Raw genomic sequence first — 57671 nt, forward strand, 5'->3', positions numbered from 1 at the left:
CGCCTCGCCACCACCACCGTCTACGTCACCCACGACCAGGTCGAGGCCATGACGATGGGCGACCGGGTCGCGGTGCTGAAATCCGGCCGCCTCCAGCAGTTCAGCACGCCGACCGAACTGTACGACCGCCCCGCGAACGCCTTCGTCGCCGGATTCATCGGTTCCCCCGCGATGAACCTGTTCACCGCACCCCGCACCACCGACGGAGTTCACATCGGGGCCACGACCCTCGAATTGCCCAGGGCCACCATGAGCCGGCTGACCGACGCCGGGCTGGAGACGGTCACGGTCGGGATTCGCCCCGAGCAGCTCGAATTACGCAAGGACGGCACAGGCTTCGCTGTGGTGGTCGAACTGGTCGAAGAGCTGGGCAGTGAATCCTACGTCTACGCGCGCGGCACCGGCGGATCCCACCCCGCACCGAACGGGTTACCGGTCACCTTCGTCGCCCGGTCGGCGAGCCGGTCACCGGCGAAACTCGCAGAGAGCGCGACCATGGCTGTCCGCCCGGACGCCACCGTCCACCTCTTCCATCCCGTCTCCGGCGAGCGAATAGCATAGTGAAGCCGGGTGTGAACGGGAAGGACGAATGCTAACCCCTCACTCCCGTTCGGAGTCGCTTCCGGACTCGAGCTGGCGGATCCGCTCGGCCGCCTTACGCAACCGCTTCTTCCGCGCGGCGGCGTCGGATTCCTTCAACTCCTCGTAGATCTCCTCGTCGGCGTCGCTGAACCGCAAAGCCACCCGGGGGATACTGAGAGTGACGATCAGCGAGGGCCAGACCAGCCAGGCGTAATCCCAGTCCACCACCAGTTGCAGTACGAGGAAGGTGACCAGTGTCGCCCCGATGATCAGCCAGTCCAGTGATTCGACCAGCGCGCCCCGGCTACGCAGCGTCGTGAGTTCGACCTCGGCCGGAGCGGCCGGCACCGCAGGTATCGGCTCCGATCCAGGGGCGACCGTATGCACCCGGCCGTCCACGTTTTCCAGCGGCACCCCACCCGGCAGCCCACGAAACGGCTCGCCGGCAGCCTCCAAGGTGCGAGCCACCGCAACCTCCCCGGATCGGTCGTAGAACTCCTCGGTGCTCAGCCGCCCGGCCGCATAGTGCTCGGCAAGCACGTTCAGCGCATGCAGCCGATCGGTATCGCCGAGTCTGAGATCATCCGACGGGTCACGACCGGTCATAACGATTCTCCGACTTCGTGGGGCACAGGTATGCCGTCCAGTCTATGCGCAACCTCTGATGGCTCGGTTGCGCCCACGATGTGGGCTATGTCCGGATACCGTCGCGGATCAACCGCGTCTCATCGGACGCCGGCGCGTGCAGTAAACCGTCCCACGCATCGATGAGGGAGGACAGTTCGGCTCGACCGGGCACCGCGCCGGACCGGTTGTAGCGGGCCAGGGTGTGCAGCACGCTCTGGTACACCATCCCGATCCGCTGGCTGCGGAGCTCTTCAGGCAATTGCGCGAGCGCCGCGCGCAGGGCACGGTCGACCCCGAACCCGCTGTCCGTCATCGCCGGGTCCACGGAACTGAAACTGCGTGCCAGTATTTCGGTTTCCATCAACCTGTCGAGCAGGCCGACGTAGTTGTTGCCGGCGCGCAGCGTATTCGCCAGCGGCTGCACCATGATCCACAATGCCGCGCGGGTCGTCGGTGCGTCACCGTCGGCTGTCGAGCGGGCGACCAGCGCTTCCCGGTCGGCGCTGATCGCGGGCAACCGGTACGCGAAAATCGCGCGCAGCAGGTTCTCCTTGGAACCGAAGTAGTATCCGATCACCGACGCATTGTGCTGCCCGGCTGCGCTGCGGATATCGGCGAGGGTGACACCGTCGTAGCCTCGCCGAGCGAACAACCGCTCGGCTGTTTCGATCAGAAGTACCCGGGTTCCTTCACCGGCACTGTAGCGGCCGCGTTTGGCGGTCATGGGCGTTCACCCTACCGCCCCGGCGCGCGGCTTCCGGCCGCGCGGATCGGATCGCTGCGCCGGGTTCAGGCAAGCAAAGAATCATCGGGATCGCATTCATTCTCAAATTAATGCGACCCAATTACTTTGACGGTCGGCCCGCTTTCCGGCTCCGACCCGATCCGGGGCCGACCTACCGTTCGACCGTCAGGAGACCACCGTGACCACCACCGAGAGTCGTCCCGTCACCGCAGCCGATATCTACGCCGCCGGCGGTATCACCGTCACCAAGCTGGGCGAGAATATCGGCGCGCTCATCGAGGGCGTCCACATCTCCGGCGAGATCAGCGGCGAGACCGCGTTCGCCATCCGCTACGCCCTGGCCACCAACAAGGTGGTGGTCTTCCGCGGACAGCACCATGTCGACGACGAGATCCAGTACCAATTCGCCTCGACACTGGGCTCCCCGACCACCACGCACCCGACTCTCACCTCCGAGGACAATCGGACGCTGGTGATCGAGGGCGCCGCCAACAGCTGGCATACCGATGTCACCTTCATCGACCGCATTCCGAAGGCCTCCATCCTGCGCGCCGTGGATATCCCGCCCTACGGCGGCGCCACCACCTGGGCCTCCACCACCGCAGCCTACGATCAGCTGCCCGAACCGCTGAAGGCGCTGGTCGAGAAGTTGTGGGCCGTGCACAGCAACGAATACGACTATGCCGGTGTGCACGCCGACCCCAAGGCCAGGGGGCTGGCCGCGTCGAACCATATGCAGAACTTCACCCGCATCGTGTTCGAAACCGAACACCCGGTGGTGCGAGTTCATCCCGAAACCGGCGAGAAGTCGCTGCTGCTGGGCCATTTCGTCAAGAATTTCGTCGGCCTGAAGACGTCGGAATCGGCGGCGCTGTTCCAGCTGCTGCAGGACCGCATCGTCCGCCTGGAGAACACCCTGCGCTGGGCCTGGACCCCGGGTGATCTGGTGATCTGGGACAACCGCGCCACCCAGCACTACGGGATCGCCGATTACGGCGCCCACAAGCGCAGCGTGCACCGGGTGACGCTGGCGGGCGATATCCCGGTATCGGTGGACAACGCGCCCAGCCGTATCCGCACCGGCGACGCCTCGCATTTCTCGATTGTCGATCCGGTGGACCGTTTCCCAGGATTCGACGCCTGATCCATCCGCTGCCCGGCTCGGCCGGTTCCGCCAGTGCGGGGCCGGTTCGGCCGGCCTTGAAAGGACTTCCCGTGTTCAGCCGCCCGACGCCCGCGCGCACCCTTTCGGCCCTCGCCCTGTTTCTGGTGGCGATCCTCGCTGTGGCCGGGTGCCGATCCGCCGTGGACCAGGCCGGTTCCGGGGCCGGCACGGAGATCACCGAGGGCGGGGTGCTGCGGATCGGCGATGCCGGCGATCTCACCCCGGCCTCGCTTTTCGCGGGCGCACCGGCGCAGGCGATGATCACCGGCCTGGTCTTCGACACGTTGATCACCTATCCCCCGGACAGTCTGGATCCGCAACCGGCACTGGCCAAGTCCTGGCAGGTCGCGCCGGACGGCCGGGCCGTCGATATCGTGCTGCGCGACGATGTCGCCTTCCACGACGGCCGGCCCTTCACCTCCGCGGACGTGCAGTTCAGCCTCACCACCTATGCCGACCCCACTCGCGCCGGTCAGCTCGCCCGCACCGCCGCCCTGATCACCGGATACGACACGGCCGATCCGCATGCGATAACGCTCCGGCTCGCCCAGCCCGCCGGAAACATCATGGATCTCCTGGACATCGTGCCGATCATCGACCGCTACACGCTCGCGGATTTCGACACCGGCCGCAGCTACAACGGCACCGGCGCCTTCCGGTTCACCGGCTGGAAACCGGGGGTGTCGATGGATTTCGAGGCCAATGACCACTATTGGGGCGGCGCACCGCACCTGGACGGGGTCGAGTACGTGATCGTGCCGGATCCGCAGACCCGTATCTCGCAGCTGCGCACCGGGCAGCTCGACCTGCTGCTCTCGGTGGCACCCCGGGACGCGGACGCTCTGGTAGCCCGATCCGCGCTCCGGGTCGTGACACAGACGGGAGTCGCACACAACTGGTATCTCGGCGCGAATGTGCGGGCACCAGGGTTGAGCGATGTCCGATTGCGCCGGGCGATCGCGTTCGCGGTGGACCCCGATCGTCTTCTCGCCGATGTCTATCAGGGGCACGGAACGGTCGCCGATCTGCCGTGGCCCGAATACTCTCCCGCCTACGACGCGAGCCGCAACGCCACCTACGGACACGATGTGGAGCGGGCCCGGGCGCTGGCCGCCGAAGTCGGTGATATTCCGGTGATCCCGATCAGCTACACCACAGGGTCACTCGATTCCGAGGCCGTCGCCCAGATCATCCAGGCCGATCTGGCCGCCGCCGGCATCGAGACCACGCTTGCGCCGATGGACTACCCGAGCACCCTGGAACATCTCATCGGCGGCACCTTCAGCGGTCTGTGGATCACCGCCCACACCTACACGCAGTACACGCCGGTGACGCTACCGACCGGAGCCTTCCCGTTCAATGCGCACAAGAACACCTCCAACTTCACCGATCCGGACTATCTCCGCGCAGTCGAAACCGCCTGGCGCACCGTCGATCCGAACAGCCCCGAAGCGCGCGATGCCTACCGGGCGCTCAATACCGAACTACTCGACAACGCCTTCGTGATCGAACTTTTCAACAAGGAGAACGAACTCGCCATGTCCCCTGCCCTCCATGGGGTGACCTGGTCGAAGCGGTCCGAGCTCGACCTGAGCGACGCCTACCTGGGGAGCTGACCACGTTGCTGAACTACAGTCTGCGGCGGATTCCGTCCGCGCTACTCGTCCTGGCCGCCGGTTCGGTGGTGATCTTCACGCTGCTGCGGCTGGTGCCGGGCGATCCCGCGCTCATCCTGGCCGGCCCGGATTCCTCCCCTGAAGCGCTGGCGGCGTTACGAGAAGAACTGGGGCTCACCGGTTCACAGTTCGGCCAGTACTTCGCCTGGATCGGCGATATCGCCACCCTCGACCTCGGGCGTTCGCTGATTCTCGGCGGCGATATCGGCACCCTGCTGCTCGATGCCCTGGGCAATACGCTGCTCCTCGCGGTGACCGCGCTGCTGCTGGCGGTCGGGATCGCGTTCACTGCCGCCACCGCCTCGGTGATCGCCCGCCGGAAGTGGCTCGACAGTCTGGTGACCGCGTTCGGCACCGTCGCGGTGGCCGTCCCCAATTTCGTCACAGGCACCATCCTGGTGGTGCTGTTCGGTGTGGTCTGGATGGTGCTACCCGCCGGCGGCATCCCGCGCCACGGATTCCTCGACGATCCGGCGATCTCGGCGCAGTACCTGATCCTGCCCGCGGTCTGCCTGGCCCTGCCGATCGCGGCGGCCCTGACCCGGTTCCTCACCGAATCACTGCGCAGTCAGCTCGCCGAGCCGTATGTCACGACCGCTCGGGCACTCGGCATTGCGCGTCATCGCATCGTGCTCACTCAGGTTCTGCCGAATGCGCTACCGGCCACTGTCACCGTCCTCGGAATCCAGACCGGGCATCTGCTCGGGGGTGCCGTTCTGGTGGAGGCGATCTTCGCCTGGCCGGGGCTGGGTCATCTGATCGAACGGGCGATATCGAGCCGGGATTATCCCGTGGTGCAGGTACTGCTGCTGTTCTCGGTGGTCCTGTTCGTCGTCGTGCAGTTGATCACCGATCTGGTGAATGCCGCACTCGATCCACGAATCCGGCTGGGAGCCACAGCATGACTCTGCACATCGAGCCCACACCTGTGGACAAGGCCGCCGAAACCGGCGGGAGCGACCGCGACAGCCGCTGGGGCGCCCTACGCACCGGTCGCGGCCTCACCGGGTTGATTCTGGTGGCGGTCGTGGCGATCGCCGGGCTGCTCGCGCCCTGGCTCGCACCGCACGCGCCGGATCAACAGTTCGCCGGCGCCACCCTGGCGAGCCCGAGCGGCACCCATCCGTTCGGCACCGACTCGGTCGGCCGCGATATCCTCTCCCGCACCTTGTACGGCATCCGGATCGATCTGCTCGTGATCTTCCTGGCGGTTCCGGCAGGCGCGGTGCTCGGCGCGCTACTCGGGCTCGCTGCGTCTCTGTCCGGTCGCGTCGATACCGCCATCCAGCGATCGTTCGACCTGATCCTCGCCTTCCCCACGATCATCCTGGCCATCGCACTGACGATGATCGCCGGCCCGGGTGTGGGCACCATCGGCACGGTGATCGTACTCGCCGAGATCCCGGTTTTCGGCCGTCTCACCCGCACCTCGGTGCTCACCGTGCGACAGCTGCCCTATGTCGAAGCGGCCCGGGCGCTGGGGGCCGGCGAGGGCTGGATCCTGCGGCGGCATGTGCTGCCCAACTGCCTGGAGCCGCTGACGGTCCAGCTCGCCCTGGCCATGTCGGTCGCCGTGTTCATCGAAGGCGCCATGAGTTTCCTCGGGCTCGGTATCACCCCACCGACGCCCTCGCTCGGCACCCTCATCAAAGAGGGAGCCCAGAGCGCCTACCATTCCCCGTTCTTCGTGGTCGGCCCGCTCACCGTCGTGGTGGTCCTGGTGCTCGGTCTGCTGCTGATCTCCCAAGCACTCGCCGCCCGGTCCCGGCGGCAGTGACCCACCGGCTCGAAGGAGCTTCCCCATGCGCACTCCCCTCTCGGCGTCCACCACCCTGCTGACCGTCCGCACACTACGTATCGCCTTCGGGCACAACCATCCCGTGGTAGACGGAATATCGTTCGCGGTCGGCCACGGTGAGATCGTCGCCCTGGTGGGCGAATCCGGCTCGGGTAAATCCCTGACCGCCCGCGCGATCCTGGGGCTGCTTCCCGATGGTGCCGCCGCCACCGGCGAAATAGCCGTCGACGGCACCGATATCCTCGGCGCCACCGATACCGAGCTCAACCGTTTGCGTGGCAGCAAGGTGGCGCTGATCTTCCAGGACCCGCAGAATGCCCTCAATCCGGTCCGCCGCGTGGGATGGCAGCTGCGCGAGGCGATCCGCGCCCATCGCCGCGTGTCTGCTGCCGACGCCGAACGGCTCGCCGTCGAACTGCTCGACCGGGTCGAAATCCCCGACCCGGCCCTGCGGGTGAAGTATTACCCGCACCAGTTGTCCGGCGGGCAGAAGCAGCGGGTCGCGATCGCGCTGGCGCTGGCGGGCGAACCCGATCTGCTCGTCGCCGACGAGCCGACCACGGCGCTCGATGTCACGGTGCAGGCCGAGATCCTGGCCCTGCTCGACCGAATCCGCCACCGCACCGGAATGGGCGTCCTGCTGATTACGCACAACATGGGTGTCGTGGCCCAGTACACCGACCGTGTACTGGTGATGCAGGCGGGAAGGATCGTCGAAACCGGCGATACGCATTCCCTGTTCGACACCCCGACCCATCCCTACACCCGCGCACTGCTGGGGGCCGTACCCCGGCTGCCCGAACAACCCGGTACCACGGCCCCCGTTGCTGAGTCTGCAACGCCCGCGATTCTCGAATTCGACGCGGCCACCGTCACCTACCCGGCCCGCCACGGGCAACCCGCCTTCCGAGCCGTCGAATCGGTGAGCTTCACCATCCACCGCGGCGAAGTGCTCGGATTGGTCGGCGAATCCGGCTCCGGGAAAACCACACTCGGCCGCATCGCGACCGGCCTGGAACCGGTCACCGCCGGCCGGGTACTCGTCGACGGCCGCGATCTGGCCGCCCTGACATCGCGCCGGCTGCGGGGACTACGCCGCGATATCGCGGTGGTGCCACAGGATCCCGCGACGTCCCTCGACCCCCGGCTCACGATCGCCGCAAGTATTCGTGAACCCCTCGACGTGCACAAGGTGGGCACACCCGGTGAGCGCAGGCAGCGAGTCCTCCACCTCCTGGACGCAGTACACCTGCCCGCCGACTTCGCCGGCCGATTCCCGCACCAGCTTTCCGGCGGGCAACGCCAGCGCGTCGCATTGGCCCGCGCCCTCGCCCTACGCCCACGCCTGCTCATCGCCGACGAACCCACCAGCGCCCTCGACGTCTCCGTCCAGGCCGAAGTACTCACCCTGTTCACCGAAATCCAGCGCGACCTGGGATTCGCCTGCCTGTTCATCAGCCACGACCTGGCGGTGGTGCATCAGGTCGCCGATCGGGTCGCGGTGCTGCGCTCCGGGTCGGTAGTGGAAGTGGGCCCGGTCGAGACTGTTTTCACCAACCCACGCCGATCCCACACCCGCGCCCTGGTCGACGCCGTACCCTCACCCGACCCTGCCCGCCGGATCAGCCCGGCGCCGCAGCAGCCCGCCGTCGCAGTGTGAGCCCCCGGCAGCAGTTTCGGGCGCACTGCCGGGTCGGCGCTGGGCAGTGCGCCGGCGGCGGACTGTGCGTGAGGATCAACGTTCCGGCCTCGGTGGGCACCGCCGAGATCCACCCCCGTGTAGGCCGGAAGGTACCGGCAATACTCAGCCGACGGCAGTGAGGGCGCGGAGCACGACCGCACGGGTGTCGGCGGGGTCGATCACATCGTCGATTTCGCCCACGGTGGCCACGCTCAGGGCTTTTCCCCGCTCGTAGAAGCCCGTCAGCAGTTCGTCGTACCGAGCACGGCGGGCCTCCGGGTCGGCGATGGTGTCGAGTTCCTTGCGATAGCCCAGCCGCACCGCACCCTCGAGTCCCATTCCGCCGAATTCGCCCGTGGGCCAAGCGACTGTCAATGTTGCGGCGTGCAGATCACCGCCGGTCATCGCCATGGCACCGAGACCGTATCCCTTCCGGAGCACCACGGCGACCAACGGTGTCGACAGCTGGGCTCCCGCTACGAACATCGCCCCGAAACGGCGGACGGTCGCGGTACGCTCGGCATCCGGGCCGACCATGAAACCGGGTGTGTCGACCAGGGATACCACCGGCAGACCCCGTTCGTCGCAGAGCCGCAGGAAGCGAGTCGCCTTATCGGCGGCGTCACCGTCGATCGCCCCGCCGAGGTGGGTCGGATCGTTGGCGAGCACACCGACCGGCCGGCCCGCCAGCCGGGCGAAGGCGGTGACGATGCCGGTGCCGAATCCGGCCCGGACCTCCAGCACACTGCTCGTATCGAACAAGGTTTCCAGTACGGGGCGGATCTCGTAGACCCGGACCCGGTTCTCCGGTACGAGATGCCGTAGGAGGCGCTGGTCGGCGCAGTCGATCTGCTCGGCGGGCACACCCGTCACTACGCGCAGATAGGTACGGGCGGTGGTCACGGCGGCAGCCTCGTCCGGGACCAGGACATCGACGACCCCGTTGGGTACCTGCACCGACATCGGCCCGACATCCTGTGGCGCCACCACGCCCAGTCCTGCACCTTCGATCATCGCCGGCCCGGACATGCCCAGGCTGCTGCCCTGGGTGGCGATGATCAGATCGCAGGAGGCGGCCAGCGCGGCATTCCCGGCGAAACAATAGCCCGCGACGATCGCGACGGTCGGCACCCGGCCGGAGAGTTCGGCCATGAGCCGGAAGGTGGGGACATCGAGCTGGGCGATGGCGGAGGTATCGGTATCGCCCGGCCGGCCGCCGCCGCCCTCGGCGAAAACGACCACCGGAAGTGATCGGCGGCGGGCGAGCTGCAGCAGGCGGTCGGTTTTCTGATGGTTGTGCACGCCCTGGGTGCCCGCGAGGACGGTGTAGTCGTAGGCGAGTACCGCGATCGGCACATTGTCGACGGTCGCGGTGCCGGTGAGCAGACCGTCCGCCGGAGTGGCGGTGATCAGGTCGTCGAGATCGCGGCGGCGGCGTTGCGCGGCGATCACGTATCCGCCGTACTCGGTGAAACTCCCAGGGTCCACCAGGCCGGAAATGTTCTCCCGGGCGGTGCGCAGACCTTTACCGTGCCGGCGATCGACCGCGGCGGGACGGGCCGCGTCCAGCGTCAGCCGTTTCCGTTCGTGGACTTCGGCCAGATCGGGCCGGATATGCGCCGGATCGATTTCGGTGGCTGTTATCGCTTGTACCGCGCCGGCGCCGGTTCTGGTGAAGAGTAGCAACGGATCCTCGGCGGCGACGGCCTCCCCGATCTTCACCAGTACTTCGCCCACGGTTCCGGGCCGATCGGCGCGGACCACGTGCTCCATCTTCATGGCTTCGAGAACCAGCAGCTCGGCGCCGGCCGCCACCCCGTCACCGGGGGATACCGAAACCTGCACGACGACACCGGGTCGACTCGCGGCAAGAGCATTCTCGGGCACGGTGTCTCGTCCGCTACGCTCCGGCGCAACGGCCCACCCGGCGTTACCTTCGGACGCGGTCTGCGCGCCCCGGCCGGCAGCCTCCACGGCGGCAACCAGATCGGAGGTCCGGGCATCGACAAATCCCGTATCGACCCCGCCCGTCGTCAGCGCCGGCTCGGCCAGCAACACGCGTAGTAACCCGATGTTGGTGACGACACCGTCCAGGTCGAATTCGCCCAGTGCGCGGGCCGCCCGCGCAGCGACCGAATCGCTTGCGCCGTGGACGATCACCTTGGCCAGCAGGGAGTCGTAACGCGGGTTCATCGGGTAACCGGCGTAGCCGTGGGTGTCCACCCGGATGCCGCGTCCGGCCGGCGGCTGGAAACGGGTGAGCTCACCGGCACCGGAGGCGACGGTGCCGTCCGCCCGCACAGTTTCGGCATTGACCCGCACCTGTAGTGCGGTCCCGCGGCTCGGCACCCCGCGGTCGAGACCGAGTTCGGCGAGCGTTTTCCCGGCGGCGAGTTCCAACCCGATCTCGACCAGGTCCAGCCCGGTGACCTCCTCGGTCACCGTATGTTCGACCTGAAGCCGCGGGTTGACCTCGAGAAATACGAACTCAGCACCGGTGACGAGGAACTCGACGGTCGCGAGCCCCCGGTACGCGCCCACCAGTTCCGTCGCGGCCCGGTGCAGGGCGCTCCGCAGCGTATCGGGCAGTGCGGGCGCGGGCGCGATCTCGATCAGTTTCTGGCGACGCCGCTGCACACTGCAATCCCGGTCGCCCAGCGCAACGGCCCCTACCCCGTCCCCCGCGACCTGCACCTCGATATGCCGGGCCCGGGTGAACAGCTGCTCGACGTACACGGTGCCGTCACCGAAGGCCGATTGCGCTTCGGAAGCGCTGCGGCGCAGTGCCTCGTCGAGTTCGGCAGGGTCGCTCACCGGACGCATTCCCCGGCCACCGCCACCGGACCGGGCCTTCACCATCACCGCTGCTCCCGGCTCGAGGCCGGCGAGGAATTCATGGGCCTGCGCCGCGGGCACACCGGGCGGCACCGCGATACCGAGCTCCGCTGCCCGTGCTCGGGCCGCGGTTTTGTCACCGAACAGTGCCAGCGCCGCCGGGTCGGGACCTACGAACCTCGGCCCCGCCGCGGCGCAGCGGCGAGCGAACGACGGGTTCTCCGAGAGGAATCCGTACCCCGGATGCACCCCGTCGCAGCCGGTCTGCAGGGCGGCGTCGACGATCGCGTCGATATCCAGGTACGCGGCGGGGCCGGCACCCGGCAGTTCGACCGCAACATCCGCCCGCGAAATATGCAGGCAGTCGGCATCATCCGCCGGATGGACGGCTACAGTCCGCATGCCGAGCGCCGCCGCCGTGGCCATGATCCGGACCGCGACCTCGCCCCGATTGGCGACCAGCAGCGTGGTGACCGGGCGCGCAGTCACCGGTCGGCCCTGCGCAGTACGATCCCGGCAGCTTCGCGATCCCACACTCCGTCGTGCACACCGGCGTCCCGCAACACGTGTTTGTGCACCTTCTGGGTGGGTGTTTTCGGTAGTTCGTCACGAAATTCCAGGTAGCGCGGCACCATGAAATACGGCAGGTGGTCTACCAGGTAGCCGATGAGTTCCGGCGGGTCGAGGGTTGTGTTCTCCCGGGGCACCACGACCGCTTTGATCTCGTCCTCGGTGAGGTCGGAGGGCACCCCGACCACCGCGCTTTCATACACTGCGGGATGGGTATTGATCGCGCGCTCCACCTCGAAACTGGAGATGTTCTCGCCGCGGCGGCGCAGCGCATCCTTGATCCGGTCGCTGAAATAGAACCGGCCTCGGGCATCGGTACGGAACGCGTCGCCGGTGTGCACCCAGCCGTCGACCAGCGTCTCGGCCGTCTTCTCCGGCAGATTGTGGTAGCCGCTCAGGACGGTCGACGGCTCGTCCGGACGCACCCACAGCTCACCGACCGCACCGGCCGGCACATCCTGCCCGGCGGAGTCCACCAGCCGCAACGCGAATCCGGGACGCGGGAACCCCGCGGCGCCGCCCGCGACGGTCTCGGGTGGACCGTTGAGCACAACCCCGATCTCACTCATCCCGTACACCGAGGCCACCGCCACACCGAAGCGCCGCCGGAAGCCGGCGATATCGCTGGCCAGCGGCGCCATTACGGCCAGTTCGAGGGGGTTGTCGGCATCGCCCGGCTCCGGTGGGCGCTGTTGCAGCAGTTCGGCCATCGCTCCGAGGGTGACAGTGACGGTGATGCCGTGTTCGCGAACAGTCGGCCAGAATTTGCTGACCGAGAATCCCGGCTCGATAACACACCGGGATTCGTGGATCAGCGCCTGATACACCCCGTACCACTGCCCCGCGAGGTGGAACAGCGGCAAGGTGACCAGTATCCGGTCGCCGGCATGCGGCCGCCGCTGGTCCTCCCGGGACGCGTAGGTGTAGGCATGTGCATGCGACACCAGAACACCTTTCGATACGCCTGTAGTGCCGGAGGTGTACATATACGCCATCAGGTCGGCGGGGTCGAGGTGTTGCGGCGCGGCCGGTTTCGCGGTGGCGAGCTCGTCGAACCCGAGGACGCGGAACCGGCCGCGCAACTCGTCGGCTGCCGCCGGATCACCGTGTATCACCAGGGTGCGCAGCGCGGTGAGATCATCGGCGATACGCGCCACCCGTTCGGCACAGGCGGCATCGAGTACCAGGGTCGATGCGCCGGAGTCGTTGAGGATATGACTCAGGAACGAACCTTTGTACGCGGTGTTGACCGGTACCTCGACCATCCCGCCGAGGGCCGCACCGGTCCAGGCATGTACCGCGTCGAGCGAGTTGTCCAGCAGCAATGCCACCGGCTGCTGCCGGCCCACCCCGAGCTGCGTGAGACCACCGGCGATACGCAATGAGCGCGCGTAACTTTCTGCCACGGTGTATCGGCCGTCCGGCCCGATCTGGGCGAGCTCATCGGGAATGCTTTCCAGCACGCGTTCGTAGACCGCGCTGATCGTCCGACGCTGGACGTCCGGTAGACCCATGGCACAATAGTTTACATTCATGTCAAGTAGATGGAGGTCGTTATGCACGGAATCGGGGGCCGGACCCTTACCGAGCCCGAAAAACGCAATCTGCTGCTGGACTCCGCCGAGCGCACCTTCTGCCGGCTCGGTTACGCCCGCACGACCATCGCCGCCCTCGCCGGCGAAGCAGGCGTCACCCGCCCGACGGTCTACGCCTACTTCCCGTCCAAGGACGACGTCTTCCGCGCGCTCGCCGAACGGGTCCGCGACGAATTCCTCGCCCTGCAGGAAAGTATCGACGCCCCCTCTCCTGGTGCCACCGGCCGCGCCGGAATCGTGGCCTACCTGCACGCCTACGTCCGGCACCGGGGGATGCTCACCGTCATCGGGCATCAGGCACTCGCCGATCCGGAGATGCGCGCGCTGCACACCGAGGTCCACGAACGCCCGACCCGGCGGCATGCCCGATTCCTGACCCGTCTGGCCGACCGGGGCGAGGCCACTCTCGCCGCACCGGCCCACGCCCTGGCCGAGATGGTGACGGGTATCGTCATGCGTTTCGCCGATATCGCCGACGACGATCCCGACCGGCTTCCTGAACTGACCGACGATCTCGTCGCTGCCTACCACCGTCTCACCGGCCTGCGTTCCTGAACCCGCATCCCGCACGGCCGACCGCGCTGTCCCATTCCAGGGCACGGCCGCTCGACAGTGGTGGCCACCGCCGGTAAGGATGAGCGGGTGGTCAGCCGCCGAGATCAGATCAAACGTGTTGCCGCCGGACTCTTCGTGGAGAACGGAGTGGCAGGCACCAGCGTCCGGGATATCGCAGAGGGGGTCGGCATGCTGTCCGGCAGCCTCTACCACCATTTCCCGTCGAAGGACGCGATAGCGTTCGCGATACTCGACGATTTCCTGACCGACCTCAACTCCCGCTACCGCTCCGTACTGCCACATGTCAGCGGGATGCGCGAAGAGTTGCGCGCGCTGGTCTACTCGTCGATCGAAATCGCCGAGATGCATCCGTATGCCACCGAGATCTATCAGAACGAGATGTCGTACCACGGGCCGGCCGCCCCCGATGCGATCGCAGAGGCGGTGCGTACGGCCCATACGTTCTGGATCGACGCCGCCACCCGGGCGAGCGCGAACGGGGAGCTCCGCACCGGACTCGACCCCGTCGATTTCGCGCGGATGCTGCGCGAAGGGGTGTGGTGGTCGATCCGGTATCACCGCGAACATCTGTCGGCGCGGCGCGACGAGGTGACCGACACCGTGGTGGCGGCCTTTGTAGACGGCGGCGCCGCCCCGGCTGCCACCGATGCGAACAGCGCTCCGGATAGCGTAGACCGTTCGATCGTCGACCGGCTGGACCGGATCGAGCGCCGGCTCGAAGAATTGACGAAGCGCCTGGTCGACGGGCTGTAGACGGCTTCCTGCCGGTCGGGTGCGCGGTAACTTGTTGACAGAAGCAGTGGCACAGGCCACACTCTCAAGCGATCGCTTGGTTCATACCAAGCGCCTGCTTGATTGGTGGTGGTCTCATGAGACGTACCCGGGTACTCGCCTGGGTGCTGGCCGCGGCATTGTTGCCGGCGGCATGTGCCCAGGTCCGTGAACCGGTGGACGATTACATCGTCATCGGGATGGACGAGGATTCGACGGGGCCAGGAGCGTCGTATTCGACAATCGCCGGCGATACCGTCCGCGCCGCGGTCGACCGGCTCAACGCCGACGGCGGGATCGGCGGCAAAGAGGTCCGGCTGGTGGTGGAGAACGACGAGAGCAGTCCGACGAATACGCCCTCCATCATCCGCAAACTGGTCGACCAGGGCGCCTCCGCAATCGTCCTGGCGACGGGTAGCGGTTCGGCGTTGCAGGCCAAGCAGATATCGCAGTCCACCGAGGTCGTCACCATTGCGCCCACCGCACTGACCGATGCCGTCGCCGGACCTCCGGGTAACGAATTCGCGTATATGGTGCCCAATCCGCTGGCCCAGTACGCCGACGTCTACTGCGGCGCCTTCGCGGCTCAGGGTAAGAAGCGGCTCGGAGTGCTGGCCGATTCCAGTCCCGCGATCGCGGGCATCCTCGATACGCTCTACCCGAAGTTGCGGGAGTGCATCGATATCGTCGGCACCCAGAAAGCCGCCGTCGATGCCGCCGACCTCACCGCCGGGGTGAGCCGGCTGCTCGACAGCGACCCGGATGTGGTGCTGGTCGCGAGCGTCGGCGGAAATTTCGAACTTCTCGCACAGAACACGGTGCACCGGCTCGCGCCCGGGTTGCAGCGCTTCTCGCTGGCGTCGATCGGAAACCAGCCCCAGTCGTGGAAACTCGCCGCACCCGGCTCCCTCGACGGCCTCGTATACATGGGCAGCCTGAGCGATAGCAACCCGCGGACCACGCAATTGCAGGACTGGCTGCGGACCGTCAAAGGACCGGACTACTCACTGACCGCCTACGACGCCCAGGCCTACGACTCGGTGATGCTGCTGGCGCGGGCGATCGAACTCGCCGGAACCCACACCGATCGGCATCGGCTCAACGAAGCGATGCAGCAGGTCCGGGATGTTCCGGCAAGCTTCGGTCAGGCACCGCTGACCCTGTCGTTCGCGCCGGACGACCATATCGCCCCCGATTCGGCCTGCGGTCTGGTGCTCGTCGAATTCGGCCCCGACAACGTTCCCACCGGCCCCTGGCCGGAGTACCAGCCGGAATGCACGCCGAAGGGGGCCGGGCGATGAGTGATCCGCAGTTGTGGCTGGCCGCCATAGAAATCGGCTGTTTCTTCGCGCTCGTCGCCTTGTCGATCTACCTGGTCGTGGTGGGTGCTTCGTTCTTCAACTTCGCCGCGGGCCCGTACGCGATGGCCGCCGCACTACTCGCCGGGTACGCCGCCGCGCACTGGGGCGTGCCGGTCCTGCTCGGCGCGGTCCTGGGCATCGCAGTGGCCGTGGGGATATCGCTGATCACCGAGATCGTGGTGGTCCGGCCGGTACAGCGCCGCTCGGGCGGCGCCGAACTGCCCGCCCTGGTCGCTGTCACGGCGACGCTGTTCGCGATTCAGCAGCTGGCGGGCACAGTCTTCGGCCGGACCCCGGTGCCGGTGCCGAATCTCCTCGGACTCCCCGACTTCCGTATCGGGTCGGTGGGTGTACAAGGGACGACGGCCACCATCATCCTGGTTACCGCGGTCGCGCTGGCGGCCACCGTGCTCTGGCTCCGTGCCACCGCCACAGGCCAGCTGTTGCGCGCCGTCGGTGACAACCACGACGCGGCCCGGATGATCGGCGTGAATGTGAACCGGGTGCGGTTGTGGGCCTTCGGCCTGTCCGGCGCCATCGCCGGGATCGCGGGAATCATCTTCGCGGCCAAATCCGGTGCCCAGTTCACCAGTGGATTGTCCTGGACGCTCACCGGATTCCTCGCCCTGGTCGTCGGGGGCACCGGTAAACCGTGGGCGCCCCTGATCGGTGGGCTCGCGCTCGGCTGGGTACAGGTGTTCGGCAGTTTCTATTTCGGCGCGACCGGAAGTTCGATCGCCATATTCCTGGTCGCCCTCGTGTTCTTCGCGTTCCGGCCCGAAGGCCTGTTCCAACGAAAGGTGCGGGTGTGATGGCTGTTGTCACGACCACCGAAACCGCTACCCCGGCCACCAGAACCGGTACGACCGCCGCGCGGACCGTACTCGGGGAGCTGGGAATCTGCCTGGGCGTCCTCGCCGCCGTACTGCTCTGGATGGGGCCCAGCCTGTATCGGCAGGATCTGGTGTTCCTGGCGGCCACCTACGGGCTGGTGGCGTTGGGTATGTATCTGCCGTTCGTCCTGGCAGGTTCGCTGTCCATGGCCTACAGCGCCTATGCGGCCATCGGCGCGTACGCGGTCGCGTATCTGTCGGTGAAACAAGGCCTTTCCCCCTGGTGGGGCTGGCTCGCCGGAATGGTGATCGCGGCCGCGGTCGCCCTCGTCCTCGCCGTGGCGACCAGGAAGCTGTCCGGGTTCTACCTCGCCGCCGTCACCCTGCTGTTCGCGATCGCGTTCGAGCACTGGCTCGGCGACGCCACCTCGATCACCGGCGGATCGTCCGGAATCGCAAATATTGCGGTGCCCTCGGTGTTCGGCTGGGAACCACCCCGTTACGCCCAGGTGGTGGCCGCGATCGCCTTCGTCTGCGTGGTCGCGGTGCTGATCGACAGGTTGCGCCGGTCGGCGTGGGGGCTCACGCTGTCCGCGGCGCGGGAGAACGCGCCCGCGGTTCGGTCCGCCGGGATCTCCCCGACCCATCTGACCGTGGTGGCGCTGGCCGTCGGCGCGGCGATCGCCTCCACGGGTGGTGCACTGTTCACCGTCTCGGTGCAGGCGGTGACGCCGGAGACCTTCGGCCTGGACCTGGTGTTCCTGGCGATATTCATGCCGATCATCGGCGGCCGCGGATCGGCGTGGGGCGCTCCCCTGGGGGCACTGATCGTCGTGGGAGTCACACTGAACATGCCCGGATATCAGGGATCGGGTGAGCTGCTGCTGGCGGTGGTCGTCCTGGTGATCCTCTTGCTCGCGCCCGGCGGAGTGATCGGCTGGGGACACCGGATTCTGCAACGGCTCATACCGTCCCGGACCATGGACAGGAGGTGACGACGATGGCATCCACAGCTCTGCTGTCCGTGACCGGGTTGACCAAGCGCTACGGCGGCGTCACCGCGGTCGACGAGGTGAGTTTCGATCTACCCGCGGGCCGCGTGCTCGGACTGGTCGGCCCGAACGGGGCAGGAAAGACCACCTTGGTCGACTGCATCGTGGGCACCCAGACCCCGGACTCGGGCACCGTACACGTCGACGGTCGTGCCCTGCCCGACGGTCCCGCAGCGCGGGCACGGGCCGGGCTGGCCCGCACCTTCCAGCATCCGCAGCTGGCGCTCGAACTGACCCCGGTGCAGAACATCGTGCCCGGTATCGTCGGCCGGTCGATCGGTTCCTACGGTGCCTCGTTGCGGGCGCTGCTCCGCGGACTCGCGGGCACGCCCCGGACGGTGCTCGACAGGGCGGCGGCAGTGGCCGCGGAGTACGGGGTCACCACCGACCGTGTGCCCACCGGCAGCCTCGGTCTCGGCTCCCAGCGGCTGGTCGAAATCGCCCGCGCGATGGCCGCCGAACCGCGGGTGCTGCTGCTGGACGAGCCGTTCGCCGGATCCGATACCGAAGGGATCGCGGCGATCTCGCATGCCGTGCACCAGGTCCGCGAGGCAGGGCATTCGGTGGTGCTGGTGGACCACAATGTCGACCTGATAGCCGAACTGGCCGATTCGGTGGTGCTGCTGGCCGACGGCGCGGTCGCGTTCACCGGCAGCCCGCAGGACTGTATGCGCAGCACGGAAATGCAATCCGTGTACTTCGGCACCACCGAGGAGGCTCGATGATCAGCGCCCACGGACTCACCGTCCGCTACGGGAAAGCAGTCGCCGTCCGCGATGTGGCGTTCGAGGCCCGCTCCGGGGAGGTCACCGCGGTGGTGGGGCCGAACGGGGCCGGCAAGTCGAGCCTGCTGTCTGCGGTGTTCGGCAGTACACCTGCCACCGGAACCGTCACCGTCGACGAACACGATCTCGGTGGCGATCCGGCCCAGAAGAGGCTGCGCACCGGAGTCGCCTTCGTCCCGCAGGGCCGGCAACTGTTCCCGCGCCTGACCGTACGGGAGAACCTGGAGATCGGGGCCCGGCTGCTCGGCGCCCGCAACGATGTCCTCGAATCGGCGTTCGACCGCTTCCCGATTCTGCGGACCCGTGCGAAACAACTCGCTGGTGTGCTGTCCGGCGGGGAACAGCAGATGCTGCTGCTCGCCCGGGCCCTGCTGGTCGAACCGCGGGCGCTGCTGCTCGACGAGATGACCACCGGGCTCTCCCCGAAGATCGCCGGTGAACTGCTCGACCACGTCCGCGCACTGGCGGATTCGGGTATCACGGTGCTCGTCGCCGAGCCGGCGCTGTACCGGGTGGCCCGAATCGTCGACCGCGGGTACGTCATGATCCGGGGCTCGCTTTCCGAGCCGAAGGACACCGCCGACGCACTCGATACCGCCTACCGGGCATCCATGGGGATGCTCGAGGAAGCGCTGTGATGGATCACGTTCCCCTAGCCGATATCGCCCCCGCGTTCACTGCGGACCCCGAGTCCTGCACCGGATATTCCGTCAGCGACCTCGTCCGCACATGGGGTGCCACCCGCGCGGACGAACCCGCCTATATCAGCCCGGACGGCGCCACCACCTGGGCCGAATACGACAGCCTCGCGGACCGCGTCTGCGCCGCGCTACGCGCCCTCGGCGATATTGCGGCGGTCACGGTGTACCTGCCCGATACCGTGGAGTTCCATGCCGCGCTCGTCGGCGCCTACCGGGCCGGGGTCCTCGCCGTCGCTGTCGGGGCCCGTTCCGGACCGGCGGAATTAGCTCATCTGATGTCGGCCTCGGGGTCGACCGTGCTGGTGACCGCCGGGGAGAACCGCGGTGTACCGGTCGCGAAACTGGTGCAGGAGCTGCGGCTGCGTGATACGACGCCGGCGCATGTGGTGCTGGTCGAGGGGGCACAGGTCATCCTGGAGAGCGCCGCGGCACCGAGCGACCGGGGTCAGGGCTTCCGCGGGTTCTCGGTAGACGATATCTGCTTGCTCAACAGCACATCCGGCACCACCGGACGACCGAAACTGGTCATGCAGACGCAGCGCCGGTGGAGCACCTTCGCCGCGATCGCCTGCCGCAACGCCGATATGGGGCCCGAGGAGGTCGTTGCCGCATTCGTGCCCGCGCCGTTCGGATTCGGCCTGTGGACCTCGCATTTCCTGCCCGCACTGCTCGGCCGGCCGGCACTGGTGATGAGCCGGTTCGATCCGGCGGTCGCGATCGATCTGATGGCCGAGCATCGCGCCACGATTCTCGCCTGTGTGAGCACCCAGTTCCGGATGATGCTGCAGACACCGGACCGGGAACTGTCGGGCGCCGAGGCCTTACGTGCCATGTTCACCGGCGGCGAGGCCGTGCCCTACGCCGAGGCCAAACGTTTCGAGGAGGCGACGGGGGCACTGGTTCTGCAGTTCTACGGCTCCAACGAAACCGGGGCGGCGAGCGGCACCACCGTCCACGACGACGAGGAGACCCGGCTCGGTACCGGCGGGCGCCTGATCCCGGAGATGAACGTCCGCATCCTCGACGACGGGACGAACGAGGGCGGTACGGGTATCCGGCGCGGACAGCCCGCGGTACACGGACCGCTCATGTCCCCCGGCTACTGGAACGACGAGGCCGCGAACGCCGAACTGTTCACCGGCGACGGATGGATCCGGCTCGGTGACATCGTCGAAGTCGACGAGAGCGACCGGCTGCGCGTGGTGGGGCGGCTGGCGGATCTGATCATCCGCGGTGGGAAGAACATCTCCGCGCTCGAAGTGGAGGACTACATACGCGAGCATCCCGCCGTGGAAATGGTCGCCGCGGTCGGGGTCCCCGACCCCCTGTTCGGTGAACGGCTCTGCGCCGCCGTCACTCTGACCGCGGGGGCCGGGCAGCTGACGCTCGCGGACCTGAACTCGTGGTTACGCGAACAAGGGATCACCCGGGAGTACCTGCCGGAACGGCTGCGGGTGCTCGAGCGGATGCCCTTGGCGCCGGGCGGCAAGATCGCCAAGGCGCAGGTCAAGCAGATCGCCGAGAGGAGTGTGGAAGATGCAGACGGACAACACGACAAAGAGTGATCTCGACGGTCGCACCGCTGTCGTCACCGGCGCGGCGCGTGGCCAGGGTCGCGCCGTCGCGCGGGCACTCGCCCGGCGAGGTGCCACCGTGCGGCTCGCTGACCTGTGCGCGGCCGGCGATACCGCCCCCTATCCCCTGGCCACCGCAGACGATCTGGCGGAGACTGTCCGCCTGATCGAGGCGGACGGCGGACACTGCCACACTTCGGTACTCGACGTCCGGGACGCCGCCGCCGTAACAGCCTTCGCTCATGCCGCGGCCGAACAGTCGGGCCGGATCGATATTCTCGTCACCTGCGCGGGAATCGTGGGCTTCGCGCCCGTCACCGAACTCTCCGACGCCATGTGGTCGGATATGCTCGCCACCAACCTGACCGGGACGTTCAACTGTCTCCGCGCGGTCCTGCCCCATATGACCGGTGGGTGGGGCCGGATCGTCGCCATCTCGTCGATGAGCGGGCGGCAGGGCACCCCGAACCTCGCGCACTATTCGGCGTCCAAATGGGGTGTGATCGGTCTGGTCAAATCCGTCGCGCTCGAATACGCGGAGACCGGTGTAACCGCGAATATCGTCTGCCCCACCAATGTCGACACTCCGATGCTGCACAACCCCGCCCTGTATTCCCTGTTCGCCCCCGACCTGGACAATCCCACCCGGGAAGAGGTCGAGCCCCGGTACGCGCGGATGAGCCCCATGCGGATCCCGTGGTGTCCCCCCGAGGCGATCGCCGACGCGGTCGATCATCTTGTCGGTGAATCCGGGCGCTATACCACTGGGTCGGTGCTCGACGTGGGACTCGGCGGGACTGCCCGGATGCCGTGAGGATCGCTACTCGATCAGTCCAGGTCGGAGAGGTCGAGCACGAAACGGTAGCGGACGTCGTTACGTTCGAGCCGGTCGAGGGCTTCGTTCACCCGCCCCGACGGCAGGACTTCGACATCGGCGGTGATGTCGTGCCGGGCACAGAAGTCCAGGAGGGCGGTGGTGGCGGGTCGGCCGCCACTGCCGGCCGACCCGAGTCTCTTGCGGCCGATGAGGAGATCGGTGGTCTGCACGGTGACCGGCCCCAGATATCCGACTTGGCTGAGTGTTCCGTCGAGGGCGACCAGCCGTAGGTAGGGCCCGAGATCGTGCGGGACGGAAATCGTATCGATCACGACATCGAATCTGTCCCTGGCTGCGCTCATTTCGGCAGCATCGGTGGAGACCAGGACCTCGCGCGCGCCGAGTCTGTGGGCATCGGCGGCTTTGTTCTGTGTTCTGCTGACTACCGCGGTGTCGGCACCCAGCGCGACGGACAGTTTGACCGCCAGATGACCCAGGCCGCCCAGCCCGACCACCGCGACGCGGGTGCCCGGTCCGACCCCGAGTGCGCACAGCGGCTCCCAGACCGTGATTCCGGCACATAACAAGGGAGCCGCACCGGCGGGGTCGAGTCCATCGGGCAGGTGGTAGGCGAACCGGTCGCGGACCAGGTATTCCCGGGAGTAGGCACCCAGGGTCGCCGATCCGTCGCGCCGGTCGGTGCCGCCGTAGGTGAGGGTGGGAAAATCGCCGCAGAAATTCTCCTGACCGGCCCGGCACATGCCACATTCACCACAGGAGTCGACGATGTTGCCTACCGCGACCGGATCGCCGATATCGAATCCGGCCACCTCGCGGCCGACTTCTGTGACCACGCCGGTGAATTCGTGTCCGGGTACGAGCACCGGGTCCCGCTCGCCGCGATAACCACGGACGGCATGGAGGTCGGTACCGCAGACGCCGCAGTAGTCCACTCGCACCGCGATATCGTCCGGGCGAAGTGCACGACGCAGGACGGGTGCCCGCTGTAGCGTCGCCGCGTCCACTGCGTGCCAACCGACCGTTTTCCGCATTCCCAGCTCCTTTAAACAGACTATTCTGTCTATTGAGCGTAGCCCCGGATAGACGATCAGTAAACAGACTGTTCTGTTGTAAATTGGGTGCCATGACCGATCGACCCCTGACCGCCCGCGGCGCCGCCACCCGCGACCGCATTCTCGAGGCGGCGACCCGCGAGTTCGCCGCACACGGTATCGCCGGGGCCCGGATCGAACGGATCGTCGCGGACGCACGCACGAACAAAGCGCAGCTCTACGGCTATTTCGGCAACAAGGAAGCCCTGTTCGACGCCATCTTCACCGGTTCGCTGGAACGCATCGTGAACGTCGTGCCCATCGACGCGACCGATCTCGCGGACTGGGCGGTGCGGTTGTACGACGAATACCTCCGCCGACCCGACCTGATCCGGCTTGCCACCTGGGCCCGCCTGGAGCGCCGGCCCGCCGGGCACCTGGTGGACGATACCGACCGGCTCGACGATCACAAGCTGCGTGCCATCGCCGGCGCGCAAGCCGCGGGCCTCGTCTGCCCCGGCGATCCTTTCGACGTGATGGCCCTGGTGATCTCGATGTCCATGGCCTGGTCGCCGGTCAGCAATGTCTACGCCGCCACCGCGGAGGAACCGCGGGAGACGCACGACCGGCGCCGTACGCTGCTCCGCGAAACCGTCCGGCGCGCCGTGATGACAACCTGACCACCGCAGCAATGCGCGTTCGCCGGGTCCGCCTTCGCCCTTGCCGAGGACCGCGCGGACAGGAGCGCCGGTTACGGTGACGGAACCGGTGTGAACAGGAGTCGCTCATGGTGCGGTTGGATCATCTCGTCAACGTGCTCGGCGGATACGGCGTGCGGTTACGCTGCTGCCCGGTATCGCGGGCGACCATGCTCCGCAGCGTCGCGATGCACGATGCCACCGGGTCCGAGGCAGCGCCCGGAGATATCTTCCTCGCCGTCGGCGCCGGATCGGTGAGTGCAGCGGTGCTCGGGGCGCGGTCGGCGAAAGCAGTCGCGGTGCTGGTACGTGGCGGTGCAGAAGCCGAACGGGAGGCGGCCGCGATCGGGCCCGGCGGCGGGGTCGCGGTGCTGGTGATGGATCCCGCCGTGTCGTGGAGTCAGATCACAGGTGTGGTGTACGGGCTGGTGCTGGAGGGGCGAGAAACCGCGTCCGGCCGCGGACCGACGGACCTTTTCGCGCTGGCGGACAGCCTGGCGGACGCGGTCGAGGGGGCGGTGACCATCGAGGACTCGCTCTCGCGCGTCATGGCCCACTCCACGCTGCACGGAACAGCCGACCGCGCACTGGCGGAGACCGTGCTACAGCGGCAGCAGCCGGTTGCATTGCGGGAGCTCTTCGAAACGCGCGGTGTGCCCGCGCATCTGCTGAGATCCGACGAACCGCTGTTCGTCGAACCGGAGACCGGACTCGGGCTCGACGGCCGGACGGTGGTCGCGGTGCGCGTGGGCCGCGAACTACTGGGCTCTGTGTGGGTGGCCTGCGCGAAACCGTTACCCCCCGCCAGGCGGGGCGCGCTGACCGACGGTGCCCGCACGGTCGCCCTGCATCTGCTGCGGTCACGGGCCAGCGCGGACCTGGAGCGTCAGGTCGAATCGGAACTGGTGATCCGGCTGCTGGAGGGCAGCCCCGACGCCGCGACCGTGACCGGCCGGCTCGGCTTGGCGCCGGCACCGTTGCGAGTGGTCGCGGTGCGTGCGCAGATCGCGAGCGAACGCCATGCCGGTTTGCTGCTGGCCTTCGAACAGGCCACCTTCGGTTTCGGGTGGTCCCGCCCGGGACGCAGCACCCTGTCGGACAACACCGTGTACACGATCCTGCCCGGCGAACACGTCCGCACCGCCCGCGACTGGGTCGCCGGTTTGCGGGCCGCACTCCCGGCCCGAGTCACGTTGTCGGCCGGAATCGGCGGTCCGGCCACGGCTACCGACCTGCCCGACTCACGGCAGGAAGCGGACGAATGCCTGGCATTACACGAACAGCGGTCGACCGGTAGCAGCTTCCCCGCCTACGACGAATCATGGGGCGAGATCCTGTTGCAGCGGTTGCGCACCGCCGCGCGCACCGGCCGGATACCGGCCCGCGGCCCGGTCGCGGAGCTGCGCCGATACGACGGCGAGCACGCCACCTCCTACGTCGCGACACTGCGCGCATGGCTCGACGCCCAGGGTGATCTCGCCGAGGCTGCCACCCGGCTCGGCGTCCACCCGAACACCATCCGCAACCGGCTGCGGAAAATGCGTGAAGTCGCCGTCCTGGACCTCGACGATCCCCGCACCCGCCTCGCGATGACGATCGACCTCGCCGCATTCGACGACGACCGACCCCCCTTGTAGAAATCGAACAACTGACGGGACCAAAACTGTGCCACCCGGACATGCCTACGGGTGGGTTGACGCGTCATCATGGCTGTAAAGCGCATCGTTCGATATGGAGGTGAGCATGGCGCGCGTAACGAGTCGGCTCGACCGCGAACGAGCAGCACGGTGCCGGGTGGTGACCCCGGCACCCGGCTGAGCCCTTCGGCCATTCCCCCATCCGTGGAGCCGGTGTCGCAAGAACCCGGCTCCACGGAGTTCTGCCGTCGGGGCGGCCCTCTTCTCCCTCCGCCGCCCCGACGGCCGAACCCACTTTCCCCTGACGACCTGTAGGACGGATATGACCAGCAGCTCGCCCATCTGGCTGACAACGCACGCCCGCGCACAACTCGAGGCCGAGCTCGCCGAACTGCTCGCCGTCGAAAACGCCGGCCATACCGAGGCCGCCGACACACAAGATCAGTTCGCGGCCCGGCACCAGCGCCAGAACCGCATCGCGCATATCCGGAACCTGCTGAGCAACGCCGTGTTCGGCGAAGACCCGCCGGACGACGGAATCGCCGAACCCGGCATGGTGCTCACCATCCGCTACGACGGCACCGACGACACCGAAACCTTCCTGCTCGGCAGCCGAGATGCCGAACACAGCAACCTCGAGGTCTACTCCCCCGACTCCCCCCTCGGCGCCGCACTCACCGGCGCCCGCCGTGGCGAACAGCGAAGCTACAGGGTGCCCAACGGCACCGAAATCGCGGTCACTTTGCTCGAGGCAGTCCCGTACAGCCAGACAGTCACGGCAGCACCTCGCCCCGCCGGGTGATCGATCCGACGGCCCTGAGCATGCGCCCCCGCACCACCGAAATCACCCTGCTACACATGGATTCCCCAGCGATCGTCCGGGACGACCGGACGGTCGCCCTCTCCATCCACTCCTGGCTGTCGTCCCAATTCTGGGGTCTGTTCGGCCTGCCCAGCATCGACTGGGCACTGTCGGCACTCGCCTTCGGCACCGAAAAAGCTCCCCGCACCTACATCGCCCGCTACTACGACTATCCCACCACCTGGACCTCCGAGCCGCTCGCGGTGAACATGCCCGCGACCATCGGCCCCGGGCCCGGAATACTGGAAGTTTCCGGCCCGCTGACCTGGGAACGACGACGCCTGGTCGAACGCACCACCCTGGTGATCGCCCTGGCCGAACCCCTCGAACACCGGCTGCACACCGACCTCCCCGGACACCTGTGGGAGGGAGACCGCTGGCACACCACGGTCCTGATACCCGACGTCCGGCCGGGCGCACACTCACCGCGGCGATACAGCGAATCCTGGTAGGGCGGTCGCTCACCCGGTGAACCCTGCGCCGGTCTCGCCCCGGCTCCGGCACCTACATCAGGCGCAACCCTTACCATGCGATGCTTTTCAAACGTAGCCTGAAACACAATCAATGGCCCTGCCGATCATTCAATCGATCGGCGGGGCATCGCTTTCGCCGCACACGGACAGGAACCCGGCATGGCATATCAGGATCAGCAGGCCGCGAATGATCTGGTGGTCGATTTCGGTGCCGACGCGAATGTGGCGCTGCTGGATCGGGATCCGGATCGGGTCGCTGGCTGGTTCACGTTCGTGTGGGGTGGCAGGGCCCCAAGACGTTCAATATCCGGTTGACCGCGCTCACAGCGGCGTGCGGGTATTGGCGGGAACAACAGTGGCTGGCGGGTGATCCTCTGGTGCGGTTGCGGGCGCGGCCCGCACCACCTGATACGAGTAAGGCGTTGAGCCGGGAGCGGGTCACCGAGATCCTGGGATCGGATGCCCCGCTGCGGGAACGGGTGTTGTGGCACATGCTCTACCAATCCTGCGCGCGCCGAGGAGGTACTGGTGCTCGATGTGCCCGATCTCGATACCGCGAACCGGTGCGCGGTGGTGACGCGTAAGGGCGGGGCACGGGAGGTCATCGCGTGGCAGACCGGCACTGCGCGGTTGTTGCCGCGAATGCTCGCTGGACGTAAATCCGGCCCGGTGTTCCTCACCGACCGCAGAGCGCGATCTTCGCCGGCCCGCAACGATATCGATCCATCGACCGGGCGGAACCGCTTGTCGTATCGGCGTGCGGCGGAGTTGTTCGAGACCCACACCGAGCGCTACGGCGATGGTCCGTACACGTTGCACCAGTTGCGGCACTCCCGGCTGACCCACGCCGCCGAGGAAGGGGCCTCCACGCCGGTACTGATGAAGCTGTCGGGGCATACCTCGGTGCGCAGCCTCGCCAAATACGCGCGGGTCTCCGACGACGGCCTACGCCAGTATCAAGCCGACAGCGATCCCGCGGCGCGGCGGCGAGCGGGCCGGTGATCGGCAGATGAGATCCGCGCCCAAGTCCGACGTGCATGGCAAGGGCGGTCGGCGATGACGGGTGTGCCCGGGGAGCAGCTATTACAACAGTTGATGCGGATGGCGGACGACATGGTCGAACTGCTCAGCCGCCAGACCAGTCCCCACCTGCACAACACGTTGGGCGAGCTGGCCGAAGAGGTCCGAGCGGCACGCCGAGCAATCAGCGGTGCTGAGGAGCGCAGCCGCCTGCTGATCGAAGGCCGTGGGCGTGAAGTGGATCAGGGAGAAATCTCTCGTGGCGGCAGGAGCACCGAGCCTGGAATTCGCTCGCAGGAGATCGAATCGCGGTACGGCATCCCCGCCGCGCGGCAGCAGGAGTTCCAGGCATACGCCGACCGGAATGACCTGATGATCTATGTGCGACCGACGAATCCGGACTCGGTGCGGTGGATCAAGAACGGCTCCCCTGGTAAACCGGAGCTGATCAAGTTCAAAACGATCAATGCGCTCGATGTCGAGCTCGGTGCCCCGCCCGGCAAGCAGGGCCTGGTCGGATACTTTCAGTTCCCCGAGTCCGGGCCGGGCGATCTGCGCCTGCCCGAGCGCGGCACCATCCCCGATCACCACTGGAATCGCCTGCGGGCCAGGCTGGATCAGCGCATGTACGAATACCAGGCGCTGCAGCCGAAGATGGAAGCCCACATCGGCGCCGATCGCTTCCAGGTGCACGACGGTGTGGTGTACGGACGCAACACAGAAGGCGAATTCCGGCCGCTCACCGGGGATCACGACCTGTTCGATATCCGCCACGCCGACGGGCGCAGACTCACGCCCGAGGAGAACTTCCTGCACTTCGACCAGGCACACCTACACGATATGGGTATCGAGCACCCACCGCTGGCGAACTGGAACCCGATGACCAACCGCGATTGGAGCGAATACCTGAAGCTGATGGACTCGCACGGCCCGGATGGCGAGCCACTGGTGCTCTTCGCACCACGTCAAGAGCCCACCCTCGCCCACGTAACCGCAACCGAACGCGCCGAGATCGCCGACGACCGCGCCACCGTCCTACAAGGAGCGCTGCAGGACACCGAGATCCGCCTGGATCGTATGCGTGCCGAGCCCGAGTCCCCCGAACGTCGAGAGGCAATCACAGAGCTGGAACTACAGACCAGCGAAATCCACCAGATGATCAACCAGAACCTGGATGAAGCAACTGGCATTCACAACGAACACGATGTACCTGCCGCTACGGGTCCTTAACGGCACCCGTACCGGGCGTGCGCTTCAGACATGGCGGTCAGCTGGCTGGAGCAGCGAGCCGCCCGATATCGCGCGCCGACGAAGAGGACCGGGATCATGCCGACAGACAGCACCGACGCACGCAAGATCAACCGTTTGGAGGGCGCGGGCGGCTGCCCGATCACTCGGAACGCCGACGGAGTATGGCTGATACGGGACTACGCCGCCGCCCGCGCCGCATTGCGCAGCCCCGACACCGTCCAGGCCGGGTTAGGGGTCGAATCACTCGACAATATGCCCGCTCGTATCCGTCGCCCGGTGCTGTACCGCGACGGCCCGGAGCATCGGGAGCACCGGCGCCAGACCGCACGATTCTTCACACCCCGCCGGGTCGACGAATCGTATCGAGGCGTCATCGACAACCTGGCGGACCAGCAGCTGGCTACCCTTCGAGACTACGGCCGTGCGGACCTCACAGATCTCGGCTTCGGCGTCGCCATCGGCGTGGTGTGCTCGGTTATCGGCCTCACCGAGAGTCGTCCCGGACTGACTCGGCGGTTGGAGAGGTTCTTTCCCGAAGAGTTCGGTTCACCGGGATTCACTACCATCGACGGCCTCCGCTGGACGTGGCGGCAGGCACGGAACTGGTCGAGTATCTTCCTGAGCGATGTGCGCCCGGCGGTGCGCGCCCGCCGGACTCGGCACCGAGACGATCTGATCTCGCATCTGCTCGACGAAGGCTGCTCGTCGGTCGAAATTCTCGGCGAATGTATTACTTTCGCCGCGGCGGGAATGGTCACCACCCGCGAGTTCATCGCTGTTGCCGCATGGCACCTGTTCACCGACCAGCCCCTCCTGGACCGCTACCGCACCGCCGGGGAGCCGGAGCGTCTTGCCATCCTGCACGAAATTCTCCGGCTCGAACCCGTCGTCGGACACCTCTTGCGCCGCACCACGGCAGCCGTCGAACTCCCCGCCGGTGACGGATCGGTGACCGTCGGGCCCGGGCAGCTCATCGATATCGATATCGCGGCCACCAACACCGACCGGGCCGCGGTCGGCGACAGCCCGTTGACGGTATGCCCCGGCCGATCCCGCAACGACGCCACCGCCCCCGTGCTCTCGTTCGGCGACGGCGCACACAAGTGCCCCGGCTCGACGATCGCGATCGTCGAGACCGATATATTCCTCAGCAAACTGCTCGCCATGCCCGGGATCCGCATGCACTCGCCACCCCGGGCCGGTTTCAACGACGCAATCGGCGGCTACACCCTCCGGGGCATGATCGTCGAGGTCGATATTCCCAGCAGCCGACGGGCCCGGTCGAACGACCTGTGAACGCGGGATACCTCGCCGCGCAGCGTATTCGGCGTACGGCTCGAATCTCGGACCGATTTCGACTCCCGGCACCCAGCTGCGTTCATCGACCGACGGCCGGCACTGCCGCGAGACCTTCCTACAGGTCCTTACGGGCGAGTCGAAAACTGGCGATGTGCGCATCGCCGACCTGCCGAGCCGCCTTCGTCGATACCAGCCAGAGCCGCACCCGCAAATGGTGCGATATGAACACGTGCGGGGAATCGCCGGAAGAAGGCGCGCTTCGATGCCGGACCACCGCAAGGAAAGGGTCGCGGGACGAATCGGTGACACCGCCCCGGATTGCCGCTAGGTTCTGGTCGTGGACCGGCATCAAGAAGATTCAGCACCACCGACAGTGTTCCCACCTTCATCGGGCGTCCACATATCGATGGTGGTCTCAGGTCTGATCGGGATTGCGAGTGGCTGCTTGCTACACGTGACCATGTCTGCCGACTCGACGCCGACGTTCCCTGTAGTGGCTCCGATCGTCGTGGGTGCTCTTTCGCTTCTGGTCGGGCTGAGCTATTACATTCGCCCCTCGCCCGCTGTGACAATCGACGATCACGGGCTGACGCTCAGGCCATTCGGGCGAATCCCATGGGCTGCGATATCGCGAGTACATGTGGTCACAGCGAGAATCGATCCGAATACGAGATACTTGTCCATCGAGCTCGTCGAGCCCCACCCCGAGTTCACCGAAAGCCGTTGGCCCAGATGGATCTACGGCCCGATAGGAAAGCTCACAACCGGCCACCCGGTGACCATGCCGGAACGCTTGTTGCGCCCGGTATCTCTGGACGACGTCGCCGCCGAACTACACAGGCGAAAACCCGGCCTGATCATTACGGGATCCGGGCAATCAGCTTCCCTGGAAGCGAGCACCGGGCTGTGGCCACGTCGCTGGAGCCGGCGGTCGCTCCGGGGTGCGTCGGCAGCCGGTTCTCGGAGACACTGACGAGGCCTTGTCGCGGATGGTAGCCGATCTCCGGCGGCCGTCTCCACCGAGGAGCTACGAGCCTTCGTCGCCAGGCGGCTCGCCTATTGCACGGTGTGCCCGTGGCCGAAACCGCGGCCTGCAAGCGACAGCCGTATGATGACGTGTCCTCGGCATCGGGGAGAATCGGGTGCCGTTCGAGGGTTCAGTCCAGGAGCGCGCGGGCTTCGGCGATCAGGTCGAGTTGGTGTAGATAGTTCGGCGCGTCCAACCCCAGCGGTACACAGCGCCGACGAGGTACACCGGCCAACCTGCTGTTACAGCCGGGGTGATATGGATGAGATGACCGAGAGGCGTCGCCTTGCATTTCTGCGCGACGCGATGCGAGGCGATGTTGTCATCGTCTGCACTGTAGAACAGGATCAATCCCTGAGCTGCAAGCTGTTTCACCCAGGCGTTCACGGCAATTGCCGCCAGGCCACTGCCGCGGTGCGGTCCGCTTTCGTGACGGGCGCGGCCTGAGCTCGGGGGTGGTTGGCTCTCGGGATCATGTCCGGCTGTGTGGTCACCATGATGTGTGGTTGCTGTTGCCGGACCTGGCCGGCGCTACGCTCATTTGCACCACGCCATGAGATCCGCTGACCCGCCAGCCCGGTTCGGTCTCCTCGAGTTCGGCGACTGTCCCGGCGGCGATACCCGCGGCGACATCCGATTTGAGGGTACGCAAAGCGATCACACGAGTCGGGAAATATTGCGTGAGTGCGGTGAACGAGGTGGTGGCCGGCCAGTGACAGTCTCCGACGAGTCGCCGGTAGTTGAGATCGCCTTTGAGAATCACTGCGTCGGCGCGCGCGAGATCGGCACGCAGGTCGCCGGGCAGGTGATGAAAGGACAAGGGTGCGCAGTAGAACTCGTGAGTACGTACCCGCAGTCGGCCCGTCCGGAGTGCGGAATCCAGCCGGGCCGCGGTCGAGCGGGCCGCCCCCGGGATACCCGCGAGACGCTCGAGAGTCACCAGCAAGTCGGCGGTGGTGGCGTCCGACACGTAGTACGGCCGCGGTTTGAGGTGCAGGTCGATCGTGAGATCCCGGTGCAATTCCAGCAGGTGATCGATGAGAAAAAGGTCGGGGATCAGTTCTCGGCCGGCATTGTCGGCTATCAGGCAGATGACGCCCGGCGTGTGGGTCACGAGGTAGTCGGCCACCTCGGCGGACTGATCGTCGAGAATTCTGCCGGGCACATCGTGGTCGGTCGCCGGGGAATCCGACAGCCGGAAACCGAGGTCCGCCCGGTTTCCCCACAGCGCGGCGTGCAGAAGCGCGATCAGGTGCTCCCGCGGTACGCGGACGCCGGCCTCGGTCGCCGCCGACAGGTCGGCGGCGACCGCAGGGTCCTCGAGTTCGCCGCGTTTACGAGTGAACGGGTCGATCCCCCGCCACGCGCCGTGCCCGAAATAACCGACCGCGTCGAGCAGCAGGTGATAGAAGTAGCTTTCCGCCCAGAGGAACGGGACGTCGAGCCACCGCTGCCCGTACATTCGGCTTCCCCACCGGTCCCATCGCGACTTACCGGCTCCGCCGTCGGGCAGCGGCTGCACGGTTCCCGTGATGTGTTCACGCAACTCGTCGAGACGGTGCCGAATTTCGGGTGGGTAGGGATGCGCTTCGCCGACCTGTTCGATGATGGCGGGATGCCGGTGGGTGAGCACGCTCCATGCGAACGAACCCGGTTCGGTGGACACAATGGTCCGCGCGTCGCTCGTGCTCGAATCCATGGCACTCCGTTCGCAGATCGGCGAGGAGTGGTCACAATCGCCACTCCGGGGGCGCTGCTGAGCGTAGTCGCCGGCCGGCGAGCCGCCGGCCCTGCGGAGGCAGGTGATCGGATGCCCGGTCGGGGAACGACCTGGCCGAATCGGGTGCGCTCGTCGATCGGACGATCGGCGGCGGCGACGTGTTCAGTGGTCTATCCGGATTCTCTGGGAGACGTCCCGCGGGTTCGAGTACCGGTTGCGACACCGCAAGACCCGGACTCCGGCCCCTTCCCGGTCGCGTCCACAACGTAGTCCCGTCGCCTGCCGCGGTACAGCAGGAACGGGCACACGATCGCGGCGGCGACGAGGATGAGCCCGCCGGTGACGGTGGCGGCGCCGAGTCCATCGACGAACGCGTGGCGGGCAAGCTCGGTGAGGTGGGCGGCGGGTTCGGCCGGCAGCTGCTCGGAGACACTCAGCGCGGCGCCGAGGCTGGAGCCGACGGCTTCGGCGGCCTCCGCAGGGAGGCCGGCGGGCCCCTGATCGAGGATCGTAGCCCGGTACACGGCCGTTCCGATCGATCCGAGAACGGCGATGCCCAGAGCGGCACCGAGTTCAGTGGCGGTTTCCGAGAGCGCGGAAGCAGCGCCGGAACGGTCCGGGGGCGCGGCGCCGACCACCACGTCGGTGGCGAGGGTCATCATCGGCGCGATACCTGCGCCGATCAACGCCGAAGCAACAATGGCGTGGACCACACCGTCCCCGGCCGGAACACGGCTGAAGGCGAGCATGCCCCCGGCTGCCAGGACCGCTCCGGCTCCGAAGATCAGTGGATAGCCGAAGCGGGGCACAAGCAGGGACGCGAGTACCGCCATCCCACCGACGGACGCCACGACCGGAAGTATCGCCAGCGCGGCAACGAGCGGTGAAAGACCCTCGACGAGTTGCAGATACTGGGCGCTGTAGAGCATCACTCCGACGAGTGAGAACATCGCCAGACCCGCGCCGAGGATCGCGCCGCTGAAACGTGGATCGGCGAAGAGGCCCGTGTCGACCAGTGGTGCGCGGAGGCGGCGCTGCCGAAGGAGGAATGCCACCCCGGCAAGGAGACCGACAACCAGCGCGATCACCGCTTCCGGGGTGGGTGCGAGTTTTTCGGCAGTGGACTTTATCGCCCAGACAACCGGCAGGATGGCCGCGAACGACAGCAGCACGCTGGAGCCGTCCAAGCGTATCGGCGTAGGACTGCGGTACTCGGGGACGAGCCGGGGTGTGATCGCCAGCAAGAGCACGATGACGGGCACGTTGACGAGAAATACCGAGCCCCACCAGAAAGCTTCGAGCAGCAGCCCGCCGAGGACGGGGCCGAGCGCGATACCTGCGGACAGACTGGCGGTCCACATGCCGATAGCTTTGGTGCGCTCTTCCGGGTCTGTGAACAGGTTCCGGATCAGTGACAGAGTCGAGGGCATGAGCGTCGCCCCACCGATGCCCATCAGGGCTCTGGCCGCGACGAGCATCTCCGGGGTCGGCGCGAACGCCGCCAGTGCCGAGGCTGTACCGAACACGCCGGCACCGATCAGCAGCAGCCTGCGCCGACCGATCCGGTCGCCGATATTGCCCATGACAATGAGCAGACCCGCCAAGAGGAATCCGTAAGAGTCGAGAATCCACAGCGTCAGACCGGGGCCGGGGTTCAGTTCGTGGGTGATGGTGGGGATCGCGATGTGCAGGATCGTGATGTCCATCGAGGTGAGGATTACCGGCAGCGTGAGCACGGCAAGACCGAGCCATCGTGACCGCGGACCGGGCGGATGAGAGCGCGGATTCGACATGGGAGGACTCCAGAAAGACGTTGCGTATAACGTACGCAACACACGCTAGCGTATGAGATACGCAACGCGCTAGAGTCAGCCCGGAGGTGATCGCATGAGTCCCCGAGTAGGGCCGTCCGGCCCGCTGTCACGCGAGAAAATCGTCACGGCCGCAATCGAGGTCGCAGACGAACTGGGCTTGGACGCGATGACGATGAAACGCGTCGCCGATCGCCTCGGTGCGGGTGTGATGTCGCTGTACCGGCATATAGCCGACAAGGAGCAGCTGATCGAGGCGATGGTCGACCAGATCACCGGGGAATACGACTACCCCACCCAGACGGGACTCGACTGGCGAGCAGCCATGCATGTTCTCGCCCGGCAGGATTGGACCGCGTTCCTCGATCACCCCTGGATGCTCACTGCTACCGCGACGGTGACACCACCATTCGGCACCGCCTCACTGACTGCCATGGAGTGGGCGTTGACAGCACTCGAAGAGCTGGAATTGGCCCCACATACGGCGGCGCGCGCGATCATGACCATCAACAACTACGTTCAGGGCAGCGCCCGCGTCTTCCTCGGCGGCACACAGGGCGAAGCCGGCGACGACCCCGGCAGCAACTGGCAGCACCGCCTCGCCGATATCGACCTCAGCGCATTTCCGCGCCTCCACCATCTCATCACCCAACCCCTCCCGGCGGGCGAGCGCGACCCGTTCGCCGACGGGCTCGATATCATCCTGGACGGCATAGCGGCCGACCACCCATGAACAAACGGCCTACCGAGAGCCACACCACCGCTCCGACGGGCCTGTGAGGTGACAGCGACAGGAGAGTTCGACGGACGACGCGACGGGTGGTGTGGCTTTGCTTTTCAAGGTCTGTCGCCGCTTTTCGTCGACGACGCGAGGGCAGCCTATCTGCCCGCGGGGCCGGCAGGCCGGAGTGCGCAACACACTTGCCGCCGCCACACCCCCCTCGTAAAATATGACTTTCCTCACATTTTATTGCTTGGGTGTCGGTCGGCGGCGCAGGTGGAGGTGGATCGCACCGACGCAGCTCGGCGCGACGGATTCGCGGTCGTACCGAGATCGCAGAACAAACAATGTGCGGGCGGCGGAATCAGTGATCGACCGCGTGTCCGCCTTCGGTCGCAACGAAGCGCCGGGCCGGAACGGGGGCACTGGTACCAAGGAGAACGGTCATGTCCCGTTTGGTACGCAAGAACTTCGATTCACCCGAGGAAACTCGCCCCTTCGAAGCGGGCAAGGGGAAACTCGATCTGGTGAACCTCGACGCCGGCCCGGTAGGCCGTGCCGTCTTCGAGCCCGGCTGGCAGTGGTCGGAACATGTCAAACCGATCGCCGGTACCGAGAGCTGCCAGGCGCCCCATATGGGCTACTGCGTTTCGGGCCACCTGGCAGTGGCCATGGACGACGGCGAGAAACAGGAATACGGGCCCGGCGATTTCATGATCGTCCCGCCTGGGCACGACGCCTGGACCGTCGGCGACGAACCCTGCGTCATGATCGACTGGCAAGGGGTCGCCGACTACGCCAAGCGGTGATCCCGGCCGAGCACCGGCTCGGCCGCCCGGCCGGAGAAGGCACCTGGCACCCGGCCCCCGGTGATGCACAGATCCCGTGACCGGTTTACCCGACCGGGCAGGAATCAGCTGACCTGGCGGTCCCGGCCGCCCCAATACGGCTCGCGCAGGGTGAATTTCTGCAGCTTGCCGGTCGCGGTTCGCGCGAGTTCGTCCCGGAACTCGACCGAGGTCGGTGCCTTGTAGCCGGCCAACCGCTGCTTACACCAGGCGATCAGAATCGATTCGGTCGCACTACCGGCGTCCGCGTCCGGGTCGAGCACGACCAACGCCTTGATCGTCTCGCCCCACTTCTCGCTCGGCACCGCGATCACCGCCACCTCAGCGACGGCGGGATGGGAGAACAGGCAATCCTCGACCTCGATCGAGGAGACGTTCTCGCCGCCGGTGATGATCACATCTTTTTTGCGATCTGTAATGGTCAGGTAGCCGTCGTCGCCGATTTCACCGCCGTCGCCGGTGCGGAACCACCCGCCGTCCAGTACCGCCCCGCTTTCCCCGGGCCGGCCCCAGTAGCCGTCCATCACCACATTCGACCGGGCCAGCACCTCCCCCGCACCCTCCTCCGATTCTTCGATCCGCACCCGGACACCGAGTGCCGGGGCGCCGGCGCGGGTCAGCTTCGCCGCCTTGACTTCGGGCTCGAGATCGTCCCACTCCGCTCGTGCGCGGTTGACGGTGAGCAGCGGAGAGGTTTCGGTGAGGCCGTAGATCTGGATGAATTCCCAGCCGAGTTCCTGTTCCACGCGGGCAACGGTTTTCGTCGGCGGCGGTGCGCCGGCCATGATGATCCGCACCCGGTCACGGCCGGGGATCTCCCCCTCCCAGCTCTGCGCGGCGTCGAGGACGGCGGCCGCGACCGCGGGGGCCGCGCACATCACCGTGACGCCGTGACCGCGGACGCGCCGCAGGATTTCGGCGCCGTCGATAGTGCGCAGCACGATATGCCGGGCGCCGACGCCGGTCATCGCGAACGGCTGACCCCAGCCGTTGGCGTGGAACATCGGCAGCGTATGCAGGTAGACGTCGCGGTCGCTGATCGTCGCGTGCAGCCCGAAGGTGACGGCATTGACCCAGATATTGCGGTGGGTGATCTGCACCCCCTTAGGGCGCGCGGTGGTGCCGGAGGTGTAGTTGATGGCGGCGGTGGCGGATTCGTCGGGCTCCCATGGCCGCGGGACCGCACCCGGAGGCGCGTAGAGATCACTGTCGGCACCCAGCACGAATGTATGTTCGCAATCGATCCCGGCCAGTGAATCCGCGAGCTCCGGGTCCACGTACAGGACGCGGGCTCCGCAATCCTCGACGATATAACGCACTTCGTCGGGGCGCAGGCGGAAATTGATCGGCACCAGCACCCGGCCCCATCCGCTGACACCGAAGAACGAGGTCAGCAATCGGCTCGAATTGTGGCTGACGACCGCGACCCGGTCACCGGCTCCGATACCGAGTTCGTCGAGCCGGGCGGCCTGCCTGCGGGCGAGTCCGGCGATCTCCGCATAAGTCGGCGAGCCCTGGCTGGGCGCGGGCTGCACAGGTTCGTCGACCACACCGATCCGGTCGCCGTACACGGTTTCGGCGCGGTCGAGGAAATCGGCGACACTGAACGGGACGAACATAGCTCTCCTACCGATCGTGCGTACGCCGGTGAGACGAGTCCGCGGACCTTTCCGGCGATCCGACGATTGTCTCCTCACAACGCCGGGAACGGGACCGGAATTCTCATTGCGACCGCCGGCGGGTACGCGCCTCCGGTCACGTGCCGGCACGCACAACATCCGGCAGGGGCGATGACTCGAGTACGCCAGCCGGTTCCCGTGACTTTGCCGCGACCATTTCGTAATCTAACAGTGATCTTGTCTCCGAGCGTTACGAGTAGTCACCATCATGCCTGGTCAACATCGCAAACCGGCCCGAACCCGGAAGGTCGCTCCGCTAGCTGGGAGCACGGTCGCGGCGACGGCCGTTATCGCACTGTCGGTGCTGGCCCGGCCTGCCCCGAGTCCGCAACCCACCGCGGTGGCGGCGGATACGCAGGCAATACCCGCGGCCGGCCTGGGCGCCGCGTCGGACACCCCGCCGGCTCCGGCTCCGCCGTCGGCCGAGGCCGTCGCGGCAGTCGACAAGCCACGAGCACCGGCCAGGTATCTGAAACGCCACGCACCCCCGCCACCTCCCCCGATCCCGTGTTCCACGGAGCTCGCCGGAGCACAGCCGCATGTGGCCCAGGTGGGCAACCTGATCGGCAAGACATTCGGCGTCGCCGATATCGGTGGCGCCAACGGCCGCTACGACGGCGAGCACGGCGCCGGCCTGGCGCTCGACTTCATGACCTCCGATCCCGCGAACGGCAATGCGATCGCCGACTTCGTTCTCGCCAACAAAGAACGTTTCGGCGTGTCCTACGTGATCTGGCAGCAGCAGTACAACGACGGCAGCGGATGGTCGTATATGGAAGACCGCGGGAGCCCGACCCAGAACCACTACGACCATGTGCACGTCTCGTTCGATTCGACCGCCGATACCAGCGTGACCTGCTGAGCACTCCCGCTCCGGCCGCCGGCGCGAACATCGTCATACCGGTGCATCACCGTTGCCCTCGGCGGGACGAGGGCAACGTCCTCACCCGAGTTCGGCGAGCTTCACCGGAAGTTCGTCGGGTCGGCCTCCCGCCCGAGATACTCCATGTCGCTGCTGACTTGGTGTGTACTCCAGGTCGTAGCGTGTGATCGACGCGATCACCCACCCATTACGAGGGGATGACATGGAGCTCGGTTTTCACATACCGATTTTCGATATCGACGGCGGCACCGCCGCCATTGCCGGCGAGCTGGCGCGCGTGGGCGCGGCTGCGGAAGTCGCCGGGGCGAGCTGGTTGTCGTTCATGGACCATTTCTTCCAGATCGAGCCGACCGGGCTGCCCGCCGAGGCGAACATGCTGGAGGGCTACACCAGCTTGGGTTTCATGGCCGCGCACACCTCAACAATCGAACTCGGCCTGCTGGTGACCGGTGTGACCTACCGGCATCCCGGGCTGCTCGCCAAGATCGTCACCACGCTCGACGTGCTCTCCGGCGGCCGAGCGGCGCTCGGGATCGGCGCCGCCTGGTTCGAACGCGAGCATCACGGGCTCGGTGTGCCGTATCCGGGGGTCGGCGAACGGTTCGACCGGCTGGAGGAGACGCTGCGGATCTGCGCGCAGATGTGGGATCCGGACAACAACGGGCCCTTCGAGGGCCAGTACTACCAGCTGGCGGAGACCCTGTGCGCGCCGCAGCCGCTGCACCGTCCGAAGGTGCTCATCGGGGGCGGCGGTGAAAAGCGGACGCTGCGGCTGGTAGCCCGCTACGGCGACGCGTGCAACCTGTTCGCTTCCAGCACGGAAGAGGTCGCACACAAGCTCGATGTGCTGCGCCGCCATTGCGATGAGGTGGGCACCGATTACGAGCGGATCCGCAAAACCGTGCTGGGGGGTAGCCCGGATCCAGGCGCGCTCGACGATTTCGTGCGGCAGATGGCCGGTTACGCCGGCCTCGGGGTGCATACCGCCATTGTGATGCCGCCCGGTGGATCACCGGCGACATGGGTAGACCGCGTGGCACCGGCTGTGCCGCGGCTCGCCGAGCTCTGACCGCAGTGGTCGTGGGTCAGAACCGGGATCGGCGGAATCCGCCTTCGGAATCGATGATCTGACCCACCACCCATCGGCCGTCGCCGGAGACCAGCCATTCGATGAGCCGCGCCGGATCGTCGGGTGTGCCGGCGCGGCCGCGGGGGAAGGCGTCATGGACCGCGTCGACGAGCGCCGGATCCAGGGCGGTGCCGGCTGCCGCCGTGACGGCGAGCTATCCGCTGCTGACCCGCAGGGGCACCGGCCGGGCGGGTACGGCGTCGGCGGCGAGGTCACGGAAGATGCCGTTACCGGGCGTGGTGCGGGACAGGGCGTCCGCGGCGAGAATCACCGCGGCGCCGGTCCAGGTGGTGCGTTCCACCGGCCAGCGTTTCCCGTCGGCGTAGACCAGGCCGGTCCAGTACGAGCCGTCGGTTTCGCGGAGGTGCTGCATATTCGCGAACAGCTGGTGGGCGCGGTCGCGATCGCCGAGAGCGTCGAGGGACAGCACCAGTTCGCAGGTTTCCGCGCCGGTGACCCACGGACGGTCCGAGACGCAGCGGATACCGATATTGCCGACCACGAACGTGTCCCAGCGTTCGGCGATCCGCGCCCGTCCGGCGGGACCGCGTAACGCACCACCGAGGACCGGGTAGTACCAGTCCATCGAGTACCGGTCTTTCGCGGTGAACAGCTCCGGATGCTCCTGTAACGCGGTGCCGAGCCTGGTCCGGGCCACTTCCCACTCCGGGTGCGGATCACCCAGGCAGCGTGCCGATTCCAGTGCGGCGCCCAGACTGTGGTACATGCTGGCCGAACCGGTAACCAGCGCTTCGGGCAGGATATCGGTGCCGTCGCGCAGCCAGTAGATCTCGCCCTGTTCGCCCTGGCAGTCGATGACGAGGTCGATGGCCGCGCGGACCACCGGCCACATTTCGGACGCGAAGGCGGTGTCACCGGTGGTTGCGAGGTAGTGCCAGAGGCCGGTGGCGATATAGGCGCAGAAGTTGACATCGGTGGCAGCGTTTTCGATCTCACCGTCGCGGAACTGCATCGGCCACGACCCGTCGGGCCGCTGGGTGCGGGCCGACCAGGTGTAGGCGGCAACGGCTTCGTCGCGGAGCCCGGCCACGGTGAGCGCCATCGCGGATTCCACGTGGTCCCACGGGTCGGTGTGACCGCCGGAGAACCAGGGGATGGCGCCCGAAGGTTCCTGGTCGGCGGCGATGGATTGCGCGGTCTGCAGGCATTGGCGGCGGGTGAGGACCGAGGGTACCGACGGTAGCTCAACCGGCGGCACGGGTCACCGCCGGTTTGCTGAAGTACAGGGCCACGCTCTTACCGATCAGTGGGTCGAGCGCCTTTTCCGCGGTCCGGGTGAGCAGCGGCTGTTTCATCATGTCCCACACCAGCATCCGATGATAGCCGCGCACCATCGGATGGTCGGGTTTCTGCACGCCGACCGCACATTTGATCCACCAGTACGGCGAATGCAGGGCGTGCACATGGGTGCGATGGGTGTGCCGCAACCCGCGGGCGGTGATCTTGTCGCGGAGCTCGTCGGCCTTGTAGATGCGGATATGCCCACCCTCGTTGGCGTGGTATTCATCCGACAGCGCCCAGCACAGCCGTTCGGGCAGCCATCGTGGCACGGTGACCACCAGTTGTCCGCCCGGCCGCAGAACACGTACCAGTTCGGCGATCGCGGCGTCATCGGCGGGCACGTGTTCGAGAATCTCCGAAGCGATCACGACATCGAATTCGCCCGCCCCGTAGGGCAGATCGAGGGCGTTGCCTTCGACCGCTTCGGCCTTGGCGCCGGCCGGGGCCTCCCCCACCTGCGCCATGGCCTCGAACATGGTGGCGACATTCGCGAGTTCCGGTGCGTCCTGGTCGAAGGCGACCACATCGGCGCCGCGCCGGTAGGCCTCGAACGAATGCCGCCCGGCGCCGCAGCCCACATCGATGACCCGGGTTCCGGGCCCGATTCCGGCGCGGTCGAAGTCGACGGTCAGCACGAGGCACCTCCGGCGGTGGTGAGCTGGGCGGATGCGCCGGTTCCCCGGTCGCCCACAACTCGCCCGGCGTGCCGGTCGATCGCGTTCTGGTACACCTGCACAGTCTGCGCGGCCACTGATTCCCAGCTGAATACGGAGACGGCGCGGTCGCGGCCGGCGGTCTGCATCCGCTGCCGGATCTGCGGAGAGTCGAGCAGACGGCCGATCACTTGTACCAAGGCCGCCGAATCACCGGGCTCGGTGAGTTCGGCACACACGCCGGGTTCGCCGACGACCTCCGGCAGGGCACCGGTGCGGCTGACCACCAGCGGAGTACCCGAGGCCATCGCTTCCACCGCAGGCAGCGAGAAGCCCTCGTACAGGGAGGGGATGCACGCGATTTCGGCGGAGGCGAGGAGTTCGGCGAGTTCGGTATCGGTCAGCCCGGCGCGGGCGGTGACGATATCGGAGAGCCCGAGGTCGGCGATCTGTTTCTCGGTCGGTCCGTTCGGTTCCAGTTTCGCGACCAGCTGCAGCTCCACCTTGTGAGTCACCCGCAGCCGAGTGAGGGCCTGCAGTAGATGCGAGATGCCCTTGAGCGGCTTGTCGGCACTGGCGACGGCGACGATCCGGCCGGGAACTCGCGGCCCGCGCGGCGCGAACAATTCGGTGTCCACACCGAGGGGGACCACTTTCAGCTGCGCCGGGTCCACACCGAAGTCGTCGGCGATATCTGTTGCCGACGAGGTGGACACCGTGAGCAGATCGGGAATCTGCCGGGCAATGCGCTGCTGCATACCGAGGAACCCGTACCAGCGGCGCACCAGCGGTTTGCGCCGCCGGATCGCGGCCGCCAGATCGACCTCCCGGTCCTTGGTGATGGGATGGTGCACGGTCGCGACCAGCGGCAACCGCCGCGCGATATCGAGCAGCCCGCTGCCCAGGCACTGGTTGTCGTGGACGACGTCGAAATCCTGGACCCGGTCACGCAGGATCCGCGCCGCACGCAGGCTGAACGTGCGGGGTTCGGGGAACCCGGCGGTCCACATGGTGGCCAGTTCCAGCAGATCGACCCGGTCGCGGATCTCGCCGGGCCGCGGCGTGCGGAACGGGTCGTCCTCACGATAGAGGTCCAGGCTGGGCACCTCGGTAAGAGTCACGCGCGGGTCGAGGTCGGCCGGGTACGGCTGGCCGGAGAACACCTCCACCTGGTGGCCGAGCTCGGCCAATCCGGCGCTGAGCCGGCGCACATAGACTCCCTGCCCACCGCAATGAGGCTTGCTGCGGTAGGACAACAAGGCAATTCGCACGGCTAGCTGACCTCACGGGTGATCGAATTCATGTCCCGCAGTTTGCCAGCCAGCCGTTCGAGGTAGGCACGCACCTCCGGTTCCGGCTTGTCCGGCAACCCGTACAGCACATCGGTCACGCCCTCGGCGGCCCATGCTGCCAGCCGGTCGGCGTCGGGTTTGAAGTCCAGTGCCACCACTCGCGGGGCGCCCTCGCGGCCCGCGTCGGCCCACGCCTTCTTCAAGGTCGCCAGGCTGGCGGAGATATCGGATTCGCCGGGGGTGGTGATCCAGCCGTCGGCATGGGCGGCGATCCACGCGCAGGTGCGTTCGGTGCCCGCCGCGCCGATGAGCACGGGAACGGTCCGGTCGACCGGTTTCGGCCATGCCCAGCTCGGCCCGAAATTCACGAAGTCACCGTCGTAGGACGCCTCGTCCTCACGCCACAGGGCGCGCATGGCCTCCAGATACTCGCGCAGCGCGGTGCGGCGCTTCTTCCCGGGGATACCGTGATCGGCGAGCTCGTCGGTGTTCCAGCCGAAACCGGCGCCGAGGGTGACTCGGCCGCCGGACAGGTGATCGAGTGAGGCGATGGTCTTGGCCAGCGTGATCGGATCGTGTTCGACCGGCAGTGCGACAGCGGTAGCGAGTTCGATCCGTTCGGTGACGGCGGCCGCCATGGCGAGTGACACCCACGGGTCGAGGGTGCGCATATAGCGGTCGTCGGGCAGGCTGGCGTCCCCGGTCTGCGGGTGCGCGGCCTCACGCTTCACCGGGATATGGGTGTGTTCGGGGACGTAGAACGAGGTGAAACCGTTGTCCTCGGCCGCACGGGCGGCCGCGGCGGGACTGATCCCGCGATCACTGGTGAACAGGACGATACCGAAACGCATACCTGAGCCTTCTCTGTCGTGGTGGTGGATCGGGCCGCGGCGGCGTCCCGGCGAAAGCGGTCACTGACCGTTGCGAGCAGCTTTCTTCGCGGCTTTTGCGTGCTGATCGAGTTGGGCACCGATCACATGGTCCAGCGAGGTGCCGGCAGGCCAGCCCACGTAGTGGCACAGGAACAGGGAGATCTCGCGTAGCGCGGTGTCGTCGAGTTCGCCGTTCTTCAGCGCGGCGCCGACCTGGATACCGGCGACATCGAACAGGCCTTGCGCGGTGAGCGCGCCGAGCAGCAGCAGCCGGCGATCCCGCAGTGACAGCCCGGGGCGGGACCAGATATCGGCGAACAGGTGGTCGGCGGTGACGGCGAAATGATCGCCGGGGCCATCCTGGAACTCCCACCCGTAGACTTCCGCCATCTTGGCCAGCCCCCGCTCCCGCACCGTGGGAAGCGCTGCGGGGTCGTTCGCCGCGGGCTGGGTCGTGGGATCGGTCATGCTGCTCCTTCGGCGCCGCAACAGTCCGGCGAAAGTGTCTGGACAGGTGTACGGAATATAATTCGGACACTCTCCGCCACGCAAGAACGTGTTCTCGTCGGCCCCGTCGCCGACCGACCGCGCCCCCGCCATGACAGCCTTCGCAAACCACCTCGGAGTGGCGTCGATTTCTGGGAAAATCGCTGAATCGTTGTCGGACGCAGTTGCCGATGGTAGCGTCCAGACACATGTCCAGCTATGTGTCTTCCCAAGCGGTTCGCCCCGCACGAACCGGGAAGAACTCGTTCTCGGAATATCCGACGCCGAGGGAGCACACACCATGAAGATCGTGGCCGATATGGACCTCTGCCAGGGGCACGCCGTCTGCGCTGCCGAGGCGCCGGACATCTTCACCGTGCCCAAACGCGGCCAGGTCGAAATCCTCGACCCGACTCCCGGCCCGGAACACAAGACCGATGTCGACAACGCCGTGCGCTACTGCCCGACCCAGGCCCTGCTCGTCGCCGACACGGACTGAGCGAGCCACGTCCGGCGGCTTCAACCGCACAGACACTCACCTTCTGCCCCATTGAGCACCGCAACCGATTCACAGCCCGAATGGTTCTTTTCGAAAGGGAACAACACCGATGACAGGTTTCGATCGCGCCGAACTCGACGAGATGGTGCGCCGCTGGGTGGCCGAGAACGAGCGCTGCGAGAAGCTCGGTGATTGGAAGCCGCTGGCCGATATGTACACCACCGACGCCACCTACGGCTGGAACTACGGCCCCAAGGACGAATTCATGGCGGTGGGCCGCGAGGAGATCCGCGAACTGGCCCTCGGCCAGGAGATGGAGGGCTTGCAGGGCTGGGAGTACCCGTACCAGCAGTTCGTCATCGACGAGCGCAGCGGCGATTGCATCGGGTTCTGGAAGCAGATGTACACCACCACTGCGCGAGAAGACGGCAGCCTGTACACGGTGGACGGGATCGGCGGCAGCTGGTTCCGGTACGGCGGCGACTACCAGTGGTCGTGGCAGCGCGATTTCTTCGACTACGGGAATGTCTCGGCGCTGTTCCTGGAAATGATGACGAACAAGGCGATGTCGGAGCCGATGAACCAGCGGATCGCGAAGGCCACCGCGTCGCGGCTGCCCGGCTGGTACAGGATCGGCACGGCACCGGCTTCCCTGTGGTGACCCCGATGACCGTGCCCACCAGTAGGTTCCACGCGCTGAACCGGGAATCGCTGGCCGCGCTGGTACCCGAGCTGCTGCTGTGCGGGCAGCTCATCGACCGCTCCGGGATGGCGCACTGCATTTCCGCCTTCGGCCGGGAGGGGATGGCCGAAGTCGCGATCGAGGAATGGCAGTTGTCCAGCCCGATCTACACCCGCCGGATGCAGCAGGCCCTCGGATATACCGGCGACGATATCGTCACCATCTTCAAGGGCTTGCAGCTCGATATCGGGGCGCCGCCACAGTTCATGGATTTCCGTTTCCGAGTGGATGATTCACGCCACGGCGAGTTCTGGCTCGACCACTGCGGGGCACTCGCCGATGTGGAACCCATGGGCGAGCCCTATGTGAAGGCAATGTGCCACGACATCGAGGACCCCACCTTCGATGCCACCGCGCTGGCCACCAACAAATACGCCCAGGTCCGGCCGATCCACCGGCCACCGCGCGCCCCCGCCGACCGGCATCCGGTCTGCGCATGGACGGTGGTCATCGACGAAGCGCATATCCCGCCGGAAGTTCCGCGCAATGCGCCGCTGGTCGCGGAATCGGTAGCCGCCCGGCTACCGCTCGGCGCGATCGACCCCGCCGGCGAGGGCCGCGGTGACTACAGCGGACCACTGCTCAGCGATCTGCGATTCCCGGACTTCTCCCATTCCGCCCTCGTACGCATCGCCGAGGAGGTGTGCCTGCAGCAACATCTGCTGGTACTCGGTTTCATGATCGCCGTACACGAACGCACCGACGATGATTCGGCGCTGGAAATCGGCCGCAAACAGTTCACCGGAATCGCCGGGGTCGCCTCCGAACGGATCCGTGCCTGCCTCGGTCTCGGTGACGATATGGACGCGCTCGCGCAGGTCCTGCGCATCCACCCGGCGCTGAACCCCCTGCACTACACCGATGCCGAAGTCGAGCCCGGCATCGATACCGTGCAGATCCGGTTCCCCGGCGCAAGCGGTGCGCTCACCGACCGCGCCTGGCCGTCGATGATCGACCCGGACCATCTCGGGCCGCTGGATTCCTTGGTGCGGGGCGTGAACCCGCATTTTTACAGCCGAGTCACCGACCACGGCCCCGGCGGTTGGACCGCCGAGATCGCCGCAGCTGCCGAACCGTTCGCCGAGGCCTCGGAAGTGGCGATCACCCGGTTCAGCACGGGCGTCGACTTCCGCTTCACCGACCGCGGAATACCGCTGCCCCTCACCGTTCTCTGACCCTCCCGGCCCGGGAGGGTCCGCCAGCACCGCAGGATTGATATGGCACATAATTTCGCCGACCTGTTCGAACACTCCGTCGACGCCATGCCCGACCGGATCGCCCTGATCGAACAGGGCCGGCGCATCACCTACCGTGAACTGGACGAGCGGGCGAACCGCCTTGCCCACCATCTCGCGTCGGTGGGCGTCGGGCGCGGAACCCATGTCGGGTTCCAGATGCACAACAGCATCGATACGATGCAAACGCTGATCGCCTGCTTCAAGCTGGCGGCAGCCCCGGTGAACATCAACTTCCGGTACGGACCGGAAGAACTCGTCTACCTCTACGACAACGCCGACCTCGAACACCTCGTCTACCACGCCTGCTACGGGAACGCGGTACGCGCGGCGGCGCAACGATCGCCGCGGTTGAAGTACCTGCTGTGTGCCGCGGACGACCGGACCGCGGCGGACGCAGGGGTGGACTGCCTCGCCGAAGTCACCGATGCCGCTCCGGTGACCCGCCCCGATATCCCCCGCACCGCCGACGACCGGTTCATCATGTACACCGGCGGCACCACCGGTATGCCCAAAGGGGTGCTGTGGCGGCAGGAGGACATGTGGCGCGTCCTCGGCGGCGGAATCGATTTCTACAGCAACGAACCCGTCACCGATGAATACCAGCAGTCCCGCACCGGAACGGCCGGCGAACCCTCCACCTGGCTGATCCTGCCGCCGCTGATGCATCTGGCGGCGATGATGCCCACCTTCCTCGCGCTGTGGTCCGGGAACTGCGTGATCTTCGAACCCAGATTCGACCCGGTAACCGTCTGGCGGACGGTGGCCGCCGAACACCCCGGGGTCATGGTGATCACCGGCGACGCCATGGCCCGGCCGCTGATCGATGCCTACCGTGCCGGATCGGTGGACACCACGGGCCTGTTCATGATCGCCTCCGGTGCGGCGCTGCTCACCCAGGCCACGAAGAACGATCTGCTGGACCTGATCCCGAATCTGTTCGTTTCCGATTCCATCGGCTCCTCCGAAACCGGTTTCGGTGGAATCGGTTTCGCACAACGCGACGCCGACCCGTCTCGCAAATCGCGCGTCTCGATCGGGCGTGGCGCAGCGGTCGTCGATGACGACGGCCGGCCCGTCCAGCCCGGCGATCAGGGGTGGCTGGCGAAAACCGGGGCGGTACCGCTGGGCTACTACAAGGACGAGGCCAAGACCGCGAAACTGTTCAAAACGGTCGACGGTGAACGAATCGTCATCACCGACGACCGGGCCATCCTCGAGGACGACGGCACGATCAGCCTGATCGGCCGCGGCAATATGGTCATCAACACCGGTGGGGAGAAGGTATTCGCCGAAGAGGTGGAGGGCGTGGTGAAAGCCCATCCCGCCGTCTACGACGCGACCGTGATCGGAGTCGACCACCCGCGCTGGGGCCAGCAGGTCGCCGCGGTGGTGAGTCTGTCGGCCGGGGCGGGCGCGACGCTGGATCTCCCCGATCTGCAGGCCCATGTCCGCAATCATCTTGCGGGATACAAGGTGCCACGCGCGATCTGGGTCACCGAGTCGGTGACCCGTTCTCCGAGTGGGAAGCCCGACTACACGTGGGCCCGCAGGTATGCGGCCGATCGTGCGCCCGACTACCGCGCCGACTGATCGGCAGGCAACAACCGTAGGCGAGCCCGACGCAGCACGCGCCCCGGCTCCACTGCCGAACGTCCCGACTACGAGCGTGGACGAACAGGCACCACCGCCCACCGCGACACGTCCACCACCACTGTGCAATTCCCGCCTGTCGCGGCGGCCCCGCCATGGGAGAGAAAAGACCGCGGGCCAGGGCGGATCGTGCATTGCACGGTGGTGGGCAGTGGGCCTATCACCCGTGTAGATCGGAGGACTGCCCGGATCGGGTCAACTGTCGGTGTCCGGTAGCTGCCCGCTGGTCCCACCGGCCCGTGCGAGTCGCTGCGCGAGGGTGTGACAGCGCGCCGCCAGTTCCGGCGGTTCCAGTACTTCGAACTCGTGTCCGAGCAGCAGCACATGCGCGAGTACCCGATCGAGATCGGCCGCACCGCTGAGTACCTCGCAGTGGTCGCTGCCGCGCCGTCGCACCACGGCCGCGGCGGGTGGGATCTGCGCGCGGACGGTTTCGGCCGGTGCGTGGACGACAAATCGCGCACTGTTCGGGTAGACCCGGCTCGCCACGCCTTCTTGGACATAGGTTGCCGCGTCGGGCGCAGGGCGCGGACGGAAGCGCCAGGTACGGGCGGCAACCTCGCTCATCCGGTCGACGCGGAAAGTGCGCCAGTCGTCGCGGTCGAGGTCGTAGGCCAGGAGGTACCAGCGCCGGTCCGAGGCCACTAGACGATACGGCTCGACGCGCCGGCGTTGTATCCGGTCCGCGGAGGGGTAACCGAAACCCACCTCGACCTCGTCGCGGCAGGACCGAGCCAGCGTCATCAGAGCTTCGGGATCGACCGGCGGGCGGCCGGTGCCGAAGGACTCCACCGAGCCGGCCAGTGTGCGGATCTCCCGCCGCAGCCGGGTGGGTAGTACGCGGTCGATTTTGGTCAGCGCCCGCAGTGCGGCATCGCCGGTGCTCGCGCCGCCCGCGCCCACGAGCAGCGATACCGCGGTGGCGATCGCTTCCTCGTCATCGAGCAGCAGCGGCGGCAGATCCTGTCCCGGGCCGAGCCGATACCCGCCACCGACTCCCTGGCCGGCGTATACGGGATAGCCGAGCGTGCGCAGCCGCTCGACATCACGCCGGATCGTGCGCGAGGTGACCTGCAGCCGGTCCGCGAGTTCGGGCCCGCTCCACACCCGGCGCTGCTGCAACAACCCGAGCAGGGTGAGCACTCGCTCGGTGGTACCCCGTTCATCGCCATCCGCCACACCGTCCAGCTTCCCAGAGATAGCGGACCGATCCTGTCCGCCATGGGTGCGAGGGTGGCGTTATGGATACCGACACATTCGACTGGAATCGGACCTTGCGTGAACAGGTCGAGTTCCACTGGAAGCACCAGCTCCGCGACCGGCTCCGGGACCTCACCGATGACGAGTACTTCTGGTCGCCGGTACCGGGAGCGTGGAGTGTGCGGCCTCGTGGCACCTCGTCGGCGCCGATTCAGGCAGGCACCGGCGAGTTCACCATCGACTTCGGCTTCCCGGAACCGGACCCCGCCCCGTTCACCACTATCGCCTGGCGACTCGGGCATGTCATCGTCGGTGTGCTCGCGGTTCGCAACGCGGCACATTTCGGCGGGCCTGCCGCGTCCTACGAGTCCTGGGCATACGCCGGCGGTGCGAAAACGGCATTCGACCAGCTCGAAACCCAGCTGGATACTTGGCTGGACGGCGTGCAGGGGCTCGGCAACACCGCGCTGACCGTCCCTGTGGGCGCGAAGGAACCCTACCCGGACGCGCCCATGGCCGACCTGGTGCTACATATCCACCGGGAACTGATTCATCATCTGTCCGAGGTCTGCCTGCTACGCGACCTCTACCTGCACACCCACGCCACGAACGGAGAAGCGCGATGAGCCGCGATATGCAGATCACCTTCGACGCCCACGATCCGCGAGCGCTGTCCACCTTCTGGCGCGATGTCCTGGGCTACGTCCACCCCGGTCCGCCGGGAGTCCGGTTGCCCGAAGGTGCCGATCCGCTGGCCGCATGGGACGAGTTCCTCGCAGGGATGGGGGTGCCACCCGAACAGCGCAACACCCGATCGGCCATCGAGGACCTCGACGGCCGGGGTCCGCGCGTCTTCTTCCAGCAGGTACCGGAAGGCAAGGTGGCCAAGAATCGGGTGCACCTGGACGTCCGGTCGGCACCAGGGTTACAGGGCGCCGAGCGGATGGCAGCGCTGGAGGCGGAATGCGAGCGACTGGTCACCTTGGGCGCGACCCGAGTGCGGCGCTTCGAACCGGCCCCTCCGATGGAGAGCGGTTTCATCGTGATGACCGACCCCGAGGGCAACGAGTTCTGCTTGGACTGATGCGGCATCTACTCAGCCGACCGCCGCCTCCCGAACGAGTGGCGTCCAGGCGAGGGCCGACACCGCGGAGCCGCAGTCGGATACGCGGGGCTCGGGCGGCCGGTCACCCCCGGGCGTCCACCGCACCCCGACGACTCCTCGGCAGCCGAATTCCTGGCGCCTGGAGGAATTATCGCGCGCTGGTCATGTCCGCCGCGATGAGCCCACAGATTCGTCGGTGGATGGGACGACCCGCTCGAGAATGCGGAGCGAGCTGGTGGCCGAGACCTCCCGGAACTCGCCGCTGTCGAGGGCGCGACGGTAGATGCCGTAGGGCGCCTGCCCGCCGTCGGCCGGGTCCGGGAATACATCGTGGATGGCCAGGCCGCCGCCGGGTACGACCCATTTCGCCCAGCCGCGGTAGTCGCGGTCGGCAGCTTCCTCGGTGTGACCGCCGTCGATGAAAAGGAATTCGATCGGGGTGCGCCAGGTGTGCGCGACGCGCGCGGAGGCGCCGACGATCGCGATCACGGTATCGCTCAGCCCCGCGGTGTCGATGGTGTGCCGGAATCGGGGCAGGGTATCTAAACGACCGGTGACCGGGTCGACCAGGGAGGTGTCGTGGTATTCCCAGCCGGGCTGGTGTTCTTCGGAGCCGTGATGGTGGTCGATGGTGAACACCAGCCCGTTTTTCGCGCGGGCTGCGGCACCCAGCAGTATCGCGGATTTACCGCAGTACGTACCGATTTCGGCGATCACCCCGCCGTGGCAGTACTGCATCGCGGCGGCGTGCAGGGCCCGGCCCTCATCCTCCGGCATGAATCCGGTGGCGCGGCGGGCATGGTCGAACAGCTGCTCGTCGGTCAGCGGCGCGGTGGGGGCTGGGGCAGTCATCGCAGGTGTGATCTCTCTTCGGCAGATAGCGTCCGGCACGGGGCGTTGACCGACACTACTCGCCACCGTGGCCGGGGGTCGGTTGATCCGGTACCGGACCGACACTACTATCTAGACACATGTCCGAAGGTGATTCCAGAATTCTCGAGGCCACCCGGCGCCGGCTGAGCGGAAAGCAGGCGGACACTGTCGACAAGCTCACCAGAGCCGCCATGGAAGTGCTCTCACGGGAAGGTTTCGCGGGACTCACCATCCGGATGGTCGCCGGCGCCGCAGGCGTGGGCACCGCCACCGCCTACACCTACTTCTCCTCGAAGGAGCATCTGGTAGCGGAGATCTTCTGGCGCCGCCTGCGGGCCTCGGAAACACCGGTCAGCGAAGACGCCGACCCCACGGTGCGGGTACTGGCCGAACTGCGCGGGATCGCGCTACTGGTGGCCGACGAGCAGGAACTGTCGGGCGCGGTGACCAGCGCGCTCCTCGGCCGCGACCCGGACGTCCAGCATCTGCGCACCCGTATCGGGATGGAGATCCGCCACCGCCTCACCCGCGCACTGGAACCGGAAGCCGACTCCGAAGCCGTGGAATCGCTGGAACTGCTGTACGCGGGGGCGCTGGTCCGCGCCGGGATGGGATACGAGTCCTATGCCGATATCGCCGACCGACTGGAACGTGCCGCCGTGCTGGTCCTGAAATAACTCGGAGGGTCCGGCGCATGCCCACGATCGGGCGGCGCGGCTCTGCCCGACACCGGCCGCGGTCCCCGGGCCCCACGGCTCGGATCAGTCCTGCGCGGCGGTCCGACGATGGGAATAGACGAGCCGGGCGTACTCACCGAGCAGCTGTTCCAGGCGCACATCCTGTCCCGAGGCGACCATCTGCTGGTATCCGATCAGCATGGCCATCCCCAATTCGGTGTCCACCGCGGCGATCTCCTCGTCGCCGACCACCCCGGAGATCGTCCGGCGGACGGTGCGGCGCCGGGATTCGTCGACACTCTTGAGCGCCACTGCCACCGATTCGTCGTTCGCCGCCCACGCCCGGATCGCCGCCTCCGCCCGATGATGCAGGCCCAGCGTCAGATCCGACAGCGCGCCGATCGCCGAATCGGGAGAGGCGGGATCGAACCGCAACGACCGCAGGATCAGCACTTGCCGGTTCTCCCAATGTTCCAGCAGCGCATCCACATACGCTTGCCAGCTACCGAAATGATGGTAGAAGGAACCGCTGGTGACCCCCAGCCGGCGACACAGCACACCGATATTGAGATGCCGGAACCCGAGGTCGGACAGCACCTCCAGCCCTGTGTCGAAATAGTTGTCCTTACTGACGATACGAGACATACGGCACCGATCTGCTCGGGGAACGGAGAGGATCTCGAGCACCGAACAGTACCGCATTCCCGGATAACGACGGCCGGTGGTTGTGACTGTTCACGGGCGGTGCGGGAGCCGAAGGCACTGCGCCCGCACCGGCATGAGCAAGCCGGTTTCGGTGGTGGTGTTCGCCCCGGCTTCGACGTCCGCGCCGGCCTCGAGCCCGATCGCCCGTCTTACTCACGCCCGAGCAAGACCGCGGGCCGGGTCAGCGCAGCCGCACACCCAGCAGGGCGTCGACCGCGGTGGCGATCTCCGCGCCCGCACCGGTATCGGTGCCGCCGTAATCGAGGGTGTCACGAACCCAGGCGTCGACCGCGGCCAGAGCCCGCGGGGTATCGAGATCGTCGGCGAGGTGAGTGCGCAACCGGGCAACGGTATCGGCAGCCGCAGGGGCGGCCGGGCGGGTGACCGCCTGCCGCCAGCGATCCAACCGCGCCTGGGCCTCGGTGAGGGCCTCGTCGGTCCACATCCGGTCGGCGCGGTAGTGACCGGCGAACAATCCCAGCCGGATCGCCCCGGGATCCACTCCGGCTGCCCGCAGCTTCGACACCAGCACCAGATTGCCCTTGGACTTCGACATCTTCTCCCCGTCCAGCCCGATCATCCCCGTGTGCACATAGTGGCGGGCGAACCGGCGGCCGGCCGCCAGCGCCTCACCGTGCGCCGCGGAATACTCGTGATGGGGGTAGATCAGATCGCTGCCGCCGCCCTGGATATCGAATTCGTTGCCGAGCCGGTTCACCGCGATCGCAGCGCATTCGATATGCCAGCCGGGCCGGCCCGGGCCGAACGGCGACGGCCACGACGGTTCACCGGGGCGTTCGGCCCGCCACAGGAGCGCGTCGAGCGGATCTCGTTTACCGGGGCGGTCCGGGTCGCCACCGCGTTCGGCGAACAGTCGCGCCATGGTCTCGCGGTCATAACCCGATTCGTACCCGAACTGTTCGGTGGCATCGGTGCGGAAATAGATATCCGGGAACTCGGTGTCCTCCACGGTGTAGGCGGCACCGGCGGCCAGCAACTTGCGCACCAGCTCGATCACCTCGTCCACCGATTCGATCGCCCCCACGTAGTCGCGCGGCGGCAGCACCCGCAGTGCGGCCATATCCGCACGGAACAGTTCGATCTCCCGGGTGCCCAGATCCTGCCAGTCCACACCGTCGCGGGCCGCACGCTCGAACAGCGGATCGTCGACATCGGTGACGTTCTGCACGTAATGCACATCGTGCCCGTTGTCGCGGAGCACCCGGTTCACCACGTCGAAGGTCAGATAAGTGGCAGCGTGACCGAGATGCGTGGCGTCGTAGGGGGTGATACCGCAGACGTACATGGTGGCCGTCGCCCCCGGAGTCACCGGACGGATACAGGAGTCGGCGGTGTCGTGCAACCGTAAGGGGGGCCCTGCTCCGGGGACCGCGGGAATCGGGGTGTCGGACCAGGACTGCATACCTTCGAGAGTAGAGGTCGGCAACGACCGGGTACCGCCCGCCCCGGCGTCCCGGCCCGGATCACGGGCCGCCGCGTCCCGCGGACCTGCACCGAACCCGCGGATCGGAGAGGGCAAGCATTACCCGCAGAGCGAATGAATCATCCGATGAACTGCCGGCGGCCGGGTCAGAACGCCGGCCACGGAATAGGGCGGGAGGTGACCGGTAACGGCATCACCGGATCGTCGACCAGCCGTTTGGCGCGGCGCAGCACGGCGTCTATCTCGGGATCGGTGAGGTGTTCGGCCAGCCCGTCGGCAACCTCCCCCGGCAGGGCGTCGGTGAAGGCTGCGATATCGGCGAGTAGATCCGCCGGAACGGGTTCACCTGCCCAGCCCCACAGAACGGTGCGCAGTTTGTTCTCCTGGTGCAGGCAGATCCCGTGATCGACGCCGTACACCTCGCCGTCCAGCCCCTCCAGCGCGTGCCCGCCCTTCCGGTCGGCGTTGTTCAACAGCACATCGAGCACCGCCATCCGCTGTAACCGCGGATCGTCGGCGTGCACCAGCGATACCTCGTCACCGGAGCCGTCGTAGGCGCGCAGAATCTCCCGGTAACCGTCGGGAACCAGCCCGGGTGGGCACAGGTCCACCAGGTCCAGGCGGGTGCTGCCGGGCATATCGGACTCGCGGGTACTGATCCAGCGCTGCACCATTCCCGGACCGTACGGCCCGTCCCGCAGTACCGTTTCCGGAATCACCGGCCAGCCCAGTGCGGTGCAGATCAGATACGACGCCACCTCCCGGCCCGCCAGGGTGCCGTCGGGGAAATCCCACAGCGGCTGCTCGCCGCGCACCGGTTTGTACACCGTTCGCACGGCCCCGTCACCGGTCGCGAGGTCGCACACCAGGGTCACGTTACTGGCGGCACTCACCCGGCCCAGTACCGTCAGCTCACCGGTGGACAGCATGTCCCCGGCCACGCTCATTCCTCCAGATCGTTCGCGCCGAACAGTTCGCCGCGCTTGTACCCGTTGGTGCGCACACACATATGCCCGCGCGCCGACAGCGGCTCCCCACACAGCGGGCACGGTGGCCGCCCGGCTGCTATCACCCGGGTGGACCGCAGGGCGAACTCCCGTGCCTGATCCGGGGTGAGGAAAACCCGCACCGCGTCCGGCCCCTCCTCGGTGTCGTCGAGGACCACCGATTCGTCCACCTCGGTTTCGGTGATCGCCAGCAACTCGACCACCACGGCACCCGCGTCGGCGTCCCAGCCCAGCCCCATGGTGCCGACCCGGAACTCGGCGTCTATCGGCGTCACCAGGGGGTCGTTGTCGTTGACCTGCTCGGCCTGTGGTGGTACCTCGGCACCGAACCGGCGCGCCACCTCGTCCAGCAGCAGACCCATCCGGTCGGCCAGAACCTTGACCTGCTGCTTCTCCAGCAGCACGCTCACCACCCGGGGCTCCTCCACCGCCTGCACATAGAACGCGCGATCGCCCGGCTCACCGACAGTTCCGGCGACGAAACGTTCGGGGGTGCGGAATACATGGATTGCTCGTGACACATGCACCTCCTGATACGTGACCCTGTTCGGCTGCGGTGCTCCGCCGCGCCGTTTCCCGGCGCAAACGCCGAGTCGCCCGACGCCGCCGAGAGGTGGCGCATCCGCCGGTATCGGGCATACCCATTATCCGTCTTTCCTTCCCGCACCGATCTCCCCGCCGGGTACCGGGCCCGAAGCCCCGGATTCGGGGGCCGGCGACGGCGCCAGGCCGGAAAGGTCCGAACCGGTGTCGTTCATCCGGGTGACGAACGGCGCGGTCCGGGTGTAACGAACAACGCTGAGCGAGGCGGGTTCGACCATGATCCGCTGGAACCCGTCGAGATGGATTCCCAGCGCATCGGCGAGTACCGCCTTGATGACATCACCATGGGTGCACACCACCCACAGTCGATCCCCGTCGTGCAACTCCGCCAAGGCCCGATCGTGTTCCCTGATCGCCGACACCGCCCGGGCCTGCACCTGCGCCAGCCCCTCCCCGCCGGGAAACACCGCAGCCGACGCATGCCGCTGCACCACCTGCCACAGCGGTTCGGCCAGCAGGTCTTTGATCTTGCGCCCGGTCCACTCGCCGTAGTCGACCTCCGCGAGCCGGTCGTCCACCACCGGCTCCAGTTCCAGATCGGCGGCCAGCGGCGACACCGTGCGCTGACAGCGCAGCATCGGCGAGGTCACGATCCGGGTGATCGGCAGGTTCGCGAGCCGCGCCGCGACCCCGCGCGCCTGTTCGCCGCCGCGGTCGGTGAGCTCCACCCCCGGGCTGCGCCCGGCGAGGGTCCCTCCGGTATTCGATGTCGACAGGCCGTGTCGCAACAGGATCACCGTCATGCTGCCAGCCTAACGGCGGCCACGGCGCGACGATGCCCGATGAACCCGCCCCGTTCCGCTGCCACCTCCGGCCCGGACTCGTTCACGTTGCCGACACGACACCGGCGGCGAGCAAACCGATGATCACGAAACCCAGCACGATCCGGTACCCGACGAACCAGTAGAACGAATGCCGCTCCACGAACCTCAGCAGCCACGCAATCGACACATAACCGATGACGAACGAAACCAGTGTCGCCACCAGAAGTTGCAGGCCGGAGGCGTTCAAGCCCTCCCCTGCCGGCTCGAAAGCGTCCGGCAGACTGAACAAACCCGAAGCGGTGACCGCGGGAATCGCCAGCAGGAACGAGAACCGCACCGCCGCCTCGCGTTTCAAACCGAGGAACAGGCCCGCGCTGGATGTGGCGCCGGAACGCGAAACACCGGGAATCAGGGCCAGGCACTGCGCCAAACCCATCACCACGCCGTCGCGGGTGGTGAGCTGTTCCATCGGGCGTTCCTTGCGGCCGTAGTGCTCGGCCGCCGCGATCACCAGTGCGAAAACGATCAACATGATCGCCACGAGCCACAGATTGCGTGCGCCCGTGCGGATCTGGTCCTTGAACAGGATGCCCAGCACCCCGATCGGGATCGTGGCGATGATCACATACCAGCCCATGCGGTAGTCGAGTTCGCGTTGCGCCTCGGCCTCGGGGTCGTACCCCACGGGCCCGGAACCGGTAACCA

56 protein-coding genes and 1 pseudogene (2 of these 57 cut by a window edge) are annotated in these 57671 nt (G+C 67.0%); 35 read left to right on the forward strand and 22 right to left on the reverse strand.

Annotation, left to right across the window (positions count from 1 at the left end; translation table 11 throughout):
- A protein-coding gene (locus NS6_RS02185; protein WP_068035675.1) for an ABC transporter ATP-binding protein crosses the window boundary here: on the forward strand, positions 1 to 561 show its 3' portion. It extends 549 nt beyond the left edge of the window; only the last 561 of its 1110 coding nucleotides appear in the window; the start codon falls outside the window, past its left edge; its stop codon occupies positions 559 to 561.
- 39 nt (positions 562 to 600) lie between these two features.
- Here NS6_RS02185 and NS6_RS02190 read toward each other — a convergent pair whose 3' ends face one another.
- Both NS6_RS02190 and NS6_RS02195 read right to left on the reverse strand, forming a co-directional pair.
- Positions 601 to 1188: a DUF1707 SHOCT-like domain-containing protein gene (locus NS6_RS02190; RefSeq protein WP_068035677.1), complete on the reverse strand. Its 588-nt coding sequence runs from the start codon at positions 1186 to 1188 to the stop codon at positions 601 to 603.
- Positions 1189 to 1273: 85 nt separating this feature from the next.
- Complete coding sequence (locus tag NS6_RS02195) at positions 1274 to 1933, reverse strand: TetR/AcrR family transcriptional regulator (protein ID WP_068035679.1); 660 nt, start codon at positions 1931 to 1933, stop codon at positions 1274 to 1276.
- A 199-nt stretch (positions 1934 to 2132) separates the two neighbouring features.
- Between NS6_RS02195 and NS6_RS02200 the strand changes: the two genes are divergently transcribed.
- From NS6_RS02200 to NS6_RS02220, 5 genes are all read left to right on the forward strand, one after another.
- The gene (locus tag NS6_RS02200) at positions 2133 to 3098 is read left to right on the forward strand and encodes a TauD/TfdA dioxygenase family protein (RefSeq protein ID WP_068035681.1); all 966 of its coding nucleotides are present in this window, start codon (positions 2133 to 2135) and stop codon (positions 3096 to 3098) included.
- Positions 3099 to 3169: 71 nt separating this feature from the next.
- The gene (locus tag NS6_RS02205) at positions 3170 to 4735 is read left to right on the forward strand and encodes an ABC transporter substrate-binding protein (protein WP_068035683.1); all 1566 of its coding nucleotides are present in this window, start codon (positions 3170 to 3172) and stop codon (positions 4733 to 4735) included.
- Between the two features lie 5 nt (positions 4736 to 4740).
- Positions 4741 to 5700: an ABC transporter permease gene (locus tag NS6_RS02210; protein WP_068035685.1), complete on the forward strand. Its 960-nt coding sequence runs from the start codon at positions 4741 to 4743 to the stop codon at positions 5698 to 5700.
- Entirely contained in the window at positions 5697 to 6572 is an 876-nt protein-coding gene (locus NS6_RS02215) for an ABC transporter permease (protein WP_068035687.1), read from the forward strand. The genes NS6_RS02210 and NS6_RS02215 overlap by 4 nt, the downstream gene beginning before the upstream one ends.
- 25 nt (positions 6573 to 6597) lie before the next feature.
- Positions 6598 to 8253, forward strand: coding sequence for a dipeptide ABC transporter ATP-binding protein (locus NS6_RS02220; protein WP_068035690.1), 1656 nt, complete (start codon positions 6598 to 6600; stop codon positions 8251 to 8253).
- Between the two features lie 144 nt (positions 8254 to 8397).
- Here the strand turns inward: NS6_RS02220 and NS6_RS02225 are convergent, their stop codons facing one another.
- Both NS6_RS02225 and NS6_RS02230 read right to left on the reverse strand, forming a co-directional pair.
- A complete protein-coding gene (locus NS6_RS02225) occupies positions 8398 to 11598 on the reverse strand; it encodes an acetyl-CoA carboxylase family protein (protein WP_281211384.1) in 3201 nt (1066 codons plus the stop codon).
- Entirely contained in the window at positions 11595 to 13193 is a 1599-nt protein-coding gene (locus NS6_RS02230; protein WP_068035692.1) for an AMP-binding protein, read from the reverse strand. Before NS6_RS02230 ends, NS6_RS02225 begins: the two co-directional genes overlap by 4 nt.
- Before the next feature lie 42 nt (positions 13194 to 13235).
- Here NS6_RS02230 and NS6_RS02235 point away from each other — a divergent pair, with 42 nt between their 5' ends.
- From NS6_RS02235 to NS6_RS02275, 9 genes are all read left to right on the forward strand, one after another.
- Positions 13236 to 13829 (forward strand): TetR/AcrR family transcriptional regulator, encoded by a 594-nt coding sequence (locus tag NS6_RS02235; RefSeq protein WP_168443386.1) that lies wholly within the window; start codon positions 13236 to 13238, stop codon positions 13827 to 13829.
- A gap of 87 nt (positions 13830 to 13916) precedes the next feature.
- Positions 13917 to 14603: a TetR/AcrR family transcriptional regulator gene (locus NS6_RS02240; protein ID WP_168443387.1), complete on the forward strand. Its 687-nt coding sequence runs from the start codon at positions 13917 to 13919 to the stop codon at positions 14601 to 14603.
- Positions 14604 to 14719: 116 nt separating this feature from the next.
- Entirely contained in the window at positions 14720 to 15922 is a 1203-nt protein-coding gene (locus NS6_RS02245) for an ABC transporter substrate-binding protein (RefSeq protein WP_068035699.1), read from the forward strand.
- Positions 15919 to 16794, forward strand: coding sequence for a branched-chain amino acid ABC transporter permease (locus NS6_RS02250; protein WP_068036092.1), 876 nt, complete (start codon positions 15919 to 15921; stop codon positions 16792 to 16794). Before NS6_RS02245 ends, NS6_RS02250 begins: the two co-directional genes overlap by 4 nt.
- On the forward strand, positions 16794 to 17810 hold the full coding sequence (locus NS6_RS02255; RefSeq protein WP_068035701.1) for a branched-chain amino acid ABC transporter permease: 1017 nt from the start codon (positions 16794 to 16796) through the stop codon (positions 17808 to 17810). Before NS6_RS02250 ends, NS6_RS02255 begins: the two co-directional genes overlap by 1 nt.
- A 5-nt stretch (positions 17811 to 17815) precedes the next feature.
- The gene (locus tag NS6_RS02260) at positions 17816 to 18592 is read left to right on the forward strand and encodes an ABC transporter ATP-binding protein (RefSeq protein WP_068035703.1); all 777 of its coding nucleotides are present in this window, start codon (positions 17816 to 17818) and stop codon (positions 18590 to 18592) included.
- On the forward strand, positions 18589 to 19290 hold the full coding sequence (locus tag NS6_RS02265) for an ABC transporter ATP-binding protein (RefSeq protein ID WP_068035705.1): 702 nt from the start codon (positions 18589 to 18591) through the stop codon (positions 19288 to 19290). Before NS6_RS02260 ends, NS6_RS02265 begins: the two co-directional genes overlap by 4 nt.
- A complete protein-coding gene (locus tag NS6_RS02270) occupies positions 19290 to 20918 on the forward strand; it encodes a class I adenylate-forming enzyme family protein (protein WP_068035707.1) in 1629 nt (542 codons plus the stop codon). Before NS6_RS02265 ends, NS6_RS02270 begins: the two co-directional genes overlap by 1 nt.
- Complete coding sequence (locus tag NS6_RS02275) at positions 20890 to 21741, forward strand: mycofactocin-coupled SDR family oxidoreductase (RefSeq protein ID WP_068035708.1); 852 nt, start codon at positions 20890 to 20892, stop codon at positions 21739 to 21741. Before NS6_RS02270 ends, NS6_RS02275 begins: the two co-directional genes overlap by 29 nt.
- A 14-nt stretch (positions 21742 to 21755) precedes the next feature.
- On the opposite strand, the gene NS6_RS02280 is transcribed toward NS6_RS02275, so the two are convergent.
- Entirely contained in the window at positions 21756 to 22796 is a 1041-nt protein-coding gene (locus NS6_RS02280; protein WP_068035710.1) for an NAD(P)-dependent alcohol dehydrogenase, read from the reverse strand.
- A gap of 92 nt (positions 22797 to 22888) precedes the next feature.
- Here NS6_RS02280 and NS6_RS02285 point away from each other — a divergent pair, with 92 nt between their 5' ends.
- The 9 genes and pseudogenes from NS6_RS02285 to NS6_RS36310 form a co-directional block, all read left to right on the forward strand.
- Positions 22889 to 23476: a TetR/AcrR family transcriptional regulator gene (locus tag NS6_RS02285; protein ID WP_068035712.1), complete on the forward strand. Its 588-nt coding sequence runs from the start codon at positions 22889 to 22891 to the stop codon at positions 23474 to 23476.
- A gap of 107 nt (positions 23477 to 23583) precedes the next feature.
- Positions 23584 to 25131 carry a PucR family transcriptional regulator gene (locus tag NS6_RS02290; protein WP_068035713.1) on the forward strand — a complete coding sequence of 516 codons (1548 nt, stop codon included), beginning with the start codon at positions 23584 to 23586 and terminating at the stop codon, positions 25129 to 25131.
- A 322-nt stretch (positions 25132 to 25453) separates the two neighbouring features.
- Positions 25454 to 25933: a GreA/GreB family elongation factor gene (locus tag NS6_RS02295; protein WP_068035715.1), complete on the forward strand. Its 480-nt coding sequence runs from the start codon at positions 25454 to 25456 to the stop codon at positions 25931 to 25933.
- A gap of 56 nt (positions 25934 to 25989) precedes the next feature.
- Complete coding sequence (locus NS6_RS02300; protein WP_157112584.1) at positions 25990 to 26445, forward strand: hypothetical protein; 456 nt, start codon at positions 25990 to 25992, stop codon at positions 26443 to 26445.
- Positions 26446 to 26625: 180 nt separating this feature from the next.
- Positions 26626 to 26781, forward strand: a complete 156-nt coding sequence (locus NS6_RS34505; protein WP_157112585.1) for a hypothetical protein — start codon at positions 26626 to 26628, stop codon at positions 26779 to 26781.
- A gap of 213 nt (positions 26782 to 26994) precedes the next feature.
- The gene (locus tag NS6_RS02305; RefSeq protein WP_245669096.1) at positions 26995 to 27468 is read left to right on the forward strand and encodes a tyrosine-type recombinase/integrase; all 474 of its coding nucleotides are present in this window, start codon (positions 26995 to 26997) and stop codon (positions 27466 to 27468) included.
- Between the two features lie 54 nt (positions 27469 to 27522).
- Entirely contained in the window at positions 27523 to 28716 is a 1194-nt protein-coding gene (locus tag NS6_RS02310; protein ID WP_068035718.1) for an anthrax toxin-like adenylyl cyclase domain-containing protein, read from the forward strand.
- Between the two features lie 96 nt (positions 28717 to 28812).
- Positions 28813 to 30033 carry a cytochrome P450 gene (locus tag NS6_RS02315; protein ID WP_068036094.1) on the forward strand — a complete coding sequence of 407 codons (1221 nt, stop codon included), beginning with the start codon at positions 28813 to 28815 and terminating at the stop codon, positions 30031 to 30033.
- 143 nt (positions 30034 to 30176) lie between these two features.
- Positions 30177 to 30342 (forward strand): annotated as a pseudogene (locus tag NS6_RS36310) (CGNR zinc finger domain-containing protein); the annotation flags it as partial.
- 880 nt (positions 30343 to 31222) lie between these two features.
- Here NS6_RS36310 and NS6_RS02325 read toward each other — a convergent pair.
- The 3 genes from NS6_RS02325 to NS6_RS02335 form a co-directional block, all read right to left on the reverse strand.
- Positions 31223 to 31450 (reverse strand): hypothetical protein, encoded by a 228-nt coding sequence (locus NS6_RS02325; RefSeq protein WP_068035722.1) that lies wholly within the window; start codon positions 31448 to 31450, stop codon positions 31223 to 31225.
- Between the two features lie 103 nt (positions 31451 to 31553).
- Positions 31554 to 32762 carry a damage-control phosphatase ARMT1 family protein gene (locus NS6_RS02330; protein WP_068035723.1) on the reverse strand — a complete coding sequence of 403 codons (1209 nt, stop codon included), beginning with the start codon at positions 32760 to 32762 and terminating at the stop codon, positions 31554 to 31556.
- Between the two features lie 191 nt (positions 32763 to 32953).
- Positions 32954 to 34576: an MFS transporter gene (locus tag NS6_RS02335; RefSeq protein WP_084470538.1), complete on the reverse strand. Its 1623-nt coding sequence runs from the start codon at positions 34574 to 34576 to the stop codon at positions 32954 to 32956.
- A gap of 94 nt (positions 34577 to 34670) precedes the next feature.
- On the opposite strand from NS6_RS02335, the gene NS6_RS02340 reads away from it, so the two are divergent.
- Together NS6_RS02340 and NS6_RS02345 are read left to right on the forward strand one after the other, a co-directional pair.
- Positions 34671 to 35327: a TetR/AcrR family transcriptional regulator gene (locus NS6_RS02340; protein ID WP_068035727.1), complete on the forward strand. Its 657-nt coding sequence runs from the start codon at positions 34671 to 34673 to the stop codon at positions 35325 to 35327.
- 434 nt (positions 35328 to 35761) lie between these two features.
- A complete protein-coding gene (locus tag NS6_RS02345) occupies positions 35762 to 36124 on the forward strand; it encodes a cupin domain-containing protein (protein ID WP_068035730.1) in 363 nt (120 codons plus the stop codon).
- A 104-nt stretch (positions 36125 to 36228) separates the two neighbouring features.
- Here NS6_RS02345 and NS6_RS02350 read toward each other — a convergent pair whose 3' ends face one another.
- Positions 36229 to 37782, reverse strand: a complete 1554-nt coding sequence (locus tag NS6_RS02350; protein WP_068035732.1) for an AMP-binding protein — start codon at positions 37780 to 37782, stop codon at positions 36229 to 36231.
- A gap of 268 nt (positions 37783 to 38050) precedes the next feature.
- On the opposite strand from NS6_RS02350, the gene NS6_RS36315 reads away from it, so the two are divergent.
- Together NS6_RS36315 and NS6_RS02360 are read left to right on the forward strand one after the other, a co-directional pair.
- Positions 38051 to 38704, forward strand: coding sequence for a VldE C-terminal domain-containing protein (locus tag NS6_RS36315; protein ID WP_068035735.1), 654 nt, complete (start codon positions 38051 to 38053; stop codon positions 38702 to 38704).
- A 223-nt stretch (positions 38705 to 38927) separates the two neighbouring features.
- Entirely contained in the window at positions 38928 to 39794 is an 867-nt protein-coding gene (locus tag NS6_RS02360; protein WP_068035737.1) for an LLM class F420-dependent oxidoreductase, read from the forward strand.
- Positions 39795 to 40008: 214 nt separating this feature from the next.
- Here the strand turns inward: NS6_RS02360 and NS6_RS02365 are convergent, their stop codons facing one another.
- Genes NS6_RS02365 through NS6_RS02385 form a run of 5 tightly spaced genes read right to left on the reverse strand, consistent with a single transcriptional unit; the run spans position 40009 to position 44441 of the window.
- Positions 40009 to 41073 carry a glucosidase family protein gene (locus tag NS6_RS02365; protein WP_068035742.1) on the reverse strand — a complete coding sequence of 355 codons (1065 nt, stop codon included), beginning with the start codon at positions 41071 to 41073 and terminating at the stop codon, positions 40009 to 40011.
- Entirely contained in the window at positions 41060 to 41791 is a 732-nt protein-coding gene (locus tag NS6_RS02370; RefSeq protein WP_068035748.1) for a class I SAM-dependent methyltransferase, read from the reverse strand. The genes NS6_RS02365 and NS6_RS02370 overlap by 14 nt, the downstream gene beginning before the upstream one ends.
- Complete coding sequence (locus NS6_RS02375) at positions 41785 to 43080, reverse strand: glycosyltransferase family 4 protein (protein ID WP_068035750.1); 1296 nt, start codon at positions 43078 to 43080, stop codon at positions 41785 to 41787. Before NS6_RS02375 ends, NS6_RS02370 begins: the two co-directional genes overlap by 7 nt.
- A gap of 2 nt (positions 43081 to 43082) precedes the next feature.
- Positions 43083 to 43952, reverse strand: a complete 870-nt coding sequence (locus NS6_RS02380) for an LLM class F420-dependent oxidoreductase (RefSeq protein ID WP_068035752.1) — start codon at positions 43950 to 43952, stop codon at positions 43083 to 43085.
- A 60-nt stretch (positions 43953 to 44012) separates the two neighbouring features.
- On the reverse strand, positions 44013 to 44441 hold the full coding sequence (locus NS6_RS02385; protein WP_068035753.1) for a carboxymuconolactone decarboxylase family protein: 429 nt from the start codon (positions 44439 to 44441) through the stop codon (positions 44013 to 44015).
- 319 nt (positions 44442 to 44760) lie between these two features.
- On the opposite strand from NS6_RS02385, the gene NS6_RS02390 reads away from it, so the two are divergent.
- The 4 genes from NS6_RS02390 (at position 44761) to NS6_RS02405 (ending at position 48528) form a co-directional block, all read left to right on the forward strand.
- The gene (locus tag NS6_RS02390; protein WP_068036096.1) at positions 44761 to 44958 is read left to right on the forward strand and encodes a ferredoxin; all 198 of its coding nucleotides are present in this window, start codon (positions 44761 to 44763) and stop codon (positions 44956 to 44958) included.
- Between the two features lie 109 nt (positions 44959 to 45067).
- Entirely contained in the window at positions 45068 to 45619 is a 552-nt protein-coding gene (locus NS6_RS02395) for a hypothetical protein (protein WP_068035755.1), read from the forward strand.
- Between the two features lie 5 nt (positions 45620 to 45624).
- Entirely contained in the window at positions 45625 to 46875 is a 1251-nt protein-coding gene (locus tag NS6_RS02400) for a hypothetical protein (protein ID WP_157112586.1), read from the forward strand.
- A 42-nt stretch (positions 46876 to 46917) separates the two neighbouring features.
- Complete coding sequence (locus NS6_RS02405; RefSeq protein WP_068035760.1) at positions 46918 to 48528, forward strand: acyl-CoA synthetase; 1611 nt, start codon at positions 46918 to 46920, stop codon at positions 48526 to 48528.
- A 255-nt stretch (positions 48529 to 48783) separates the two neighbouring features.
- On the opposite strand, the gene NS6_RS02410 is transcribed toward NS6_RS02405, so the two are convergent.
- Complete coding sequence (locus NS6_RS02410) at positions 48784 to 49767, reverse strand: helix-turn-helix transcriptional regulator (protein WP_218024242.1); 984 nt, start codon at positions 49765 to 49767, stop codon at positions 48784 to 48786.
- Positions 49768 to 49829: 62 nt separating this feature from the next.
- On the opposite strand from NS6_RS02410, the gene NS6_RS02415 reads away from it, so the two are divergent.
- Entirely contained in the window at positions 49830 to 50414 is a 585-nt protein-coding gene (locus tag NS6_RS02415; RefSeq protein WP_068035764.1) for a DinB family protein, read from the forward strand.
- On the forward strand, positions 50411 to 50872 hold the full coding sequence (locus NS6_RS02420; protein ID WP_068035766.1) for a VOC family protein: 462 nt from the start codon (positions 50411 to 50413) through the stop codon (positions 50870 to 50872). The genes NS6_RS02415 and NS6_RS02420 overlap by 4 nt, the downstream gene beginning before the upstream one ends.
- A 183-nt stretch (positions 50873 to 51055) precedes the next feature.
- Here NS6_RS02420 and NS6_RS02425 read toward each other — a convergent pair whose 3' ends face one another.
- Positions 51056 to 51745: a class I SAM-dependent methyltransferase gene (locus tag NS6_RS02425; protein ID WP_157112587.1), complete on the reverse strand. Its 690-nt coding sequence runs from the start codon at positions 51743 to 51745 to the stop codon at positions 51056 to 51058.
- A 119-nt stretch (positions 51746 to 51864) separates the two neighbouring features.
- Between NS6_RS02425 and NS6_RS02430 the strand changes: the two genes are divergently transcribed.
- A complete protein-coding gene (locus NS6_RS02430; protein WP_068035768.1) occupies positions 51865 to 52443 on the forward strand; it encodes a TetR/AcrR family transcriptional regulator in 579 nt (192 codons plus the stop codon).
- 84 nt (positions 52444 to 52527) lie between these two features.
- On the opposite strand, the gene NS6_RS02435 is transcribed toward NS6_RS02430, so the two are convergent.
- From NS6_RS02435 to NS6_RS02460, 6 genes are all read right to left on the reverse strand, one after another.
- Positions 52528 to 53088, reverse strand: a complete 561-nt coding sequence (locus NS6_RS02435) for a TetR/AcrR family transcriptional regulator (RefSeq protein WP_068035774.1) — start codon at positions 53086 to 53088, stop codon at positions 52528 to 52530.
- 241 nt (positions 53089 to 53329) lie between these two features.
- Positions 53330 to 54571 (reverse strand): cysteine--1-D-myo-inosityl 2-amino-2-deoxy-alpha-D-glucopyranoside ligase, encoded by a 1242-nt coding sequence (mshC, locus tag NS6_RS02440; protein WP_068036101.1) that lies wholly within the window; start codon positions 54569 to 54571, stop codon positions 53330 to 53332.
- A gap of 167 nt (positions 54572 to 54738) precedes the next feature.
- On the reverse strand, positions 54739 to 55539 hold the full coding sequence (locus tag NS6_RS02445; protein ID WP_068035778.1) for an SCO1664 family protein: 801 nt from the start codon (positions 55537 to 55539) through the stop codon (positions 54739 to 54741).
- Complete coding sequence (locus NS6_RS02450) at positions 55536 to 56120, reverse strand: DUF3090 domain-containing protein (RefSeq protein ID WP_068036102.1); 585 nt, start codon at positions 56118 to 56120, stop codon at positions 55536 to 55538. The genes NS6_RS02445 and NS6_RS02450 overlap by 4 nt, the downstream gene beginning before the upstream one ends.
- A 123-nt stretch (positions 56121 to 56243) precedes the next feature.
- Entirely contained in the window at positions 56244 to 56945 is a 702-nt protein-coding gene (locus tag NS6_RS02455) for a histidine phosphatase family protein (protein ID WP_068035780.1), read from the reverse strand.
- Positions 56946 to 57027: 82 nt separating this feature from the next.
- Positions 57028 to 57671 carry the 3' portion of an undecaprenyl-diphosphate phosphatase gene (locus NS6_RS02460; protein WP_245669107.1) on the reverse strand. Its footprint extends 298 nt past the window's final position, so the window shows 644 of its 942 coding nt (coding positions 299–942); its start codon lies beyond the right edge, outside the window; its stop codon occupies positions 57028 to 57030.

The organism is Nocardia speluncae NBRC 108251 (assembly GCF_001613245.1).
GTDB classification, from domain to species: domain Bacteria; phylum Actinomycetota; class Actinomycetes; order Mycobacteriales; family Mycobacteriaceae; genus Nocardia; species Nocardia speluncae.

Coding starts and splice junctions, on each gene's coding strand:
- NS6_RS02190 (WP_068035677.1), bottom strand. CDS start 1,188: ATGACCGGTCGTGACCCGTCGGATGATCTCAGACTCGGCGATACCGAT.
- NS6_RS02195 (WP_068035679.1), bottom strand. CDS start 1,933: ATGACCGCCAAACGCGGCCGCTACAGTGCCGGTGAAGGAACCCGGGTA.
- NS6_RS02215 (WP_068035687.1), top strand. CDS start 5,697: ATGACTCTGCACATCGAGCCCACACCTGTGGACAAGGCCGCCGAAACC.
- NS6_RS02220 (WP_068035690.1), top strand. CDS start 6,598: ATGCGCACTCCCCTCTCGGCGTCCACCACCCTGCTGACCGTCCGCACA.
- NS6_RS02230 (WP_068035692.1), bottom strand. CDS start 13,193: ATGGGTCTACCGGACGTCCAGCGTCGGACGATCAGCGCGGTCTACGAA.
- NS6_RS02235 (WP_168443386.1), top strand. CDS start 13,236: ATGCACGGAATCGGGGGCCGGACCCTTACCGAGCCCGAAAAACGCAAT.
- NS6_RS02245 (WP_068035699.1), top strand. CDS start 14,720: ATGAGACGTACCCGGGTACTCGCCTGGGTGCTGGCCGCGGCATTGTTG.
- NS6_RS02250 (WP_068036092.1), top strand. CDS start 15,919: ATGAGTGATCCGCAGTTGTGGCTGGCCGCCATAGAAATCGGCTGTTTC.
- NS6_RS02255 (WP_068035701.1), top strand. CDS start 16,794: ATGGCTGTTGTCACGACCACCGAAACCGCTACCCCGGCCACCAGAACC.
- NS6_RS02260 (WP_068035703.1), top strand. CDS start 17,816: ATGGCATCCACAGCTCTGCTGTCCGTGACCGGGTTGACCAAGCGCTAC.
- NS6_RS02265 (WP_068035705.1), top strand. CDS start 18,589: ATGATCAGCGCCCACGGACTCACCGTCCGCTACGGGAAAGCAGTCGCC.
- NS6_RS02270 (WP_068035707.1), top strand. CDS start 19,290: ATGGATCACGTTCCCCTAGCCGATATCGCCCCCGCGTTCACTGCGGAC.
- NS6_RS02275 (WP_068035708.1), top strand. CDS start 20,890: ATGCAGACGGACAACACGACAAAGAGTGATCTCGACGGTCGCACCGCT.
- NS6_RS02280 (WP_068035710.1), bottom strand. CDS start 22,796: ATGCGGAAAACGGTCGGTTGGCACGCAGTGGACGCGGCGACGCTACAG.
- NS6_RS02285 (WP_068035712.1), top strand. CDS start 22,889: ATGACCGATCGACCCCTGACCGCCCGCGGCGCCGCCACCCGCGACCGC.
- NS6_RS02290 (WP_068035713.1), top strand. CDS start 23,584: ATGGTGCGGTTGGATCATCTCGTCAACGTGCTCGGCGGATACGGCGTG.
- NS6_RS02295 (WP_068035715.1), top strand. CDS start 25,454: ATGACCAGCAGCTCGCCCATCTGGCTGACAACGCACGCCCGCGCACAA.
- NS6_RS02300 (WP_157112584.1), top strand. CDS start 25,990: ATGGATTCCCCAGCGATCGTCCGGGACGACCGGACGGTCGCCCTCTCC.
- NS6_RS34505 (WP_157112585.1), top strand. CDS start 26,626: ATGGCATATCAGGATCAGCAGGCCGCGAATGATCTGGTGGTCGATTTC.
- NS6_RS02310 (WP_068035718.1), top strand. CDS start 27,523: ATGACGGGTGTGCCCGGGGAGCAGCTATTACAACAGTTGATGCGGATG.
- NS6_RS02315 (WP_068036094.1), top strand. CDS start 28,813: ATGCCGACAGACAGCACCGACGCACGCAAGATCAACCGTTTGGAGGGC.
- NS6_RS02330 (WP_068035723.1), bottom strand. CDS start 32,762: ATGGATTCGAGCACGAGCGACGCGCGGACCATTGTGTCCACCGAACCG.
- NS6_RS02335 (WP_084470538.1), bottom strand. CDS start 34,576: ATGTCGAATCCGCGCTCTCATCCGCCCGGTCCGCGGTCACGATGGCTC.
- NS6_RS02340 (WP_068035727.1), top strand. CDS start 34,671: ATGAGTCCCCGAGTAGGGCCGTCCGGCCCGCTGTCACGCGAGAAAATC.
- NS6_RS02345 (WP_068035730.1), top strand. CDS start 35,762: ATGTCCCGTTTGGTACGCAAGAACTTCGATTCACCCGAGGAAACTCGC.
- NS6_RS02350 (WP_068035732.1), bottom strand. CDS start 37,782: ATGTTCGTCCCGTTCAGTGTCGCCGATTTCCTCGACCGCGCCGAAACC.
- NS6_RS36315 (WP_068035735.1), top strand. CDS start 38,051: ATGCCTGGTCAACATCGCAAACCGGCCCGAACCCGGAAGGTCGCTCCG.
- NS6_RS02360 (WP_068035737.1), top strand. CDS start 38,928: ATGGAGCTCGGTTTTCACATACCGATTTTCGATATCGACGGCGGCACC.
- NS6_RS02380 (WP_068035752.1), bottom strand. CDS start 43,952: ATGCGTTTCGGTATCGTCCTGTTCACCAGTGATCGCGGGATCAGTCCC.
- NS6_RS02385 (WP_068035753.1), bottom strand. CDS start 44,441: ATGACCGATCCCACGACCCAGCCCGCGGCGAACGACCCCGCAGCGCTT.
- NS6_RS02390 (WP_068036096.1), top strand. CDS start 44,761: ATGAAGATCGTGGCCGATATGGACCTCTGCCAGGGGCACGCCGTCTGC.
- NS6_RS02395 (WP_068035755.1), top strand. CDS start 45,068: ATGACAGGTTTCGATCGCGCCGAACTCGACGAGATGGTGCGCCGCTGG.
- NS6_RS02400 (WP_157112586.1), top strand. CDS start 45,625: ATGACCGTGCCCACCAGTAGGTTCCACGCGCTGAACCGGGAATCGCTG.
- NS6_RS02405 (WP_068035760.1), top strand. CDS start 46,918: ATGGCACATAATTTCGCCGACCTGTTCGAACACTCCGTCGACGCCATG.
- NS6_RS02415 (WP_068035764.1), top strand. CDS start 49,830: ATGGATACCGACACATTCGACTGGAATCGGACCTTGCGTGAACAGGTC.
- NS6_RS02420 (WP_068035766.1), top strand. CDS start 50,411: ATGAGCCGCGATATGCAGATCACCTTCGACGCCCACGATCCGCGAGCG.
- NS6_RS02425 (WP_157112587.1), bottom strand. CDS start 51,745: ATGACTGCCCCAGCCCCCACCGCGCCGCTGACCGACGAGCAGCTGTTC.
- NS6_RS02430 (WP_068035768.1), top strand. CDS start 51,865: ATGTCCGAAGGTGATTCCAGAATTCTCGAGGCCACCCGGCGCCGGCTG.
- NS6_RS02435 (WP_068035774.1), bottom strand. CDS start 53,088: ATGTCTCGTATCGTCAGTAAGGACAACTATTTCGACACAGGGCTGGAG.
- mshC (WP_068036101.1), bottom strand. CDS start 54,571: ATGCAGTCCTGGTCCGACACCCCGATTCCCGCGGTCCCCGGAGCAGGG.
- NS6_RS02445 (WP_068035778.1), bottom strand. CDS start 55,539: ATGAGCGTGGCCGGGGACATGCTGTCCACCGGTGAGCTGACGGTACTG.
- NS6_RS02455 (WP_068035780.1), bottom strand. CDS start 56,945: ATGACGGTGATCCTGTTGCGACACGGCCTGTCGACATCGAATACCGGA.